At 34.8% G+C, this 57,671-nt stretch carries 44 protein-coding genes and 2 tRNA genes (2 of these 46 running past the window's edge); 17 read left to right on the top strand and 29 right to left on the bottom strand.

Annotated features, from left to right (window positions below; all coding sequences use genetic code 11):
• Window positions 1-269: the 3' portion of a rhomboid family intramembrane serine protease gene (locus tag ACFX5F_RS06780; RefSeq protein WP_379851154.1), read on the top strand. The gene continues 595 nt to the left of window position 1, outside the view; only the last 269 of its 864 coding nucleotides appear in the window; its start codon lies off the left edge, out of view; it ends in the stop codon at window positions 267-269.
• Window positions 270-312: 43 nt separating this feature from the next.
• Window positions 313-1,365 (top strand): endonuclease/exonuclease/phosphatase family protein, encoded by a 1,053-nt coding sequence (locus ACFX5F_RS06775; protein WP_379851152.1) that lies wholly within the window; start codon window positions 313-315, stop codon window positions 1,363-1,365.
• A gap of 10 nt (window positions 1,366-1,375) precedes the next feature.
• Here ACFX5F_RS06775 and ACFX5F_RS06770 read toward each other — a convergent pair whose 3' ends face one another.
• The 7 genes from ACFX5F_RS06770 to ACFX5F_RS06740 all read right to left on the bottom strand — a co-directional run bounded on the left by ACFX5F_RS06770 (window position 1,376) and on the right by ACFX5F_RS06740 (window position 7,161).
• Window positions 1,376-2,002 carry a WbqC family protein gene (locus tag ACFX5F_RS06770; RefSeq protein WP_379851150.1) on the bottom strand — a complete coding sequence of 209 codons (627 nt, stop codon included), beginning with the start codon at window positions 2,000-2,002 and terminating at the stop codon, window positions 1,376-1,378.
• Between the two features lie 20 nt (window positions 2,003-2,022).
• Window positions 2,023-2,403 carry a four helix bundle protein gene (locus ACFX5F_RS06765; RefSeq protein WP_379851148.1) on the bottom strand — a complete coding sequence of 127 codons (381 nt, stop codon included), beginning with the start codon at window positions 2,401-2,403 and terminating at the stop codon, window positions 2,023-2,025.
• Between the two features lie 123 nt (window positions 2,404-2,526).
• Window positions 2,527-4,095, bottom strand: coding sequence for a signal peptidase I (gene lepB / locus ACFX5F_RS06760; RefSeq protein WP_379851146.1), 1,569 nt, complete (start codon window positions 4,093-4,095; stop codon window positions 2,527-2,529).
• A gap of 69 nt (window positions 4,096-4,164) precedes the next feature.
• A complete protein-coding gene (dapB, locus tag ACFX5F_RS06755; RefSeq protein ID WP_379851144.1) occupies window positions 4,165-4,869 on the bottom strand; it encodes a 4-hydroxy-tetrahydrodipicolinate reductase in 705 nt (234 codons plus the stop codon).
• Between the two features lie 60 nt (window positions 4,870-4,929).
• A complete protein-coding gene (locus ACFX5F_RS06750) occupies window positions 4,930-5,490 on the bottom strand; it encodes a DUF5683 domain-containing protein (RefSeq protein WP_379851142.1) in 561 nt (186 codons plus the stop codon).
• A complete protein-coding gene (locus tag ACFX5F_RS06745; protein WP_379851140.1) occupies window positions 5,490-6,389 on the bottom strand; it encodes a ParB/RepB/Spo0J family partition protein in 900 nt (299 codons plus the stop codon). Before ACFX5F_RS06745 ends, ACFX5F_RS06750 begins: the two co-directional genes overlap by 1 nt.
• Window positions 6,390-6,393: 4 nt before the next feature.
• The gene (locus ACFX5F_RS06740; RefSeq protein ID WP_379851138.1) at window positions 6,394-7,161 is read right to left on the bottom strand and encodes a ParA family protein; all 768 of its coding nucleotides are present in this window, start codon (window positions 7,159-7,161) and stop codon (window positions 6,394-6,396) included.
• Between the two features lie 422 nt (window positions 7,162-7,583).
• Here ACFX5F_RS06740 and ACFX5F_RS06735 point away from each other — a divergent pair.
• Both ACFX5F_RS06735 and trxB read left to right on the top strand, forming a co-directional pair.
• A tRNA-Pro gene (locus ACFX5F_RS06735) sits at window positions 7,584-7,658 on the top strand.
• Window positions 7,659-7,790: 132 nt separating this feature from the next.
• Window positions 7,791-8,738 (top strand): thioredoxin-disulfide reductase, encoded by a 948-nt coding sequence (gene trxB / locus ACFX5F_RS06730; protein ID WP_379851136.1) that lies wholly within the window; start codon window positions 7,791-7,793, stop codon window positions 8,736-8,738.
• 175 nt (window positions 8,739-8,913) lie between these two features.
• On the opposite strand, the gene ACFX5F_RS06725 is transcribed toward trxB, so the two are convergent.
• The 5 genes from ACFX5F_RS06725 to ACFX5F_RS06705 all read right to left on the bottom strand — a co-directional run bounded on the left by ACFX5F_RS06725 (window position 8,914) and on the right by ACFX5F_RS06705 (window position 13,166).
• The gene (locus tag ACFX5F_RS06725) at window positions 8,914-9,747 is read right to left on the bottom strand and encodes a GIN domain-containing protein (protein ID WP_379851134.1); all 834 of its coding nucleotides are present in this window, start codon (window positions 9,745-9,747) and stop codon (window positions 8,914-8,916) included.
• 87 nt (window positions 9,748-9,834) lie between these two features.
• Window positions 9,835-10,575, bottom strand: a complete 741-nt coding sequence (locus ACFX5F_RS06720) for a head GIN domain-containing protein (protein WP_073210144.1) — start codon at window positions 10,573-10,575, stop codon at window positions 9,835-9,837.
• 2 nt (window positions 10,576-10,577) lie between these two features.
• Window positions 10,578-12,302: a PspC domain-containing protein gene (locus tag ACFX5F_RS06715; RefSeq protein WP_379851132.1), complete on the bottom strand. Its 1,725-nt coding sequence runs from the start codon at window positions 12,300-12,302 to the stop codon at window positions 10,578-10,580.
• A gap of 5 nt (window positions 12,303-12,307) precedes the next feature.
• Entirely contained in the window at window positions 12,308-12,637 is a 330-nt protein-coding gene (locus tag ACFX5F_RS06710) for a PadR family transcriptional regulator (protein ID WP_073210148.1), read from the bottom strand.
• A gap of 73 nt (window positions 12,638-12,710) precedes the next feature.
• Window positions 12,711-13,166: a DUF4870 domain-containing protein gene (locus ACFX5F_RS06705; protein ID WP_379851130.1), complete on the bottom strand. Its 456-nt coding sequence runs from the start codon at window positions 13,164-13,166 to the stop codon at window positions 12,711-12,713.
• Between the two features lie 232 nt (window positions 13,167-13,398).
• Here ACFX5F_RS06705 and ACFX5F_RS06700 point away from each other — a divergent pair, with 232 nt between their 5' ends.
• Window positions 13,399-13,851 (top strand): DUF4442 domain-containing protein, encoded by a 453-nt coding sequence (locus ACFX5F_RS06700; protein ID WP_379851128.1) that lies wholly within the window; start codon window positions 13,399-13,401, stop codon window positions 13,849-13,851.
• A gap of 71 nt (window positions 13,852-13,922) precedes the next feature.
• Here ACFX5F_RS06700 and ACFX5F_RS06695 read toward each other — a convergent pair whose 3' ends face one another.
• From ACFX5F_RS06695 to ACFX5F_RS06685, 3 genes are all read right to left on the bottom strand, one after another.
• Entirely contained in the window at window positions 13,923-14,204 is a 282-nt protein-coding gene (locus ACFX5F_RS06695; RefSeq protein WP_379851126.1) for a hypothetical protein, read from the bottom strand.
• Window positions 14,205-14,348: 144 nt separating this feature from the next.
• Window positions 14,349-25,538 carry a DUF8693 domain-containing protein gene (locus tag ACFX5F_RS06690; protein ID WP_379851124.1) on the bottom strand — a complete coding sequence of 3,730 codons (11,190 nt, stop codon included), beginning with the start codon at window positions 25,536-25,538 and terminating at the stop codon, window positions 14,349-14,351.
• Between the two features lie 388 nt (window positions 25,539-25,926).
• Complete coding sequence (locus ACFX5F_RS06685) at window positions 25,927-30,840, bottom strand: DUF8693 domain-containing protein (protein WP_379851122.1); 4,914 nt, start codon at window positions 30,838-30,840, stop codon at window positions 25,927-25,929.
• Between the two features lie 567 nt (window positions 30,841-31,407).
• Here ACFX5F_RS06685 and ACFX5F_RS06680 point away from each other — a divergent pair.
• The 3 genes from ACFX5F_RS06680 to ACFX5F_RS06670 all read left to right on the top strand — a co-directional run bounded on the left by ACFX5F_RS06680 (window position 31,408) and on the right by ACFX5F_RS06670 (window position 34,479).
• The gene (locus tag ACFX5F_RS06680; protein ID WP_379851120.1) at window positions 31,408-32,499 is read left to right on the top strand and encodes an alkene reductase; all 1,092 of its coding nucleotides are present in this window, start codon (window positions 31,408-31,410) and stop codon (window positions 32,497-32,499) included.
• A 59-nt stretch (window positions 32,500-32,558) separates the two neighbouring features.
• Entirely contained in the window at window positions 32,559-33,620 is a 1,062-nt protein-coding gene (locus ACFX5F_RS06675; protein ID WP_379851118.1) for a class I fructose-bisphosphate aldolase, read from the top strand.
• A 184-nt stretch (window positions 33,621-33,804) separates the two neighbouring features.
• Window positions 33,805-34,479, top strand: coding sequence for a TonB-dependent receptor plug domain-containing protein (locus ACFX5F_RS06670; protein ID WP_379851116.1), 675 nt, complete (start codon window positions 33,805-33,807; stop codon window positions 34,477-34,479).
• A gap of 126 nt (window positions 34,480-34,605) precedes the next feature.
• On the opposite strand, the gene ACFX5F_RS06665 is transcribed toward ACFX5F_RS06670, so the two are convergent.
• The 5 genes from ACFX5F_RS06665 to ACFX5F_RS06645 all read right to left on the bottom strand — a co-directional run bounded on the left by ACFX5F_RS06665 (window position 34,606) and on the right by ACFX5F_RS06645 (window position 40,554).
• Window positions 34,606-35,166, bottom strand: a complete 561-nt coding sequence (locus tag ACFX5F_RS06665; protein WP_379851296.1) for a DUF6642 family protein — start codon at window positions 35,164-35,166, stop codon at window positions 34,606-34,608.
• Between the two features lie 409 nt (window positions 35,167-35,575).
• Window positions 35,576-36,013, bottom strand: a complete 438-nt coding sequence (locus ACFX5F_RS06660) for a hypothetical protein (protein WP_379851114.1) — start codon at window positions 36,011-36,013, stop codon at window positions 35,576-35,578.
• Window positions 36,003-36,950, bottom strand: a complete 948-nt coding sequence (locus ACFX5F_RS06655) for a hypothetical protein (RefSeq protein WP_379851113.1) — start codon at window positions 36,948-36,950, stop codon at window positions 36,003-36,005. The genes ACFX5F_RS06660 and ACFX5F_RS06655 overlap by 11 nt, the downstream gene beginning before the upstream one ends.
• Window positions 36,951-36,959: 9 nt before the next feature.
• Window positions 36,960-40,148 carry a type ISP restriction/modification enzyme gene (locus ACFX5F_RS06650; protein WP_379851111.1) on the bottom strand — a complete coding sequence of 1,063 codons (3,189 nt, stop codon included), beginning with the start codon at window positions 40,146-40,148 and terminating at the stop codon, window positions 36,960-36,962.
• 329 nt (window positions 40,149-40,477) lie between these two features.
• Window positions 40,478-40,554, bottom strand: a tRNA-Met gene (locus ACFX5F_RS06645).
• Between the two features lie 154 nt (window positions 40,555-40,708).
• Here ACFX5F_RS06645 and ACFX5F_RS06640 point away from each other — a divergent pair.
• Window positions 40,709-41,101 (top strand): START-like domain-containing protein, encoded by a 393-nt coding sequence (locus tag ACFX5F_RS06640; protein WP_073210168.1) that lies wholly within the window; start codon window positions 40,709-40,711, stop codon window positions 41,099-41,101.
• Between the two features lie 54 nt (window positions 41,102-41,155).
• Window positions 41,156-41,995: an aminotransferase class IV gene (locus ACFX5F_RS06635; RefSeq protein WP_379851109.1), complete on the top strand. Its 840-nt coding sequence runs from the start codon at window positions 41,156-41,158 to the stop codon at window positions 41,993-41,995.
• On the opposite strand, the gene ACFX5F_RS06630 is transcribed toward ACFX5F_RS06635, so the two are convergent.
• The 5 genes from ACFX5F_RS06630 to ACFX5F_RS06610 form a co-directional block, all read right to left on the bottom strand.
• Window positions 41,992-42,552 carry a YqgE/AlgH family protein gene (locus ACFX5F_RS06630; protein ID WP_379851107.1) on the bottom strand — a complete coding sequence of 187 codons (561 nt, stop codon included), beginning with the start codon at window positions 42,550-42,552 and terminating at the stop codon, window positions 41,992-41,994. The two genes, ACFX5F_RS06635 and ACFX5F_RS06630, sit on opposite strands and share 4 nt — an antisense overlap.
• A 119-nt stretch (window positions 42,553-42,671) precedes the next feature.
• Window positions 42,672-42,944, bottom strand: coding sequence for an HU family DNA-binding protein (locus tag ACFX5F_RS06625; protein ID WP_073210174.1), 273 nt, complete (start codon window positions 42,942-42,944; stop codon window positions 42,672-42,674).
• A gap of 179 nt (window positions 42,945-43,123) precedes the next feature.
• Window positions 43,124-44,071, bottom strand: a complete 948-nt coding sequence (gene fmt, locus ACFX5F_RS06620) for a methionyl-tRNA formyltransferase (RefSeq protein ID WP_379851105.1) — start codon at window positions 44,069-44,071, stop codon at window positions 43,124-43,126.
• Window positions 44,071-45,966 (bottom strand): RecQ family ATP-dependent DNA helicase, encoded by a 1,896-nt coding sequence (locus ACFX5F_RS06615; RefSeq protein WP_379851103.1) that lies wholly within the window; start codon window positions 45,964-45,966, stop codon window positions 44,071-44,073. Before ACFX5F_RS06615 ends, fmt begins: the two co-directional genes overlap by 1 nt.
• A gap of 83 nt (window positions 45,967-46,049) precedes the next feature.
• Window positions 46,050-46,589 (bottom strand): AAA family ATPase, encoded by a 540-nt coding sequence (locus ACFX5F_RS06610; RefSeq protein ID WP_379851101.1) that lies wholly within the window; start codon window positions 46,587-46,589, stop codon window positions 46,050-46,052.
• A gap of 147 nt (window positions 46,590-46,736) precedes the next feature.
• On the opposite strand from ACFX5F_RS06610, the gene ACFX5F_RS06605 reads away from it, so the two are divergent.
• From ACFX5F_RS06605 to ACFX5F_RS06590, 4 genes are all read left to right on the top strand, one after another.
• Window positions 46,737-47,021 (top strand): DUF493 family protein, encoded by a 285-nt coding sequence (locus ACFX5F_RS06605; RefSeq protein WP_379851099.1) that lies wholly within the window; start codon window positions 46,737-46,739, stop codon window positions 47,019-47,021.
• Window positions 47,022-47,110: 89 nt separating this feature from the next.
• A complete protein-coding gene (locus ACFX5F_RS06600) occupies window positions 47,111-47,827 on the top strand; it encodes a DUF4290 domain-containing protein (RefSeq protein ID WP_379851097.1) in 717 nt (238 codons plus the stop codon).
• A gap of 102 nt (window positions 47,828-47,929) precedes the next feature.
• Window positions 47,930-49,240 carry a UDP-N-acetylglucosamine 1-carboxyvinyltransferase gene (gene murA, locus ACFX5F_RS06595; protein WP_379851095.1) on the top strand — a complete coding sequence of 437 codons (1,311 nt, stop codon included), beginning with the start codon at window positions 47,930-47,932 and terminating at the stop codon, window positions 49,238-49,240.
• Between the two features lie 105 nt (window positions 49,241-49,345).
• Entirely contained in the window at window positions 49,346-50,221 is an 876-nt protein-coding gene (locus ACFX5F_RS06590; protein ID WP_379851093.1) for a cation diffusion facilitator family transporter, read from the top strand.
• Window positions 50,222-50,321: 100 nt separating this feature from the next.
• Here the strand turns inward: ACFX5F_RS06590 and ACFX5F_RS06585 are convergent, their stop codons facing one another.
• The 3 genes from ACFX5F_RS06585 to ACFX5F_RS06575 form a co-directional block, all read right to left on the bottom strand.
• On the bottom strand, window positions 50,322-52,817 hold the full coding sequence (locus tag ACFX5F_RS06585; protein WP_379851091.1) for a DUF5686 and carboxypeptidase regulatory-like domain-containing protein: 2,496 nt from the start codon (window positions 52,815-52,817) through the stop codon (window positions 50,322-50,324).
• Window positions 52,818-52,876: 59 nt separating this feature from the next.
• On the bottom strand, window positions 52,877-53,290 hold the full coding sequence (locus tag ACFX5F_RS06580) for a type II 3-dehydroquinate dehydratase (RefSeq protein ID WP_379851089.1): 414 nt from the start codon (window positions 53,288-53,290) through the stop codon (window positions 52,877-52,879).
• Window positions 53,291-53,370: 80 nt separating this feature from the next.
• Window positions 53,371-53,934: a porin family protein gene (locus ACFX5F_RS06575; RefSeq protein ID WP_379851087.1), complete on the bottom strand. Its 564-nt coding sequence runs from the start codon at window positions 53,932-53,934 to the stop codon at window positions 53,371-53,373.
• A gap of 362 nt (window positions 53,935-54,296) precedes the next feature.
• Between ACFX5F_RS06575 and ACFX5F_RS06570 the strand changes: the two genes are divergently transcribed.
• The 3 genes from ACFX5F_RS06570 (at window position 54,297) to xerA (ending at window position 56,610) form a co-directional block, all read left to right on the top strand.
• Entirely contained in the window at window positions 54,297-54,887 is a 591-nt protein-coding gene (locus ACFX5F_RS06570) for a porin family protein (protein WP_379851085.1), read from the top strand.
• A gap of 156 nt (window positions 54,888-55,043) precedes the next feature.
• Window positions 55,044-55,634: a hypothetical protein gene (locus ACFX5F_RS06565; RefSeq protein WP_379851083.1), complete on the top strand. Its 591-nt coding sequence runs from the start codon at window positions 55,044-55,046 to the stop codon at window positions 55,632-55,634.
• Window positions 55,635-55,710: 76 nt separating this feature from the next.
• Window positions 55,711-56,610, top strand: coding sequence for a site-specific tyrosine recombinase/integron integrase (gene xerA / locus ACFX5F_RS06560; RefSeq protein WP_379851081.1), 900 nt, complete (start codon window positions 55,711-55,713; stop codon window positions 56,608-56,610).
• Between the two features lie 96 nt (window positions 56,611-56,706).
• Here xerA and rny read toward each other — a convergent pair whose 3' ends face one another.
• Window positions 56,707-57,671, bottom strand: partial view of a ribonuclease Y gene (rny, locus tag ACFX5F_RS06555; RefSeq protein ID WP_379851079.1) — the 3' portion only. Its footprint extends 598 nt past the window's final position; only the last 965 of its 1,563 coding nucleotides appear in the window; the start codon falls outside the window, past its right edge; its stop codon occupies window positions 56,707-56,709.

The raw sequence follows: 57,671 nt of genomic DNA, 5'->3' as shown, positions 1-57,671 counted from the left end.
TTAAATTGCTTGAAAATGGAATTGATTTAAGTAAAATAATATCACGTGTTTTAGATTTTTTTGCAAATATTTTTACCAAATCTCCTTCCACACCATTCAAAAAGGTACATAAAAATTACAGCAGGCCTGTTGAAAAAAGTGTTTCCAGAATCATAAAAAAAGACAAAGCACAACAACAAATTGACGAAATTTTAGATAAAATTAGTCAGTCTGGTTATGATAGTTTGACAAAAGAAGAGAAAGAATTTTTATTCAAAGCAGGGAAGTAAGTTGGTAGTTTTCAGTTGCAGTATGAAGAAAAAAATAAAATAAATGAAAAACCTCTCGTGGTTCAATAAAGTAATGTTTTTTTTGAATATAGTTCTAATTGTATTAACATTTATAGCTTATGTTTTACCATTTTTAGCACCTAAAACTTTTCCGTTTTTAGCTGTTTTAACCCTATTTATGCCATTCTTTTTTATAATGAATGGGCTTTTCTTTGTTTATTGGTTCTTACAATTTAAAAAGAGAATGATTTTGTCTGGTTTGGTACTTCTGATCGGAATCACTTTTATAAATAAATTTTATAAATTTTCTTCGAATGATTTGCCTGTAGCGGAAAATGATTTTACAGTAATGAGTTATAATGTTCACCTTTTCAATGTATTCAAATGGATTGATAGGGACGATGTTCCTACTGAGATTTTAGCTTTTGTAAATGAGAAAAACCCGGATATTTTATGCATACAGGAATATTCCTCTTCGGCTAATATAGATTTTAAAGTCTATCCACATCGATATATTTTTACGGATGGTAATAATGTAAAAACAGGACAGGCTATTTTTTCTAAATTTCCCATTATTGACCAAGGAAGTATAGTTTTTGCGAACACCACTAATGATATCATTTTTGCTGATATTAAAAAAGGAAAAGATATAATTAGGGTATATAATATGCATTTGCAGTCCTTAAAAATATCTCCTGATGTTAATGAAATCAATGAAAATATTGAGGTAATTAATCAGGATAAATCCCAAATGATGTTCAAAAGAATTAGTGTTGCTTTCAAAGAGCAACAGGAACAAGCAGAGAAGTTCATGGAACATAAGAATAAGTGTCAGTATCCTATAATAATCTGTGGAGACATGAATAACAGTGCTTTTTCCTATGTTTACAGGAGCATAAAAGGGAAACTGCAAGATAGCTTTGAAGAAGCTGGTAAAGGATTTGGAGTTACCTATAAATTTAAATATTATCCTGCAAGAATTGATTATATTTTTGCAGATGACAGAATGAAAATTAAAAAATTCGAAAGTTTTCCTGACTTTATAAATTCAGATCATTTTCCTGTTATGGCCAGAATGTCATTTGAAGGAGAATGATTTCGGAACCCTATTTTATAATCAGTTCTTGTTTCTTTAAATAACCTAAAGCATATTTTCCTTCATTAAATAACAAATCAAGAACGCTAAGATTATTGATAAAACCGTATTTATCGTCAAAGACCTGAGTATAACTTTCAAATGAAGAAGAATCTTTTTTTCCGTTTACTAAAGCTCTAAAATCTTCATATTCATTCGGATCGACTTCATGAAAGTATTCGGTTGTCGTGGTATATTCCAATTTCATTCGTAAACATTTAGATACAATTTCTAAAGTTTCCAAATTTAAATCCAATAAGAAATTGTATTTTTTTTCGAAAATTGGACGAAGGTCATCTTCAAAAAATTCAAAGAAGGGCGAACTTCGGTAAGCCGCTTCCAGTGATTTGAAATGCTGTTTTTGCCAATCAAAATCAGTTTCTATTTGAATGTCTTTTGTTTTTTGGTGACTTTCTTTAGAATGCTTCACTGGAATATTCAAAAGCTGAATCCCGTTGGGACTATAGATATATGTTCTGTTGCGATTGGTTTGTTTCTGAAAATTATCCTCTATCTCAAACAATGTGTTTTCTGATTGCGCAAGAGCAGCAAAATGACTTATCGAAGGGAAATAGGTAGGATGGAGTAGAATGTCCATTTGGTTATTCGTTAATTTGGTTATTTGTTTTTTTCCGTTGATTTGTCTATTTGATAATTTCGAAGACCATTTAATTTGTTTGTTACACTTTCAATATCTTGCCTTAATTTTAAATAATCATCTTCAATAATAATATTTAACTCAAAAGATAATATCAACTGATTTAAGACTTCAATGGCTGAACTAAAAGCCATTGTTGTGAAGTGCGCCTTGTCTTTATATGAATTTCTTGCAGAACCTTCGGCAATATTTGAACATATGGAAACTGATGCTCTTCTTAATTGTGAAATTAATCCAAATTTCTCTGAATCAGGAAAAGTTGAAGTCAATATATAAATTGATTTAGCAAACTCTTTTGCTTCATTCCAAACCTCTAGTTTCTCAAATGAATAAGTGTACATTTTATTTGGTGATTTGTTAAGTAAATTACTAAGTTATTTGAAACATAAATTCCATATTTATCTAATGACTAAGATATTGTTTCAGTCTATGCGATCAAATAACCAAATTAACGAATAACCGAATTAATCTTTCTTCTCTTTTCTTTTTTTCCAAAAATATTCTCCAACAAAGAAAGCAACTAAACCAAGTAGAAATAATTTAAAATACGATTGTGGTTGTCCTTCCCCGCTAACAGTTGTAAAAACTCTATCCCAACGGATTTTGTTTAGACCTTTTCCATTAGTGTCCCAACTCATCCAGATAAATATAGGTTTCCCTACAATATGATCCTCGGGTACATAGCCCCAATAACGGCTATCCTCTGAGTTGTGACGGTTGTCTCCCATCATCCAGTAATAATTTTGTTTGAAGGTGTAACTCTTAACAAGTGCTCCGTTCAGTCTTATTTCATTGCCTATAACTTTTAGATCATTTTTTTCAACGTTATCATTCTTTTCATATTCAGTGATAATCCTTTTATAAAACGGCAAAGTCTCTGTTGTTAAAGCAACAGTTTTTCCTTTTTGTGGAATATAAATTGGACCAAAATTATCACGATTCCATTTGTTGATATGAGGGAATATTCCAGTTTCAACTCCTTTAGCGATTTGTCTTGTAACAGATACTATTCCGGGAACATTTTTTAATCGTTCGGCTCCAGCTGCAGTAAGTGCTTTTAAGAATAAAGTATCTCTTAGTTCGCTTTTAAAACCAGCTTCGTCTGTTATGTTTAAATCTTTTATTAAATATTCAAAATCGATAGGTGTTTTTCCATCTAAAGCTACCGCATACGAATATTGAGGTTTAGCTCGTTCCGGCATAACCAATATTTTGCCATCGATATAAACAATTCCATCTTTTATAGATAAGCTATCGCCAGGAACTCCAACACATCTTTTTACATAATTGGATTTTTTATCTACAGGTTTCAATACATGTCTTTTTGAAGTATCAAAAAACTTATAAACAGTATCTACAGGCCAGTTGAAAACGACTATATCTGTTCTGTCAATAGTTTGAAAACCAGGTAATCTCAAGTAAGGTAATTGAGGCCAGTTTAAATACGATTTTCTTTTAGTCAAAGGAATTGAATCATGTACCATTGGCAAAGCCACGGTTGTCATAGGAACTCTGGCTCCATAATTCATTTTGCTCACAAATAAAAAGTCACCAATTAACAAAGATTTCTCCAGTGAAGAGGTGGGGATCGTGTAAGGTTGTATAAAATAGGTGTGCACTAAAGTAGCTACGATGACAGCAAAAAGCAATGAGCTAATTGTGTCGGCTGTTTTGTTCTCAGGTTGCAAACTTCGGTCAGCTATGTAATCTAGTTTTTGGGTATAATTGATGTAATAGATATAGAACCCAAAAGTTATTATTCCTAAAAAAGTATCTAAACTAGATTTTTTTCCAAAACTTCTTAAGGTTTCAATCCAAATAACAGGAAACATAATCAGGTTTACAATTGGAATGAACAGCAATACGGTCCACCAGGTCGGACGACCAATAATCTTCATTAAAACAATTGCATTATATACTGGAATGGCTGCTTCCCAACGTTTTCTGCCGGCACTTTCATATAATTTCCATGTCCCCAAAAAGTGAACTATTTGTACAAGCAGGAAAAATACAAACCATTGATATAGTGTCATAATATGTTTATTTGGTTAATCGTTTATTTGTTTATTCGAAATTTAGAAAGTTTTATGATTTTTAAAAATCTAACTATCTAAATCTAATACGTCTTTCATTGTAAAAACACCGTGTTTGCCTACAATCCATTCGGCTGCAATTACAGCACCTAGTGCAAAACCTTCACGATTGTGCGCTGTATGTTTGATTTCTATTGCATCCACTGCCGAATTATAAGTTACAGTATGCGTTCCGGGAACTGTACCAATTCTTTTGGTTTCGATATGAATCTGATTTGCTTCCGGCTTTTCAAGAGTCCAATTAGTGTAGGAACTATTCTCGATAACTCCTTTTGCTAAGGAAATGGCTGTTCCACTTGGTGCGTCCAGTTTTTGAGTATGATGGATTTCTTCCATATCAATACTATAGCTATCGAATTTTGACATTATTTTAGCTAAATATTCATTGAGTTCAAAGAAAATATTTACGCCTAAACTAAAATTCGAGCTGGAGATAAACCCTCCGTTTTTTTCTTTGCACAACGCCAACATTTCATCGTAATGTTCTAACCAGCCAGTTGTCCCTGAAATTACCGGAACATTTGCATGGAAACAATTTGAAATGTTGCTCACAGCAGCAGTTGGAACGCTAAAATCGATGGCAACATCTGCTTCTGAAAGTCCATCATAAGTGTTGAATTCATCTTTTTTCAAAACAATTTCATGACCTCTTTCCAATGCAATCCTTTCAATTACCTGACCCATTTTTCCGTATCCTAAAAGTGCAATTTTCATTTGTGTGTTATTTGTGATTAAAAAAATCAGAAAGTAAATAAATCTTGGTTTTTTTACTTTCTAAAAATTGTAATTAAGTGTTAGACCAACATTAGTCTTAAATGTTACATCGTTGGGATAAATAATAGGTCGTACTGACAGGTTCTCATCTACATTAAATTGTAGTAGAGCAGCATCAACATTTGCGTCAATGATATTTAATGCATAGAAGGCTAAAGTTACTAAAGCCGATAAATCACGATTTCGTTGATAAAATTTCTGACCGGCAATCAATCTCGTATTGTCCAGATACGTATAATTATCATCCGTATATCCTTCTAACCTTCGTTTATAGGCATCTCTATATTGATGGTATTTTTTATTATTGTCAATATAAAAATAAAGACTGGTTCCAATGGCTCCATAAACAAGTGGTATTTTCCAATATTTTTTGTTGTATGCTTGCCCCAATCCAGGCAAAACAGCCGAATAAAATGCAGCTTTGGCCGGTGTCAAAGGATCTATGTTATTCGATTTCAAAGTGTCTTTTGCGACCAACACCGCTTCTGTTTCCGTTTGTGCAAAAACAGTAGTATTTCCTACTATAAAAAGGAATAAAGCGATGAAAATGATTTTATACACTACTCGTTTATTAGTTTAATGATTCGATTGAAGTCTTCTTCGGAATGGAATGGAATAGTGATTTTTCCTTTACCGTTTCCAGCTACTTTTACATCGACTTTGGTACCAAAGTAATTCGCAAAAGTGCTTTTGTGTGAATCAGCAATTTCAAACGATGCTGCTTTAGCTTTACCGGCAGGTTTAGGTTTTAAACTTTCTTGATAATTTTTAACTAATGACTCCGTATCACGAACTGAGAGATTCTGACTTACGATTTTTTGATAAATATCCGTTTGAATATCTTGGTCTTCAATATTAATTATCGCACGACCATGGCCCATGCTGATAAAACCATCCCGAATTCCGGTTTGGATGATCGGATCTAATTTTAAAAGTCTCAAATAATTAGCAATTGTAGATCGTTTTTTACCCACACGTTCACTCATTTGTTCTTGAGTCAATTGAATTTCGTCAATCAATCGTTGGTATGAAAGTGCAATTTCTATCGGATCTAAATCATGACGTTGAATATTTTCAACTAATGCCATAACCAATGATTCGTTATCATTTGCAATACGAATATAAGCAGGAACTGTTTTCAATCCCACAAGAGTAGACGCACGAAGACGACGTTCTCCGGAAATTAACTGGTATTTATTAAAGTCTAATTTTCGAACTGTAATAGGCTGAATAACGCCTAATTCCTTGATAGAAGTTGCTAATTCTCTCAATGATTCTTCATTGAAATTACTTCTCGGTTGAAACGGATTTATTTCTATAGCATCTATTTCAAGCTCAATAATATTTCCTACAACTTTATCGGCATTTTTATCATTAACGGATTTTATATCGTTCTCCGGATCTTTCAATAACGCAGATAATCCTCTTCCTAAGGCTTGTTTTTTTATTGCTTTTGCCATAAAACTATTTACTGTTTTTCTTTATAACTTCTTGAGCCAAATGCAGGTAATTTGTAGCTCCCTTACTTGTTGCATCGTAGTTTATAATGCTTTCGCCAAAACTAGGTGCTTCGCTCAATTTTACATTTCTTTGAATAATTGTATCAAAAACCATATCGTTAAAGTGTTTTTGAACCTCTTCTACCACTTGATTTGATAATCGCAATCTAGAGTCGAACATCGTTAATAATAAACCTTCGATATCTAAATCGGCATTATGGATTTTTTGGATACTTTTTATTGTATTCAATAACTTCCCTAAACCTTCCAAAGCAAAATATTCACATTGAATTGGGATGATTACAGAGTCGGCGGCAGTCAACGCGTTTAACGTTAACAATCCAAGTGATGGTGCGCAATCTATTATAATAAAATCATAGTCATCTTTAACGCTTTCCAATGCTTTTTTTAGCATATATTCCCTGTTTTCTTTGTCGACTAATTCGATTTCAATGGCAACAAGATCAATATGAGATGGGATAATGTCTACATTTGGAGCAGAACATTTTATGATGGCCTCTTTCGGGGTATGACTGTGTTCTAAAATTTGATAAGTTCCTATCTCAACGTTTTCTACATCAATACCTAAGCCAGAGCTTGCATTTGCTTGAGGATCTGCATCTATTAGTAAAACTCTTTTTTCTAAAACACCTAATGAAGCAGCAAGATTTACAGACGTTGTAGTCTTTCCAACTCCACCTTTTTGATTAGCAATCGCAATGATTTTGCCCATTTATTTTTCTAAATTTTGAACCGTAAAAATACAATTATTTATGGTTTCTAAAAATCTATTTTGTTAACATTTGTTAAAGCTTGATTCCTTGCTATTTGGCCTATTCGCATTTTTTTAATTGAGGTCGTTTTTTGGAGCTATTCCAGCTGTTCGTTTCAATCCCGATACTTCGGGGCTTGAGCTTCACCCTTTTTTCTATTGCCATAAAAGGAGCTTCCTTTGGTCGCTCTTTTCTGTCAGGGAAAAATTAGCTTTTAGCTCTGCGAAGCTTTCCTCTGCCACATTTGGGCAAGGTGACTTGTGGCTGGATAATGCTATGGAAAAACAAATTTATTTTAGATTTTCACATCAAATAAATTTAGTCCTTATTTCTGAAATAGTTTTGGATAAGCCAAAAATAGTACTATATTTGCACCCGCTTTCGGGGTGTAGCGTAGCTCGGTTATCGCGCCTGCTTTGGGAGCAGGAGGCCGCAGGTTCGAATCCTGCCACCCCGACTAAAAATCCTTTCTGTCTCAACAGAAGGGATTTTTTTTATTGTAGAATAACAAAAACTGATTATTCAGGTTCTATAATACAGTAATTATGGCTTATTTTTGTGCTGTTAAAAAATTATAATATACCTTACTATGTCTGATACAATCGAAAAAATTAAATGTCTTATTATAGGTTCTGGGCCAGCAGGTTATACTGCTGCTATTTATGCAGCCAGAGCTAATATGAATCCAGTATTATATCAAGGAATCCAACCAGGAGGCCAATTAACTACAACTAACGAAGTAGAAAATTTCCCAGGATATGTCGATGGTGTAACCGGACCGGAGATGATGGTTCAACTGCAAGCACAAGCGCAACGCTTTGGTACTGACGTACGTGACGGTTGGGCTACTAAAGTTGATTTCTCAGGAGATATTCATAAAGTATGGATCAATGGCACTAAAGAATTGCATTGTGAAACGGTAATTATTTCTACTGGTGCTTCTGCTAAATATTTAGGTTTGCCATCAGAACAACATTATTTAAAAATGGGCGGTGGCGTTTCTGCCTGTGCGGTTTGTGATGGATTTTTCTATAGAAACCAAGAAGTTGTAATAGTTGGAGCAGGGGATTCCGCTTGTGAGGAAGCACATTATTTGTCAAAACTTTGTAAAAAAGTAACGATGTTAGTGCGTAGCGAAAAATTCAGGGCTTCAAAAATTATGGAAGAGCGCGTTCGCAAAACAGAGAACATAACCATATTAATGAATCATGATACCGTTGAAGTTTTAGGAGATGAACAAGTAGTTACAGGTGTAAAAGCATTAAATAAAACAACGGGTGAAACTTTCGATATAGAAGCAACTGGTTTCTTTGTAGCCATTGGACACAAACCAAATACAGATATTTTTACAGAGTTCATCACTTTAGATGAAACAGGTTATATAATTAATACACCAGGAACTTCAAAAACGAACGTAGGTGGTGTTTTTGTTGCCGGTGATGCCGCAGATCACGTATATCGTCAAGCGATAACTGCTGCCGGAACAGGCTGTATGGCTGCGCTGGATGCAGAAAGATATTTAGCCTCTAAAGAATAAATGGACGTTAAGTTTATTTGTAAATAATAGTTCATTCGAAGATTTTTCAATCTTGTTTTAAATTCAAACCCCCATCAGCACAATGCTGATGGGGGTTTCGTTTATACTTATTTTAGAGTAATTATTTGACTCCAGTTTGTCTCCCCTCCTTCGGAGGGGTTGGGGGGAGGATCTTTTATTTTATTTTTTTGAATAGTTTTGCTTCTTCGCTAAATTGTCGCATTTCTATTTTTGGAGATCCCAAAAGATGTATTTCTGATTTATCGGCTGCATCAATAATGACGTTTGCCTCTACAAACAGGCTGCAGTTTGTATAACTTTCCGTAATTATTTCGGCATCTTTTACAATTAGTTTATTTCCGGTTAAAGTCGAATTATTATCTAATCGAATTATTGCTTTTGTTGCGTTACCTTCTAGGGTTAAATTAGATTTTTGATACAAATCAACTTTTAAATCAAAAGTGGTGAGCAAAGATTTCAATGTTGCATTTTTACTTAATTGTATAGTCGTGTTCTCTGATCTTAGATTGAGTTCTGTTTTCGATTTATCATCTGCTTCTAAAATGAATTTTTTAGTATTGACGTTCAAAAAAAGCTTGGCATAATCGAAGGTTTTAAAAGTGATTTCTTCCAACTGAATTTCTTCTATTGCATTTATAGTTGCCTCATTTTTTGAAGTCACAAGAGTCAAATCACTGTTATAGGTTACCCTTACAATTAGTTTTTTATAATTTACGGCTTCTTTTGTAGTGTAAATGCGAAGTGTGTTGTCTCTTAAATCAAAAGAAATAATATCATGAAGATTATCGTCAGCTTCAATTTTTATACTATTTTTTTCTCCGCGCTCTAAGTTTACTTCAACGTTATCTTCTACTTCTAACGCTTGGAAATTTCCAACATCCTTATTTTCAATAGTTACAATTCTCGAACCTTTTAATTTATCTTTTTTCTGTGCCAAAGTTAGAGTCGTAGACAAAACGAGTAGGAATATAGCGATGTGGTTTTTCATTTTCATTTTTGATTAGTGTTTTACAAATATAAAAAAATCATCCACTTTTGATGAATGATTTAGTTTGTTTTTGTCGAAAAGAAACGCTTATGTTTTACTGATGCTGCTTCCTGAACTTTCTTCTGTACTGATTTTTTTTGGAACAATATCATAATTGATATCAGATCCACTTGACGCTTTTGCATTCAAACTTATTAAGGGATGAACGGTAATAGAACTTCCGCTGGATGAGTTGGCAGTTATATCATTTGCCAGTAAACCTTTTGCATCAATTTCGCTTCCGCTGGAAGATGTTGTTTCCAGTTTTAATGCTTTTCCACTAACTGTAATTGTACTACCGCTACTTGTTTCGCATATTACGGAGTCGGCTTCTAAATTTACACTTATAGAACCTGCGCTCGAAGCTTCCAAGCTAATGTTTTCACCTTTAAGTGTACTAGTACTTTTAATCGTTGCACTACTGGAGGCTTCTAGTTTATCGATAAGAGGCATTTTAACGGTTACTTTTTTTGATTTAATATTGATAAAAGAATTATAGTCACAGGCGATTATAAGTACACCATTTTCAACTTTAGTGGTGATTTCTTTTTGCAAATTGTCATCAGCTACAACAGTGATTTCCGTTTTGTCAGATTGTTCAATGACAAGATCTATGGCATTGCTGACTTCTACACTTTTGAAATCTCCCATTACAATTCTCTTTTCAGTTGTAACATGACCATTTCCTCTTATTGATTTCATATTTGCTGAAAAGTTACAGGAGGCAAATAGTAAGGCTGTTAGGGTTACAATAATAAATTTAGTGATCATTGTGATGATTTTTATCATGGCTATTTGGTTTTAATGATAATACCGTCTTTGTTTATTTTTAATTCTTTAAAATCTTTTTTCGAATTGCTGATCGTATCTCCTTTTACAGTAACACCATCTTCATTAATTATAACTGATGTTTGTGTGCTATCATTTTCTGTATCGACATCATCAAATTCATTTTCATCGGCAGGACAATTCAAACATTTTACTTTTGAGCCTAGTACTTTGTATACATAGTTGTCAGAACTGTAATGTAGATTAAAGAATGAATCATCAGACCTGTCATAATCTTGAACAGAAGAATCTGGTTTCAATAGCGTACCTTCCGGTAAATATAAGAAAATTTCCACTTCCTGATCACGAAATTTATTGCTTACTTCAGTCAATAAATAATTATCTAGAATTAAATGATTGCCTTCAATTTTAATTGCATATTTTATTTTTTCGGCTCTTAGTTTAGCAGCTTGGAATGATTTTCCTCTTGCCATTTTCTCAATCTGAATGAATGGTAATTTCTCATCAGTATGTAAAATTTGCAATCTTACATTATTTGAATAAATTAATTCAATGTTTGCCGAGTCTTGTACAAACTTGAAGGTTTCCCTGTCATTAATGTCCTTAGTGTAATAATCATTGTATCTGAATTTTATAGATAAGGTATCATTTGGCATCAAATTAATAGTTTCTTTTTTTACTGTTTTTCCTTCAAATGCCACTTCAGATGCTTGTTTGATTCCAATTGAAATTAGAATGGCTATGGCAATTATCCAAAGTGCCAATAACGTGTATTTTGCAATGTTTCCTATAGACTTGATAGTTGGAGACAGTAATTTAAAACCTAAAAGAGTCAAGAAAAAGAACGGAATTCCAACAGCAAAGAACATCAATAGTCCAAAAGACCAGATTGGATAATCAGTAAAATTCCCCGCTTCAATAAAACCTCTCCATGGCACATCAATAAAGTCTGAAGAACCTAAAGTAAAAACAGCTATAAGTAATGAAAATAAAGTTGCAATTCCTGCAATAATCAAAATTACTCCAAGGAATTTTGCGAAAATTTTGAAAACGTTCATTATAAAATCACCTAAAGAACTTCCTATTTTATTGGCACCCGTTTTAATTTGATTGCCATATTTGTCGTAATCTGCATTTTTTATTTTATCAGAAACATTTTCAAACTCTTCTCTTACTTTTTTTTCGATGTTTGAAATGGTAACCGGCTCGCCTCTCATTTCCAGTTTTTCAGCAGTTGTTATTGCTTCTGGCATTACAATCCACAGAATAATATACGCTAAAACACCAGATCCAAATACAAAAACCATTAACAAAAGAAAAATACGAAGCCAAACTTTGTCTATTCCAAAATAATGTCCCAATCCTGCAAGAACACCACCAATCATTCCGTTTTCAGTATCTCGGTAAAGCTTTTTGATTCTTTTGGAGTCAGCATTATAGGTTTGTGAAGTGTGGTTGTCTTCTTCGATTATATAATCTTCAGGTTGGCCCATCACAGCAATAACTTCATCTACATCTTTCAAACTAATTACATGTTTGTCGCTTTTTTGTTTTTCGGTTAATAATTCCGAAACACGCATTTCAATATCCTTGATGATTTCTTCTTGTCCTGATGATTTAGAAAGAGAACGTTTTATAGCGTCAAAATAACGCGTCATTTTTAGGTATGCATCTTCATCAATATGAAAGAACATTCCGCCTAAGTTAATATTTACAGTCTTGTTCATGGCTATTATTTTTGGTTTGTGATTAGGTTTACAGCATCAGACAATTCAGTCCAAGTGCCATTAAGTTCGTTTAAAAATGTTTGTCCTATTTCGGTTAGACCATAGTATTTTCTAGGTGGCCCCGAGGTTGATTCTTCCCAACGGTAGTTTAATAATCCGTCATTTTTTAATCGGGTAAGCAGCGGATAAATCGTTCCCTCCACGACTAATAATTTTGCGTTTTTCAAAGTGTCTAATATTTCCGATGTGTATGCATCTTTTTCTTTCAATACGGATAGGATGCAAAACTCGAGAACACCTTTACGCATCTGGGCTTTTGTGTTTTCAATGTTCATAATTCGTTTTTTTTGATTTTTTGTTGATTAAACTATTCATTTTTTGATTGATGATTGATTGCTTCTGTCTGGTTTATTTTATAAAAGGGATGGTTAACGGATATTGGTATTTTTCTCCATTTGATGTTTTGATAGCAGCATAAATAATTAAGAAAAATTCAGCGACTTTCAAGAGACAAAAAATAAGAACGGCAACTAGGCCAACTGTAATTATTCCGATGTTATTTTCGAAATTGAAATCCGTAAAAACAAAATCGTGATGATTCATCAGTGAATTAAAAGATATGTTACTAAAAACAGTGAAAATAAAAATTGGCGCTGCAATCATAATTAAGGTCAAAGAATATAATAACAAACTCAATTGAAAATTAAGTACTTGTTTACCATGGAAATCTACAAACTCAGATTCGTCCTTTTTTGAAGTCCAAATCAATATTGGAAAAATATAGTTTCCAAAAGGAATGAAATATTGAGTCAGTGCGCTTAAATGTGTAAATGTTGCGATGTTCTTTACCGTGGTTGTTTCCATTTTTTTTTTTTGTTTTTTGATTGCTTTGCCAGTTCGCCTTTAAGGCTCGTGTGATGATTGAAAATCCAAGTGTCTTAAATATTTAGGTCACCTAGTAATTTCTTATACAAATATATGTCTAAAAGAAAGTATCTTGTATCGCATAGTACCAAATATTAACAAAATATTAACAAGAATATTTTATATGTACGCATAGTATTTTTTTTGTACATTAGCAAAAAAACCACTGCAAATGAAACTTACAGCTTCTAAACTCAATAAATTTTTATTATTCAAATTACCGGCGGCATTTATATGCGGAGTGAGAGTAAAGCAAATAGACGAAAATAAATGTGTAGTGTCAGTAAAGCACCGGTGGATTAACCAAAATCCGTTTAATTCAATGTATTTTGCAGTGCAAGCAATGGCTGCCGAGTTGTCAACGGGCGCTTTAGTAATGTTTCAAATTCAAAAAAGCGGTAGAAAAATCTCTATGTTGGTGGCTAATAATAAAGGAAATTTCACTAAAAAAGCAACGGGAAGAATCGCTTTTACTTGTAATGATGGACATTTAATCGAAGAAGCAATACGAAATACAATTGCCACGGGAGAGGGGCAAACCTTCTGGATGAAATCTATTGGAACCGATGAAAAAGGAATCCAAGTATCCGAAATGGATTTTGAATGGAGTGTAAGAGTTAAGTAAAAATTGGGCTTAACCTCATATCGATAATAAAAAACGCCTCTAAATTTAGAGGCGTTTCATTTATAAGTAAGTTATGCTTTTTTAGCATAGCATTTTTTTCCTTCGGCTTTAGCCATAGTGGCATCACATTTTTTGCCTTCTGTTTGCGCCATTTTTGCATTGCATTTTTTTCCTTCAGCTTTGCATTTGGCTTGACATTTTTCCATTTCTGCAACAGTCATTGCTTTCACATTAGAATCTTTAGCACAGCATGATTCGTTTTTAGCTTTTTCTTTTACGTCGGGCTTAACTTCTTGTGCAGTCGCGGTGATTGTAAACAAAGCCATAGCTAAAAGGATACCTATTTTTTTCATTTTTATTAAAGTTAAAATTATGTTTTTCTTTTATTTGAGTTTCAAACCGTTCACCAAATATAATAAGAATAATTAAGATCGATTTTAAAATTACCGTTAATATTTATTTAAGCCATTATCCTTTAATTATTTGGCAGAGATTGTTTACCTAATGATTATTTTTTTACTGAAAACTCCTTTTGTAGTCTTAACTTTCACAAAATAGACTCCTGAAGGTACATTTTTAATTGGAATCTGAATGCTATTTTGTTTTTGTTCTTCTACATCCCAATTGGCAATAGCTTGGCCCAATAAATTGAAAAGGAATACTTTGTTTACTGTTCCATTTATAAAGTTGTTCTTGATATTTAGGGTTTTAGTGTTGTTTGTGAAATAAATGAAAATGTTTTCAGGTAAAATAAAATCGTCTACTTTAAGTGTTTTATCAGCAAATCGCAAGGAGAATCGGTTGTTGTATTCTCCAATAGTAAGTGAGATTTCAAACGCACTTTCCCTAAGTTCATGATATATACCAGTTACATTGTCGTATAAATAGATTTTAGTTGAGTTAGGCATGTTTTCTAATGCATCAATTTTTATGGTGCTTACACCTTCCTTGGCAACTGTAATACCTAGAGGAAGTATTTGGGTATCATCAAAATTCGGAACACCCTGAATTACAAACTGACTATTACTAATTTCCCAAAACATGTCATTGTCATTCGTGTCAAACATAAGTCCATCATAACCAATATCGAACTGATTGGTTGTATTAGGATCCACTCCAACTAATAGTTGTCGATGTGCACCAACTGGAGAGTCAAAACCAAGTCTGATTTTTGATCTTATGTCTATTTCAGCTGTACTTGATTTAGTGGTTGCATTTGGTTTCATAAAGAGTGAACCTCCAGACAATTCTCTAACGAATGCTCTTTGGCTATTTTTGAAAATTATGTTGCATCCAGTAGGACATATTGGGGATGTTATGCCTCCTGATAAACCATCATCGACAAAGGCATCGACAAAAAATCCTTGCCCAACGGGTATATAGCGCTCCGGTATTTTTGATCCTGTGCCACCTGCGGTTAGAGGACTGTCTGCAACAGCTGCTGTACCCCCTATTAAAGTGTACGTTGCATAACCACCTTGGTATTCCGCCAAATAATGATTGTTTGAGAGATCAAAATGATCCCAGAAATAGAGTGCGCCGTTAAATATATTTTCCGTATTTCTTCCAACTTTACCGTTTATTGTTTCTTTAATATTATCTTTTATAAATTCATCGGCATCAAGAGCAGATGGATAAGGATTTCCTATTAAATAGGTTTGATCTTTAGTTAAACTTAATGAGATAGTTCCAGAATTAGGTTTTCCTACAAAGACATAATTTTGTGTTGCACTAAGTGGTGCTATTCCACCAGTTCCTTTCATGGTGAATCCTTCGCCTACTTTTATCGACCCTGTACTTCCTATATATTTCCATTGGTAGTAATTTAGCAAAGGGTCTGATAATGCTGGCGAATTAAAGGCCCATAACCATCGGTTACTAGTTATTATTGGACTTGATGGTCCATCGGCACTATATGCTCCGTCAATGAATGAAATAGTACTTGGACTAAAATTGGATACATCAGTGTACGTATTAGTCATGGATGTTCCGTCTCTCATTACGCTACCAATTGAATAATCTATGCTATTTGTACTTACCGGAGAACACCAGTAATTATAATTGAAACTATTTTTTTGACCTTGCTGGTCTCTCAATAATTTTCCTGAACCACCTGCAGGATTTGCTGCAATTCCAGCCTGAATTAACTGCGCTTCGCCAGTTAAGCGCAAATCACCTTGTGTTAAAGTTAAATTATTCAAAACAGTAAGTTCAAATCCATCCACGACACTTATTCCTTTGGCTACAGCCGAATTATTGGTAGTTAAATTATAAAAAGTTTCCTTAGTTTTAATTCCGGCATTTATAGTCTGAATTTGATTCGCTGTTGCTCCATTAAAGGTAGCCGTTCCAGTTCCAGGAATAAAAGCACCACTGTTTCTCCAATTACCGCTAATTTGTAATTCAGAATTATTGGTGGAAACCATTGTAACTGAACCAGCTGTTGTTATTATCATATCCTTAGCACTTGCTATCCCACCGTAGGGAATTGCAAATGCGGAAGTTTTATCAATAACAGGTAATCTATTCCCGTTGGCAACAGTTGGAAGAATGTTTGCGTCTACGGTAAATGAAGGTAATCCTTGTTCCCAGTTTTTACAATCAAACCAATCTGTGCTTACCAGTCCTGTCCACCACCCAGTTCTTCCTAATAGAACAGTAACTTTAGCGGAGCCCGTAATTCCTCCTGGAAAAGGAGTGCAATTTTTGTCATTTGAGGCTGTAATCGTGTAGGTGACATCGGCTTTAATATTAGGAACGCTAAATAGAAATGGATTTGTGTTGATGTTATTTACAGTTGTCGAAGTTACACCATTTGTATAGGTAACTGTCCATGGCATCACACCAGTTAATGCTACGCTAAAGGTAGCAGTTCCATCATAGCAAATAGTTTGGTCTGGACCTATATTTGCCGTTGGTCTTTTATTTACTGTTACGGTAACATAAGTTGTTCCTTCGGTTCCATAACTGGTGCAGCCATTAAGGAAGGAGGTTACCTCATAAGTTGTTGTTACAGGCGGAGTAACGGTAACACGAGTAGTATTAGTGACACTTATTATTGCATTATTGTTTAAATTCTTCCATTGTGAAGTTAACAGCGGATCCGGTGCTTGAGGAATTTTAACGTTGTCGATAGCCCATGTGCTACCTACATTAGGAACTTTAGTACCCGCAGCATTTACAGTTCCATAAAAGAAAAATCCTATTTTAATGTTCGAATAGCCTAAATAAGCGTTCAAATTAAGAGATATGGAGTTAGCAGGATTTGAATTCTTAAACGGATTTTTAATACTTGTATTCCCATTAAAAGTGGCCAAGGTCACGGTATATGTTAATCCACCATCTAAAGAAATTTTTACCTCAGCATAATCATTCACAGCATCTAATTTATAAGCATGATCGAATGTTAAATTTGCTGAAGTTAATCCTATAAGATCAAATACTGGTGTCTGCATTACAGAAGTTCTATTTCCCCGTGTAATAGCAAATTTCCCATCGCCAGAATCATATTCGTCTCCCGCATTTCCATTTGTTTCACTAAATTCATTGTTGACACCGTTATCACCGCTGGCAGGAAAAATTTTATCATCGACTAGCCAACCTGGTGGGTTAGCTTGATTGAATAGACCGCCTGACTCTAGATTTTGACTGCTTGAGAAACCACTATCAGAGGATAATTGTGTGGATTCCCCTTCACATATTGTAGAAGGAATTGCGCTTACTGGTGATGGTTTAATATTTGGAATAATAAATAATGTAGAAATCCCAGAGTTTACAATTGTACAAGAGCTATTTTGAATTACTGCCCTAAAGATAGTGGCCGCAGTTATTCCGGTATAGTTATAGGTTAAACTTCCTGCATTTCCTCTTGGAATCCAAGTGCCTCCTGCATTAGTAGAGGTTTCCCATCGCACGACAGTACCTACATTCCCATTTAACCTAATGACTCCACCCGAAGAATGGCAGTCAGTTAGTTTAGTGGTTCCATTATCCACATTACTAGGGTTAGTGGTTGAGGTGATAGTGGTTGTACCACCTACAGAAGGCGCATTCACAGTTACGTCAACGGTAAAAACTGCTCCTGAGCAATTGTTCGCAGTGGGGGTAACAGTATATCGTATAACACCAGCTGTTGTACCACTATTGCTTAAAGTTTCGGCAATTGTATTTGTAGTACCATTATTAAACCCTGAAATGGTTCCGCCAGTTGGCATAGAAATAATAGCTGAGGTCCATGTAAATGTTGTGCCGCTAACAGTTGAGTTTAGTGGTACATTTGTTTTCACACTACTACAAACAGTTTGTGCAATGGCAGAACCATTTGGTTTCGGGTTGACGGTAACATCAACTGTAAAAGGTGATCCTGGACAGGAGTTCGCCGTAGGAGTAACCGTATAACGAATACTTCCTGATGTTGTCCCGGTATTGGTTAAAGTCTGTGCAATTGAAGCTCCCGAACCGCTGCCAAACCCGCTAATTGATCCACCAGTTGGGGTAGTTTGACTTGCAGCGGTCCAAGCAAATGTTGTACCACCAGTACTTGGGTTTAATACCACGTTACTAACTGAACCACTACAAATTAGTTGAGAAACGGCAGAGCCCACAGGATTAGGATTGACAGTTATTTGTCCTGTCAATGAACTATTAATACAACTACCGGCCGTTGATATGGTATAATTAAATGTTCCAGCTGCCGCGGAAGAACCACTAATTGTGTAAACGCCAGCAGCAGAATCGTATGACCCTATAAAATTAGCCGGTCCTGGATTCCAAGCAATGCTAGGATTGGTTCCTCCATTACTTATGGTATATTTGATTGATGTAATTGCAGAATTTATACATTTTGTTTGATTATCTGATCCTGTTCCTAAGTTCAAATTAATCGTTGAATCTGGATTGACTGTGATGCTTCCACTTAAAGAAGCATTACTACAAAGTCCTTGTGTTGTTACCGTATAACTAAAAGTTCCAACTGCAGAAGGAGTACCACTGATTGTAAAAACTCTAGTTCCAGAATTGTATGAACCGTTAACACCAGCGGGTAGTGCACCAGATGTAATGGAAGCATTATTTCCACCACCTCCAATCGCGTAACTAATATTAAGTACAGTATTAACGCAATTTGTTGAATTGTCTGACCCTGAAACCGATGATAATACAATAGTTGAATTAGGATTAACGGTAACATCAACGGTGAAGGCTGCTCCCGAACAAGAATTTGCAGTAGGAGTAACGGTATATCGAATAACTCCTGCCGTTGTCCCAGTATTGTTTAAAGTTTGAACAATTGTATTTTGGGTACCATTGCTAAATCCAGTAATTGTCCCTGCAGTAGGAGAAGTTTGAATGGCAGCTGTCCAACTATACGTTGTGCCAATAACAGTTGAGTTTAATGTTACGCTAGTTGTTAAACCACTGCAAATCGTTTGAGCAGTGGCAGAACCCACCGGCGCTGGATTAACTGTGACGTCAACTGTAAAAGTTATTCCTATACAAGAGTTTACAGAAGGAGTAATAGTGTAGCGGATAGTTCCTGCAGATGTGCCTGTATTGGTTAAAGATTGGGCAATTATATTTCCCGAACTATCGCTAAATCCAGTAATTGTTCCACCCGTTGGATTAGTTTGAATTGCTGCAATCCAACTAAATGTTGTGCCGCTAACGGTTGAGTTTAACGCCACATTTGTTGAAGATCCGCTACAGATAGTTTGAGTAGTGGCAGATCCTATTGGTTTTGGATTAATTGTTAATATTGCTGCTGCTGACAGTATAGAGGTGCAAGTATAACCTGAAGGGCCAGAAATTACCACATCATAATTGCCAGCGCTAGTTAATGTTCCCGTTGAAATCATAAAGGTAGATGCTGTAGCACCTACTATGTTTACGCTATTTTTTCTCCATTGATAAGTCAAAGGGTCGCCGCCAGCGTTTGCTGCCACTGAGAAACTAACATTTGGAGTGTCTTCGCAAATAGTTTTTGAAATAGGCTGAGATGTTATTGCAATGGATTGATCAACATTCAACGTTACCTGGTTAGAAGTAATAGCTGCGCAAGGTGCGATCCCGCTAACGATTGCATAATACGGACCGTCATCAGTCAAAGCAGCTTGTGCAAAATTTAAAACATTAGCGGTAGCACCAGTTATATTAGCCGAATTTACAACGGCTACTCCACTTCCTATTGTTCCTTTGTACCATTGATATGTTAATCCGTCTCCGCTTGCTACTATACCAAAGATTGCAGGGTTGGAAACACAAACACCTACATTAGATGGCTGAGTATTTATATCTACTAAACGGTTTATAACCAATATTGAATTGTTTGATGTTAACGGAGTACAAGGGCTCGCTCCCGTAATTACCACATTATAATTATTAACGGCATCAGTAGTTTGTAAATTAGAGAGGGTTAAAGTTGATAAGGTCGCACCAGCTATATTGGTTCCGTTTACCAAATTAGTGCTGCCTTTTCTCCATTGGTATACTAAGCCTGCACCCGCTGCATTTACGCTTAAAGTGGCTGTACCTCCTGAACATAAAGTTTGTGTGGCTGCAGGTTGTGAAGTAATTACCACTGCATCATTCACCACCAAGGCTGAATTATTTGAAGTCACGGCAGAACATGGAGCCGTTCCTGTTATCACGACATTATAATCAGTGGCGGCATTACCTGACAATACTGGGTTAATGGTTAAATTAGCACTAGTTGCTCCACTGATGTTGCCGACATTTGAAAGAAATGTAGTTCCTTTTCTCCATTGGTAGGTTAAGCCAGTTCCGGTTGCCGTTACACTAAAGCTTGCTGAATTGCCAGAACATAGGGTTTGGGCTAATGTTGGTTGAGTCGATATGTTTATTTGTTGATTTACGGTAACCATTACATTTCCGGTAGCTGCGATATTGGCAGTACAAGGCGCACCTGTTGAACTTTCGGCACGTAAATAATAAGTTGTAGTTGCTGCAGGACTTATAGTTAAACTTGCATTTGCAGCAGCACTTGTCCCAACAGTAGTAGTGAAAGCTGCATCAGAATACCATTTCCAGATGGCTCCAGTTCCAAGAGTTCCTCCAGTTTGAGTCAATGTTATACTTGAGCCATTACAAATAGGCGATGCCGATGTACTTACGCTTGTAGGTGCGACCGATGGTTGGTTTACGGCGATAGTTACGCTTCCAGCAGCTGCGACATTGCCAATGCAAGGCGCACCTGTTGAACTTTCGGCACGTAAATAATAAGTTGTAGTTGCTGCAGGACTTATAGTTAAACTTGCATTTGCAGCAGCACTTGTCCCAACAGTTGTAGTGAAAGCTGCATCAGAATACCATTTCCAGCTGGCTCCAGTTCCAAGAGTTCCTCCAGTTTGAGTCAATGTTATACTTGAGCCATTACAAATAGGCGATGCCGATGTACTTACGCTTGTAGGTGCGACCGATGGTTGGTTTACGGAGATAGTTACGCTTCCAGCAGCTGCGACATTGGCAATGCAAGGCGCACCTGTTGAACTTTCGGCACGTAAATAATAAGTTGTAGTTGCTGCAGGACTTATAGTTAAACTTGCATTTGCAGCAGCACTTGTCCCAATAGTTGTAGTGAAAGCTGCATCAGAATACCATTTCCAGCTGGCTCCATTTCCAAGAGTTCCTCCAGTTTGAGTCAATGTTATGCTCGAACCATTACAGATAGGCGATGCCGATGTGTTTAAGCTTGTAGGTGCAACCGATGGTTGATTTACGGTTACCGATACATTTCCAGCAGCAGCAACATTGGCTGTACATGGCGTACCAGTTGAACTTTCGGCACGTAAATAATAAGTTGTAGTTGCTGCAGGACTTATAGTTAAACTTGCATTTGCAGCAGCACTTGTCCCAACATTAGTAATGAAAGTTGCATCAGAATACCATTTCCAGTTGGCACCTGTTCCAAGAGTTCCGCCAGTTTGAGTCAATGTTATACTTGATCCATTACAGATAGTTGAAGCCGATGTGCTTACGCTTGTAGGTGCAACTGATGGTTGATTTATTGTGATTATGAGTGTATCGTTTGTTGCAGGGCAGGTTCCAGCAGGGTCATTTGTAATTGCGGTTAAGGTAACGCTTCCACTTGTGATAGCTGGGGTATAAATTGCGGTTAACGAGTTGACGTTATTGAAAGAACCTGATGGAGCACTCCAAGTAATGCTTGCCGCTGCGCCTTGTAATGTAGCACTTAAGTTAATAGGTAAAACATCGCAACGCAAAATATCTAAGCCAGCATCTACGGCTGCAAAAGACCCTACTGTTATGTTATTTGTTTTTGCAGTATTATTTCCACAGGGATTAACTGCAATTACAGAAATAACTCCTGAAATTGCTGTTCCGTTTGCAGAAACTAATATGTCGTTCGTGCCAGCACCTGAAGTGATTGTAAACCCTGTAGGTAATGTCCATTGGTACGATAGGGCATTAGTAACAGCTGCAACTGTATATCTAAGTCCAGAAAATGAGGGGCATACAGAATTTGAGTTGCTGTAAAATTTTATATCGTCAGGGTTACCATTCCCCCAATTAGCAGGATTGCCGACCCAAACCTTTATCGTTCCAGTGGCAGTAACGTTTGCACAAGGAGCTGATCCTGATGTGTTAACTGTATAAGTGTAAGTGCCTGCAGTAACTGCAACTGTTGGCGTGCCAGAAATTGTAAAAATACCACCACTGTAGGATCCAGTAATACCTGCTGGTGTAGATGGACTCCAAGTAATAGTACCACCTGTTCCTCCTCCTCCTATAGCGTATGTTGTATTTGTTATTGGACTAGTCCTGCATACATTTTGTGCTGTTGTAGAAGATGCGGAAGTTAATGTTATTGTAGGGTTTTGACTAACAGCCATTGTAATACTACTACTCGTCGCAGGATTTCCTGTTGCGCAAGGCGAAGCATTTGAAGTTAATATTACTGTTACAAGCTGACCATTTGTAAGACTTGATGTTGTAAATGTATTGCTATTGGTTCCTGCATTAACCCCATTTACTTGCCACTGATATGCGGGTGTTGCCCCTCCATTTGTTGGAGTTGCCGTAAAAATTACAGATGTTCCTGTACAGATTGTTGTCGCTGATGCGGCAATACTAACACTTACAGGCAAGTTTGGATTAACTGTCATTGTTATTCCTGCGCTTGTAGCTGGATTACCAGTTGCACAAGTTGCACTTGAGGTTAAAACAACAGTAACAATTTGACCATTTGTGAGTGTTGTTGTGGTGAATGTGTTGCTATTCGTTCCTGCATTAATTCCATTTACCTTCCATTGATAGGTTGGAGTTGCTCCTCCATTTGTTGGAGTTGCCGTAAAAGTCACACTGGTTCCTAAACAGATTGTTGTAGCAGATCCAGAGGCATCTAAGCTTACTGGTAAATTCGGATTCACCATGGTTACAATGGCGTTGCTTGTAGCTGGGCTTCCTGTTGAACAGACCGCATTTGAAGTCATAACTACCATTACTGATTGTCCAGTTGTAAGACCTGATGTTGTGTAAGTTGTACTATTTGAACCAACGGCAGTTGCTCCTAAATACCATTGATATACAGGAGTAGTTCCACCATTAGTTGGAGTGGCTGTAAATGTTACGCTTGTTCCTGCACAAATAATATTGTCGGCGTCGCTTGAAACAATAGTCACGCTTGCGGGTAAATTTGGATTCACCGCGGTTACAATGGCGTTGCTTGTAGTTGGACTTCCAGTAGCACATACTACATTTGAAGTCATAACTACCGATACGGACTGTCCAGTTGTAAGTCCTGATGTGGTGTAAGTTGTACTATTTGAACCAACAGGAGTTGCTCCAACATACCATTGGTAAACTGGAGTAGCTCCGCCATTTGTTGGAGTGGCTGTAAATATTACGCTTGTTCCCGCACAAATAATATTGTCGGCATCGCTTGAAACAATACTCACGCTTGCGGGTAAATTTGGATTCACTGTTGTAGCAATTGCGTTGCTTGTAGCTGGGCTTCCAGTAGCACAAACTGCATTTGATGTCATAACTACCGTTACGGTTTGCCCAGTTGTAAGTCCAGATGTGGTGTAAGTTGTGCTATTTGATCCAACGGGAGTTGCTCCAACATACCATTGGTAGATAGGAATGGTTCCACCATTTGTCGGAGTAGCTGTAAATGTTACGATTGTTCCTGCACATATAATACTATCGGCATCGCTTGAGACAATAGTCACGCTTGCGGGTAAATTTGGATTCACCGTAGTTACAATTGCGTTGCTGGTAGCTGGACTTCCAGTTTCACAAAGTGCATTTGAAGTCATAACAACTGTTACGGATTGTCCAGTTGTAAGACTTGAAGAGGTGTAAGTCGTACTATTTGAACCAACAGGAGTTGCGCCTACATACCATTGGTAAACTGGCGTAGTTCCACCATTGGTTGGCGTAGCTGTAAATGTTGCGCTTGTTCCTGCACATATAATATTATCGGCATCACTTGAGACAATAGTCACGCTTGCGGGTAAATTTGGATTCACCGTGGTTACAATTGCGTTGCTAGTAGCTGGACTTCCAGTTGCACATAATGCATTTGAAGTCATAACTACCGATACAGATTGTCCATTTGTAAGACCTGATGTGATATAGGTTGTACTATTTGAACCAACGGGAGTTGCGCCTACATACCATTGATAAACTGGAGTAGTTCCACCATTGATTGGCGTAGCTGTAAATGTTACGCTTGTTCCTGCACATATAATATTATCGGCATCGCTTGAGACAATAGTGACGCTTGCGGGTAAATTTGGATTCACGGTTACTTGAATGCTGTTGCTTGTTACCATTGCTGGTGATGCACAAATGGCAGACGAGGTCACATCTAATGTGATGACATCATTATTTGAAAGTGTAGAAGAAGTAAATGAATTGGTATTTGTTCCAATTGCACTGCCATTCCGTTTCCATTGATAGCTTGGAGTAAGACCGCCATTGGTTAGTGTATTAATGCTAAACGTCACTGATGTACCTGTACAGAAAGTTGTTTGAGACGCTTGAATTGTAACAGAAACTGTAAGTACTGGATTCACAGTCATCGTTAAAATATTACTTGTAACTGTAGCAGGAATCGGGCATATTGCATTTGAAGTCATCTCCACTTTTACCTGATTACCATTAACTAATGTACTTGTTGTGAAAGTTGGACTACTTGAGCCAACAAGGATCCCAGCAACATACCATTGGTATGTGGGATTACTGCCGCCGTTTACAGGAGTTGCAGTAAAAGTTACAGAGGTTCCGGAGCATATAGAACCTACTGGATTAGCAAGAATTGATACCGATGGCGCCACATTAGGGTTTACTGTAAATGTGCCGGAGCTAATTATATCAGCTCCAGTTAAGGGAGTCACCACAATAGTCCCAGTTGTTGTACCCGCAGGTAATGTTGCCGTTATTTGTGTATCGTTGTTAATAACAAATGCTGCTGTTACACCATTAAATTTTACAGCTGTTGCTGCCGTAAAACCGGTACCGGTAATGATTACAGGTGCATTAGAATTGCGACAAGCAGTGGTGGGACTAAAACTTGAGATAGTTTGAGCAAAACTGTTATTAACACTCAAAAAAACAAATAGAACTACCAAAAATATTTGATAAGTTTTCAAAAATTTTAATGCTGAAAATAAATTTATATGGAAATCAAAGTATTTTTTTTTCATGGCACCTACGATTTAGAATCAAACAATTAATACTTTTATAAAATTTAAATAGTTGGTACTTAGTTAATTTTATAAGTAAAATAATATTTATTATACGGGCAATATTTCCATTAAAAAAAGGGGAAGGGGCTCTTAAAGTTTAAATTTTTAATAGCTGTTTTTCTTAAAATGAAATATGGATTATGGCTTAATTATCTTAAAATTAGGTGTTTAAAATTTGTTTTTGTGTTTTAAGAACATATTCTCGATTAAAGTATTTCTTCTGTCGATGAAATGCTTTTTTTTATAAAAATTATTTTATTTCTCACACATTTTCTTTTGATTTAAATAAGGGCAAAAAAAAACTGCCTCGAAAGACAGTTTTTATATAAAGGAGGTTTTAAAAAAATTAAGGGACAATTATTTTTTTACTAATATCTCCATTTGAAGTTTGAATTCTGGCAATATAAACACCAGAACTTAAATTTTTAATAGGCAGTTGGATATTTTGTTGTGATTGGTCTTCAATCATCCAAGTTGCGACGGACTGGCCATTAATATTATACAAAATAACTTTTTGAAGATCTGTTCCAGTTGATTTATTGTTAATCTCAATTGCATTTTTTCCCTGAAGATTGGTCACTTTTATGTCATCTGATTTTTTATTTTTTTTGTCTTTTTCATCCTTACTGTCCTCTTTTTCTTTTTTAGTTTTTTGTTTAAAGCACAATGAAAAACGGTCGTTGTTTTCACCAGATGGAATCAAAACTTCATATTGTTTTTTTCGGATGTCATTGTAGCTGTCATTTTCCGAATCATAAATGAATATTTTTTCATTTTTATCGAAATTTTCAAGCCCGTCTATCATGAATTTTACTTTCCCTTCCGCATCCGCTTTTACTCCAATAGGGTAAGAGTCGTTTCTGTCAAAGTATCCAACTCCTTGAATTACTAATTGATCCTCATCATTCAAAAAATACATGTCATTAGGAAAATAATCAAAGTTAAAACCATCATAACCATTATCTATATCTGAAGTTGCTTTTTCATTCATGAATCCTAACAATACTTGACGATGGTAATTGTTATTGGAATTGTAACCCAAACGAATTCTTTTATAAGTATCCTTTTCGATGATATCATTATTGTTCGTGCTTGTATTTTTGTCTTTTTTATCAGTAGGAGTCACTTTAAACATAGTATTAGAAACACCTGTCTCATCTTCTTTATGGAAACCTCTCTGCGTATTTCTGTAGGTAATAGGACCTCCAGCACCTATATTTCCATATACAAAAAAGCTTTGTCCAACGGGAATAAATTGATTTGGAATTCCTTTGATACTGGAGCCTTGACCACTTATAAAATCTACTCCTGCTGACGTTGCGGGTACTCCCCCTGTTAAATTTCTTTCGGCATAACCACCCTGGTAATCCCTTAAAATATGGGTATTATTAGTAGTGTACTGTTCCCAAAAATACAAAGTTCCATCCATAGAAGCCAAATTATCATTTATGAAAGAATTGGCATCCAGAGCGGAAGGGTATGGGTTTCCGGTTAATAGCAATTGATCAGCACTAACACTGTTGGTTGCAATGGTCCCGTTGTTTGGCTTTCCTACAAAGGTATAATTCTGGGTTCCAGATAGCTTCCCACTTCCTTTTAGTGTAAATCCTTGTCCAACTCTGAGGGCGTCTGTTTCATTTATCTGAGACCAGTTTGCATAATCATTAGCAGAATTATCAAATTTATAGAGCCAATAGCGAGCTAAACTAATAGGGTTGGTAGGTGATCCGTCATAGCCACTGATCCAATTTATATTTTGTGGTGTTGCTGCCGTTCCATCTTTCATTATCCCGGCAACAGTATAATTCGTGTTATTAGCATTTGTGTTAATAGGACTCACAGGAGAACTCCAGTAATTATAATTGTATTTGTTTGATTGTCCTTGTTGGTCTCGTTCTATAGATCCTGCACTTGAAACATCTAAATCACTGTCAATGGTTTGCACTAATTGTGATTTGCCCACGAGATCTAATTTGCCATCTAGTTTTAGATAACTGGAAACTTCAATTTTTGAATCATTTGCTGCACTTAATATATTGCTGTTTACTAATAATCCTAAAACTATCTTATTGCCATTTGAGGTTATGTTATGTGTCGTTTTAACGATATTCCAATCTATTTTTGTTGTGCCATCGATAGCGATACTGTTAGGAACATCCCAAACAGGATAATTAGTCCAAGTAGCATCTGTTTCCCAACTGCCATTAGTCACGGAGGTATAAGGAATGGGTGCGGTATCGGGTTCTTGAACATAAATACCTTTCAATTTACCATTCTTTGTGTTGCCTGATTTATCTATTAAATAGCCGTTTAAGATATCACTTGTACGATTCATTTGAAAATAACCGGACAAATTAGTCCAATTTATTCCAGCGATGTTTTTGGGTACAATTGCTCCTTTAATATTGCCGCTACCGTCATTTATGATTTCTTGATTCATCATTTGGCGAATTTGATTAATGGTTAGAGAAGCATTCCAGATTCGAACCTCATCGATATAACCATTAAAATAATTATAGGGAGTTGTATTGTTTTGGGCCATTGCACCTAAAACGCAATCAACACTATTCGATGTTGGGTTAGTTCCGGAAGCTGTTTTTTCTAATAATCCGTCAATGTATAATTTATAATTAGTTCCGTCAAAAGTAACCCCAATATGGTACCATCTGTTGCTGTCAATTGAATTAGTGGTAATTATGGAATTAGTGTTCCAATTGAATGAAATTTTATTGTTTACTAGTCTTAAATCATACCCATCAGTTGAACCAGTACTTAAGCGTTTGGAAATAATGGTTTGGTTATTACTATTAGTCGCATTTGATTTTACCCAAGCTTCTATGCTAAAATTACCACTGTTTAAATTATAGTTGTTTTTAAAGTTGATATGATCATCAAGTCCATCAAAGTTGACAACATTACATAGTGTAAAAGTGACGATAACATCGTCTGTGGTTGAGCAACTGGTAGTCCATCTTAAAGTATATACACCAAGATTAGTGCTGTAAAATGTTGAGCTTGGACTTGTGTTATTCGAAAAAATTTCTCCACCTCCCGCAGGTCCGCTAATAATAGTCCATATTCCTGTTTTTCCTGTTGATGCCGCTAATATAACAGATTCTCCTCCACAAGAAGTTATTTGATCAGGTCCCGCCATACTTGATAAGCAGGAACTTGTATCAATAGCTACTTTTATAGAACCATCAACGGGTAAATGACAAGAGGATGAATCATATCCTTGAAAGAAATACTTCGTAAAGGAAGACCCAGATGTAGCGCCCGTACCAGTAATTGTTCCCGTATCTAAAGATACTTCAGGGCTACAACCCGCACTTAATATTATGTTACAATCTGTTGTGACATTAAGCGTAAAACTTAAATCAGCATAAATGTATTCAGGATGACCTGCTGTTATAGGTAAGGTGCCCAAATTCCAAATAATTTTATTGGTTGCCGAATCAAAATAGGGATTGTTGGTGGTGGTAAAGCCATTGTAAGTATGATAAACGATTGTCGCTCCTGTGTTGAAAATTGCGGTTGCCGGAATGGGGATTGAAATTATTGTGTTGTTTGTGGCTTCCGTTCCTTCATTTGTAATGTTAAGCGAATAGTTGATTGTTTGACCGGGCGCAGCATTTAAAATGGGCGGGTTTGGAACATTATTAATAGACGTTACACTGATCAGTCCTTTTGTTTCTGGGATATAGGCATCTACTGACATGGCAAAACCATATATGGTGTATACTTCAGAAGTGGAGCCAAATCTAAAAGTCGTAGAAGTTTGGTTGTTATCGATCACAGTATTTCCCACATTTGGGATGGTAAACATACTAAGATCAACACCTGTATTGTTTTGTAAAATTGGATTACTTGTGCCTGCAGCGGGAACCGGATAAATAGAAGAATTGAAGAAGTTATCTGCTGCATTCTTTGGATGAGATAATATTAAATAGCTTCCCGGATAACTCGAAGGATTTGCACCTCGTTTTTGCACCGCTAAATAATCTCCTGTTAAGCCTACATCTCCTTCAGCTGCCATTACACCCAGTTTCATATTTACTTGCCCTGAACTAACTGTTGTAAATCCTGAAATAGGAATCGTGCCAAATTCGCCGCCGCCTGCAAATTGACCATTTACAAAAGCATAACCATCAAAGAGAGTTACAGCGCGGCTTTTCATGGCTGGATTATCATAAATAACAATCATGCCCCAACCTCCTGAGTAGCCTGGATGTTGCGCATCGGCAGATCCATTATTCCCTTCAATCAACGCGATATCGGCAACCGTATAGGCACCAGGTCCGTGTGCTTTAACGTAATCAGTAACATCTTGATAACCAATGAATATGCCGCTATTAGATGCCCCTGGAAATCGTATTTCTGAATTTGCTCCATTAAGCTTTGCTGTGATTGAAGTGTAAGCAGAAGAACCTGGGCCTTTTAGAGAAATTACCTTTTTATCATAATTTTTTGACGGAGACAGCACAATGCCAGCAGAACTAGTAGCTTGATATTGAGTTAAAGTGAGGCTTGTGGATACGTTTCTTACTAAACTGGTAATAGTAAATGTTGGCCCCCAACTTGCATTTGATGTATATGGCGTACTAAATGTAGCTATTCCAACACTATTGTATGAAACAGGAACGTTGACTGCAGCAGCACCATCGATACTAAGAGTGACAATAGATGCACCCGTTGTTGCATTTGTAAAAGTAAAAGCATAGGTATGAGAATATCCCGAAAAGGTATATATTGGATAATAAGGGGAGCTTCCTCCTCTGCTGACGGTCATCGTATAATTGGTATTTGGACACGTTTGAGCAGTTGATATTCTTCTGTTGGCCATAAAAGTATTATTGGCATCATCCGACTTACCAGTCCAATAAAGTCCTGCGTATAAAATGTTCGAACAGTTTTGGTTAGCGCCATTTTCGCCTCCATTAGAGAGTTCAAGAGTAGCCATTGATGAATTTAAAGTACTAGCGTCACCGTCAATATCAATATAACGCATTTCATTATTTTGATTGTCAGTACCTGTGAGGTAATTAGCAAGACTTAAATTCGTATTTCCTAACAATGTAAAATCTCCCTTGACGTTATATATTGTTTGGGCTGGAGTAGCTAAGGCAGTCCTTTGTACAAAAGGAACCTGCGGAGAGGTCAGTGTTTGGGCTTTCATTTGGATAGACCCAACCAAAATTAGTATTGAAAATAGTAAACAGTAAGATTCGCTTTTGATTGTTTTAAAGTAAAGTTTTCTCATAATTTAATTATGGTATATGTTCTATTATTAAATGATTTTTGATTTGAAAAGTCGGATTGTTGCGAGTTTAAAATTATGTTTTTTGTTTTATTTAACAGATTAAATACCTAAATAATCGATTAAATACACGATTAGTATTTTATTGTAAGTAAATAATTATAAATAATATTTAAAAAAAATGCTCGCCAAAGCCCACAATATGTTGAATAAAAAGCTGTATTGAAATTATTTTAAATTTATTTTCAGTCAGTTTTTCGAGAATAATGATTTGAATAAATTATCTAACTAAAAAAGGCTTACGAACATTAATAATTAAAAATAGGCGCTTTTATTCCATCCAAATAGTTTGCTAAATAGGAATTAAAGTATTGGGCATTTTTATCATTTAAATCCTTGAAAAGAGAAAAGTGTTTTATGCGTTTTGAATTAAGGGTGAAATATAAAATGATTTACTTTCTTCAAAAGTCACAACGGATGGAATTGGTTTTCACCGATTAAAAAAAGATAAATTACACTTTTGAAAATAATTTTAGATATCTTTATACTAATCATTTAAGAAAAAAAAACATGAAAGCATCCAACTTATTCTCACCACAAATAGTAGGTTCTATTGAAATTAAAAACCGAATTGTTATGGCACCAATGACAAGATGTAGAGCAATAGATAATATTCCTAATGAACTGATGGCTGAATATTATACACAACGTTCCAGTGCAGGATTGATAATAACGGAAGGTACATCGCCATCTCCTAATGGTCTGGGATATGCCCGAATTCCTGGGGTATTTAGTGAGAAACAAGTCGAAGGATGGAAAAAGACAACAACAGCAGTTCATAAAAACGGTGGTAAAATTATAGTTCAGTTAATGCATTCCGGGAGAATAAGCCATCCGCTCAATATGCATAAAGATGCCCAGATTCTAGCGCCATCTGCAGTAAAAGCCGCCGGACAAATGTGGACAGATTTAAAAGGATTACAGGACTTTGTCGTTCCAAAAGAAATGACTCCCCAAGAGATTTTACATGCCAGAACAGAGTATGTTGCCGCTGCCGAAAATGGTTTGTTTGCTGGCTTTGATGGGGTCGAATTGCATTCCGCTAATGGTTATCTGTTAGAAGAATTTCTTTCTCCTATAAGCAATCTTCGTAAAGACAATTATGGAGGAAGCGTTGAAAACCGTTGCCGCTTTGTGATTGAAGTAGTAACTGCCGTTGCAAATGCAATTGGAAAAGAAAAAACAGGAATTCGTTTATCACCTTATGGAGTGGCCAGTGACATGCCCCATTATCCTGAAATTGATGCCACTTATGATTACTTGTCTAAAGAACTCAATAAACTGGATATTGCCTACATTCATCTGGTGGATCACTCCGCTATGGGAGCTCCTGCCGTTCCTTTGGAAATTAAAAAAGTGATACGAAACAATTTTAAAAATACTATTATCCTTTGTGGTGGGTTCGATAAAGAAACTGCTGAAGCAGCTATTGAAAGCGGTCTTACAGATTTAGTAGCCTTTGGCCGACCATTTATTAATAATCCCGATCTTGTAAAAAGATTTGAGAATAATTGGCCTTTATCTCAAGATCTCAACATGGATTTATTTTATACTGCTGATGAAAAAGGATATACTGATTACCCATTTTATAAAATCGAGTAAGAAATGTATTTATCTTTAAGGAAATAATAGTTTAAGTAACCCATTTAAATAGAAGTTAAATGAAAGATCTGAATCAATTTTTAGCTTTATTAGGTGAAGAAAAAGACTTTTTGTTGCATCATGTCTGTAAAACAATTTCTAAAGATCAAATTCATTTACCAGGTAAATCCCATATAGACACCCATTTTTTACAAAGCAATAGAAACGCACAAGCGATTCGAAGTTTGACACAATTATACCAACATGGACGCCTTGGCGATACCGGATATATTTCAATTTTGCCTGTTGATCAAGGAATTGAGCATACAGCAGGAAGCTCTTTCGCTACTAATCCTATTTATTTTGATCCTGAGAATATTGTAAAATTAGCCATGGAAGCAGGTTGCAATGCAGTAGCATCCACAATGGGCGGATTGGCAATGTTGTCGAGAAAATATGCACATAAAATTCCATTTGTGGTAAAAATAAATCACAACGAGCTACTAACTTATCCCAATAAATACGACCAAATCATGTTTGGTAGTGTGAGTGACGCTTGGAATATGGGAGCTGTTGCAGTAGGCGCGACTGTTTATTTTGGCTCTGCCGAATCAGACCGGCAAATAATAGAAGTTGCGAAGGCTTTTGAAGAGGCGCATAATTTAGGAATGGCTACGATTCTATGGTGCTATTCCAGAAATGATGCTTTTATAAAAGACGGTGTCGATTACAATACAGCCGCTGACATTACCGGTCAAGCGAATTATTTAGGCGTTTCGATTCAGGCGGATATTATTAAACAGAAGTTACCAAACAATAACGGTGGTTTTACAACAATAAAATTTGCTAAAACAAATCCGGATATGTACACCAAATTGGCCAGCGATCATCCAATAGATTTATGTCGCTATCAGGTCATGAATTGTTATTCGGGGCGTATTAGCATGATTAATTCAGGAGGAGAATCAAAAGGAGAAACTGATTTGGCCGAAGCCATAAAAACGGCGGTGATTAATAAAAGGGCAGGAGGAGCTGGTATGATTATGGGACGAAAAGCTTTTCAAAGGCCTTTTAATGAAGGCATAGAACTGATTCATGCCGTGCAGGAAATTTACTTAGCTTCCGAAATTACTATTGCTTAATTTTAGATAATTTATAGTTTTATAAGAAATTGCAAAGATGTCAAAAAAAATTGTAGTTTAGCATTGGAGCAGGTGCATTATGTTGATTTACAGTTATTAATCAGTTTGTGTAAAAAGTGAGAACTAATTAATCATTATGGCCACATTGAGTTTATTATTTTCCACTATTAAAAAATTATAAAACATGAAAATTTTTAAATTACTGTTATTTGTTTTATTATTAAATATTGGCTTTGCCAACGCACAAAAAAAACTAACTGGAAAAGTGGTTAATAATAAGAACCAGCCAATAGCTAAGGCAAAAATATATTTAGATTCAATTGATTCAAATGTTGAAACCAATAAGAATGGCTATTTTGAAGTTCAACTTCCGGTAAAAGTAGCGAGTATTAACATTTATTCATACGAATATGGCTTACTGTCTTCTAAATTCAATGATGAAAGTATTATGAATTTTGTGTTTTTGGATTCGGAAAAAGCAACAAATAAGCGAATTAAAAAAGGGGAAAAAATAAAAATTGGCTATTCTGAGGAGAATAAAAAATATCAAGTGCTTAATTCAAGGAGCATAGGAGCTGCTGACGATAAAAATTCAGGGATTTACAATAACATTTTTGATCTTATTCGAGGACGTTTATCTGGAGTTACAGTTTCTAGAGACAATAAAATAACCATTAGAGGCGTAAGTTCGATTCGTAATATTTCAGACCCATTATTTGTTGTTGACGGAATGATTGTGTCGAGTATCGATTATATTTCACCTAATATTGTAAAAAGCATCAGTATTTTAAAAGGTGCAGAAGCTTCTGTTTATGGTTCGCAAGGATCGTCGGGTGTTATTGTGATAAAAACAAAATAGTTTTGAGAAGCAATGCTGGTGCAAGAGAATCACGTACTTTTTTTACCAATATCTCCAAGCCCTAATTTTAAGCATGAAAATTATAACTCTTCCGAATTGCCAAATTAATTTAGAGTGATTTCATTTTTAATAATACAATCTAAAATCGAGTAGTTTGCAGAGGTCATAGTGTTTTTGAAATAATTCTTGTACAATTTCAACGATATTATCCTGTTCTTCAAATAGACTAAAGAATATTTTGTCTAGGTTGCTGCTGGTTAATTTATGGAATACGGCGCCGTAACCAGAAATAGCGCGAGCTCCAGTAATATCTAAAAAATATTGAGCTTCTTCCTCGGTTAGGTCTAATATTTTTGCATTGGCAAAATGCAAAATTTTACCTGTCATTTTTCCTTCAAAGAGCTCTGCTATTTCTTCTAAAGTATAGTAATAATCATTTAGGCAAATAGTATTTCCTTCGCCCTGCATCACTAAATAGATTATTTCATAATTGGTAAAATTATGATCTGCATAAAGCAATGCATTTAAACTTTCTTCTAATCCTTCAATAGTATCGCACGTTTTATAAATGCTTGTAATACCATGTTCAAAGGCCAGTTGCTCTAAGTTTTTGACCACTTCAGTAGTGGTCGTAGTTTCTATATCCGGAACGGCTTCAAGGCAGAATATAAAGGTGTCAGCATCCATGAAATTTAGTTTATGTAGATGGTATTTCAAATCAAATAATGTTGAAATAAAAACTCCAATGTTTTCTTCTAAGAGTGCAAAACAAACTCTAACTAGTTTATTGCTTGCTGCGAATTTTCGAAACATTTGCTTAATTGGACTTTGTAAATTTATTTTACAAAATTACTGAAGTATAAAATTCATTCTTAGTATTTAACAATAAATAGTTATTAACCCTTCGATAAAAAACTCAAGGCAGGCCAGGATAATTCGCAGAGTTGGGTTTATAGTTGTGGGGTAGGATTGTAAATCTGCGCGTCCGGATAAATTTTAAATCAAAGAATATTATTGATACAAAAAAGTGTATCATATAAGCCTGTTATAGTATAATATTGATACACTTTTGCTATTGATACATTTATTAAGAAGTTTAGATTTTAGTAGATTCTTTATAGTGGTTAAATATTTTAAGAGATTGATAAAAAACAACAAATAATGTAATTGCGGTTAAAACAAATAGAATTATAAGTAAATTTCTTTTCAAATTAATTTCGCAATCAAAAATAAATCGTTCAGAAGTCCAACCAATGAATGATATAAAAAATGTTGAAACAACAAGAATACTTATATGGTTATTAATTTTTTTCAGTCTTAAAATATATTTTCTAGCAAAAGTTTCTTTTTGTTTCGTAATGGCTGTTGTATCACCATTTTTAATAGAATCTGATATAGACCTAAGTTCATCTCGTTTGGCTATTACAAATGAGTAAATAACAGTAAATAAAGTCACTGCTAATCCAAACAATATTAATTGAAAATTCCAAATATCGTTTAAAAGCGTGTTAATACTTTGAATATCATTCTCCATTGCTCATGTAATTTTCTAAAACTGGAATTAGTTTATTAAATATAAAATCGATATTATGTAAATTATCCATTTCACTTTCTGTGATTGAAGTTTTCATATTAAAGACTTTTTCGGCTGTTTCATTGTATTCGTCATTTGCCTCATTAATCATTTCTTTTGTTATTTTATATTCGTTTTTGCCAACAATTAATTTAGCTTCTTTCTTTTGATAGTCTTCTTCGTTAGGTTTATTTATAATTTCTTCAATTTTGTCGATAGGCATATCTTTAAATTTGTGAAATTTATTTTTTGAAAATTTACCGTCAACTAAATATTCTTTATATTCAATATCAACATCATTTTCGCTGTAATCAATAGCACTATATTTTATTTGTAGTTCTGGAATGGTTTTATATTCTCTTAGCTCTTCCAAAATAGTTGGTAATTTTATATTTGCAATAGGTGTTTTTATTATCTTATTTAAAAAATATTTAGTTACTTTCAAAATCTCATCGTTGGATTTGGTCGGGTCTTCATAGACCAAAATTAAAAAATGATGAGTATAATTTTTTGAATCAAGTCCTTTTATAACTGGATAAATCATTATGAAATTGGTATCACTTCCAACTTTATGATTTTTTTTAAAATTAATTTTTTCGTCAGCTTCCAAATAGCCATCATACAGGTTAGTACTATCAGCGGATACTTGGATAAGTATAGCATTGTTGTCTAAATTATTGTTATGAGTTTTAATATCTCTGATTACAGTTTTTTTGGTTTTATTCCTGTTTTCAAATGCTAATAAATATTCATTATCCGCATAATCACTAATCTTTTTTTTAATATATAAAGACATGTGTTCAGTAGTAATGCCACCGAATATATCATTTGGTTTTTCAAAAATTTCAGTAGTATATACGGGAATTTTAATATCGTATGTTTTTATTTTCGTTGCCATTTTTGAGTATTAAATTTTTATTTTATCTATTTCCTTCATTATCCTATCCGTTTCACTCAAAGCCACAATAATTTTTTGATAATGTAAAATATCATCATAATTTAGTTCACGCCCCTTACGGTCTTTTAGCCATTTCTGAGCGGGTTGGTAGCCACCAATATAAAAATTCCAAGCCACTTCTGGAACGTTAGCGAAATACTGGTCTTCATTAATGTAAACGTTACCTGTCACTGCGAGGGACGAAGCAGTCTCATCTGTTGCGATTGCTTCGTTCCTCGCAATGACAAAGGTTGGTTTAGTCACTATGCTGTCACCGTCTTCTGGATATTGGGTAATATATTTCTCGACTATAGGACTTTCTAGTAAATGTATTTGTCTCAGTTCGTCACCCAAAGCAACCAATTTCCAAAATTGGTCTGCATCAGTTGGAAGTGGAATACGAGGAAAATCAATCTTTAAAAACTCCTTATATTTCTCACGATATGATGGAGAATGTAATACCGCATAAATATAATCTAGCAAATCAATTGGTGCAAAGCTTTGTCTAAACTCTGGACGTACTTCATCACTGTTGGCAAAACAAACATTACTTTCTGTTTCCTTTTCGTTGGTGAACGTCATACCCAAACCGTCAGCGATTTGTTTTACAATGTTGGGGTTTAGGTTTGGGATTCTTTTTTGATTATGACCTAACGTTTGTTGGTTGTTGGTTTCTGGATAAAGGTAAAGAGGTGCTATGAAGCTGATTCCAGCACCAGCACTTTTATTACCAGCGGAACATTGGTCAGTGATGTTATTCGAAATGAAAATTGAAAAATTATACACACTGCTCATAGGTCTAATGTAATTAAGGCCTAAATTCTCTCCTTTTAAAAAGTGTTGCATAACTTTTTCTCTCGACCTTTCAATAAGTTTTACATCATAATATATATTTTTAACATCAAAAGGACGATATGAAATTTTTCTAATTAAGTTCTTGTTTACTTCTATCTTGAAAAATTCTTCTACATTTTTGATTAAGTCAGTTGTAGTGTTATTAATTAGAATTGCATCTTTAGCGGTTACAACGCCCGCATTGTTTAATAAGAATAGCTCGTTTACTAAGAGTCCTTTATCGTATTGTGTTTGTTGTTTAAAATTTTTGCTAACAAAAAAGTAATTGGGAGCAACATTTGGTAGTTCTTGATAAGGGATAGATTTTATTGAATTTTCAGAAAGAAAGTCATATTTATAATCTCGTTTGCCAAACAAATCGTAATGTAAAATTTTACCTAAATCCTCTTTCGCCTTTTTTCCAGTTTTTACAAATAAATTAATCGAAACCCCTTGCATTATATCAAACACGTTTTGGTCTATCGAACCATCCAAAGCAGTTTCTTTTTTCTTACTGTTCCCATGCAAATCGATTGTGTATATTTTGTCGTAAGTTTTAAGTAAATTCCAACGCATACCTCTAAAAGTTGGGTTATCTAAAAAGCCATGTGGGTTGATAAATGCCAAAATTCCTTCACCATTCTTATCAATAAAATGTTGCCCAAAACGCATAAACTTTACATAATCATCATTTATCCATTTTGGATTTCGCTCTTTTAACTTTTCTTTTCCACCTGGTTCTTTCTTGTAATCTTCCATCAATTTCATAATCCATTCACCTTTGTTAGAACTTTCGCCACTATAAGGTGGATTACCCATAACTACCATTACAGGTGCATCACGTTTTATAGCATTAGCTTGGTCTGCCTCGTCAGAGAGCCATGAACTAAAAAGGGTGTTGGTGTCTGGATGAGCTTCTTCGAGCGAGTTCGTCAAGAAAATACGGAACCTTTGGTCGTCTGTGGGTTTGTATCCTGTTTCGGTCAATAGCATGTCCATTTTGAGGTGGGCCATTGCGTAACTCGCCATGAGTAACTCAAAACCATTCAATCGTGGAATGAGGTCTTTGGTTACATACTTGCTCCAAATACCTTGTTGGCCTTCAAATTTTTTATGAATGTGTTTCACCACCTCAGCTAGAAAAGTTCCAGTTCCTGTGGCTGGGTCCAATATCTGGACTTTATGAACTTCATGTTCTACCTCAACTTCTTTAATTTTTGAGTTTGCTCCTTTACCCGTTTGGGTAATTGCTTTTTTCTTGATTTTTATTTTACTGGTGTCGGCCAAACCTTGTGGTAAATCGAACTCCGTTTTTAGAATGTCATCAACCGCTCGAACTATAAAATTTACTACGGGTTGTGGAGTGTACCAAACCCCACGTGCTTTCCGCAAAGCGGGATTGTATTCACCCAAAAATGTTTCATAAAAGTGAACCACAGGGTCTTCCTGTTTGGTGCTTTTACCAAAATTTTTCATAATGAGAGCCACATCCGAAGCTAAGAAAATATTAACCAACTCATCAACTATCCAAGTTAGCCTTGTATCTAAATCAAACCCCGCAATATCTTGAAATAACTTTCGCAAAAAAGGGTTACTTTTAGGGATTAACTCAGCGGCTTCCATCCTAGAGAATGTCGGCAAAGTTGGGTCGTGGTAGCGGGCCGCAAACATGCCATAAGCGATGGTTTGAGAATAGATGTCGGCAAATGATTTGTTATCAATATCGTGAATCAACATTTGTTGGAATGACAACATTTGCGATTTGATGGTGGAGCGTTTTCCTTCTTGGTCGTCATAATTTAGTGACTTCTCAATGACGTCTGCCATTAGTTTTGCCTTTCCCGCCATCATTTGAGCCAACTTAGTTGGTGACTTGATAGTTTGCGAAATGGTTTCGGCAAAATTCTTTATTAGTTGAGTAAACTGGTCAAAGTTTTCTGGTTGAGGTACAATCGCACCATTTTCCAATTTTGCAATTGCAATTTTTGTGGTTAATTCTCCATCTTTATAAAAATGAAAATCCATATAATCGGTAAATACCAAATTTGACAGACCCGATTTATAGCGGTCAAACTGTTCTTTTAGGGTTTTGCTCCCTAAGTCTACTCCAATGTCTTTGGCTTCAATATAGCCCACAGGAACGTCTTTACGGGTCAATACATAATCGGGAGCACCGCAAGCCACCCTTGCGGGTTCATTGGTGACCAAGATGTTTGGTAAAATTGCCATGATGAGGTTTTGTAAGTCACCACGATAGGAATGTTCTCTTGCGTTACCAGTAACGTATAAGGTGTTTATTTTGGATAGATATTGTTGGATAGTCATTATTTTGGTGGTCAGATTTAGTTTACTAATGTAGGATATTTTATTAGTATTTAAAAACAGAAAGGGTTCTTAATCTATACAACAAGAGCTAAATCGCAATAAAACTATAAAAGGAGTATTCATCCGTTCCTTATAATAGAGAACAGGCATTGAAAGCGCATGATATGAACACTGTGATTTGGTTTGCTATTGAAGAAATGGTGTTGAAAACAATAATATTTGGAGCATAATCATCACTCTTTTTGTCCCTTCTAAGGTTAATGTCTATGGAATTTAGTAAATTTTAAACATAAAAAAACCCTAACATATTGATGTTAGGGTTTTTGCTTTGGTAGCGAGACCGAGATTTGAACTCGGGACCTCAGGGTTATGAATCCTGCGCTCTAACCGACTGAGCTATCTCGCCATGATTAGGGTGGAAAACCATCCCTGAATGCGGGTGCAAATATAAAAATAATATTACAGGTTGCAAGTGTTTTTTAAAGAAAAAAAAATATTTTTAAAAATGCTTTTTTTTCGGATTTATATTCTATATATTTCACAAAAATTAAATGTAGCTCATGGATCAAAAAGTACGTTACGAAATCGAGTTCCCAATAAATTCATCTCCTCAACTGTTGTATCAATATATATCAACTCCATCCGGATTATCGGAATGGTTTGCTGATAATGTAAATTCTCGTGGTGAGTTTTTTACTTTTATTTGGAATGACTCCGAGGAGAAAGCCAGACTTGCTTCTAAAAAGTCAGGCGAAAAAGTAAAATTTAAATGGATAGATGAAAATAATAAAGATACCGAATACTTTTTTGAGTTGCATATCTTGGTTGATGAGTTGACCAAAGATGTTTCGTTGATGGTAATTGACTTTGCTGAAAAAGATGAAGTTGATGAAGCTACACAACTTTGGGAAAATCAAATTTCAGATTTGAAACATCTAATAGGTTCTGTATAGATTAATCCTATTTTATAACTTATATTTGCCCTAAACAAAATTTAGGGCTTTTTTATGATTAATTTTAATGGAACTATAGTGTCGCAGGACGCTAATATATTGACACAAAACCGCGCTTTTTTATATGGTGATGCTGTTTTTGAAACGGTTAAAATAATAAACAATAGAATTCTGTTTTTAGAAGATCATTATTTTAGATTAATGTCTTCTATGCGGGTGATTCGAATGGAAATACCCATGAATTTTACTATGGAATATTTCGAAGAGCAAATTCTGTTATTGGTAAAAAACAATGCTTTGTCTGCCTCGTCCCGAGCCCGCATCACAGTTTATAGGAATGATGGAGGTTATTATTTGCCAAAAAATAATTCGGTGTCCTTTTTGATTCATACAACAGCACTAGAAAACACTTCCTATTCGATTGAACAAAAAGAATATGAAGTGGATCTTTACAAGGATTTTTATATCACCAAACAGCTGCTCTCTTCTATAAAAACAACAAATAAAATAATAAATATAACAGGAAGTATTTACGCAAATGAAAATGGCTTAGATAATTGCATTTTATTGAATGACAGTAAAAATGTGGTTGAAGTTTTGCAGGGAAATATTTTTATGCTGTTGGGAAATAGATTGATTACCCCACCAGTTTCAGAGGGTTGTTTGAATGGTGTGATGAGAAAACAAATCTTGGTATTGGCAAAAAAAAATGATCACTTAGAAGTAGTTGAAGAGGCCATTTCTCCATTCGACCTTCAGAAAGCGGATGAATTATTTATAACAAATGTTATTAAAGGGATACAGCCTATAACTAAATACCGCAAGAAAACATTTACTACCAATGTAGCAAATCAATTGGTGCAAATGCTGAATGAAATGATAAGAGTAAACTAATTTAAATAAGGGTTTTCAGGGGCATTTGACCATATGAGGTATTCTCCTCCTAATTCTTTTATTTGCTCCTGCCAGAAATGCGTTGTAGATTTTCCGATGATTTTATTTTCGTAATTATTTTCGGTTATAATCCATGAATTTTCTAGCATTTCATTTTCTAATTGATTTTCATCCCAACCGGTGTAACCCAGGAAAAAACGAATGTTGTCTTTATTAATTTTTCCATCGTTAATTAGTTGTTTGGTAGACTCAAAATCACCTCCCCAATAGATTCCATTTGATATCTCAATACTGTTTGGAATCAAATTAGGAATATTGTGTATGAAATAAAGATTATCCTGTTCTACCGGACCGCCATTGTAAATTTTGAATCGGGCAAAGATTTCCGGAATCAAATCATTAATAGTATATTTCAATGGTTTATTTATAATAAAACCAACAGATCCCTCTTTATTATGATCTGCTAATAAGATTACGGATCTATTAAATGATAGATCGCCAACTATAGAAGGCTCTGCTATAAGTAGATGACCTTTTCTTAATTTTTCTGAGATCATGACATTGTCTTTTTAAGTAATTAAATTTAAGAAAAAATTCATTAAAATACCAAATAAACTCGTTAAACTGCATAAAAAAACCCTCCATAGGAAGGTTTTATTATATTGGAAAACTTAAACTAGTTTACTGCTCCTTCTAATTCTGCACCAGCTTTAAATTTCACAACATTTTTAGCTGCGATTTGAATAGTTTTTCCTGTTTGAGGATTTCTACCGTCTCTAGCAGCTCTAGCTGAAACTGACCAAGATCCGAAACCTACTAAAGATACTCTTCCACCTTTTTTCAAGGTACCGCCTACATTTCCTAAAAATGACTCTAAAGCTAATTTTGCAGCAGCTTTTGTAATTCCTGCTTCAGCAGCCATAGCATCGATTAATTCTGATTTGTTCATAATGAATAGTTATTAATTGTTGGTTATAAAAAATTGTTAATACACAAATTTAGTAGGAAATACGTTCCTTGCAAGTGTTTTAGCTATTTTTAGCTCGTTTTGTTGATAACTTATTTTTTTTGTTCATAAAGCAGTATTTTTCGTGCTAAAATTACCGATAAACTCCCGTTTTACTGACGTTAGTAGGCTTTTGCATTTTCAGAAAAAGAGATTCCGTTCAGTAATTCGGCTGCAGTCATCCTTTTTTTTCCTGGAAATTGTAAATTTAGTACTTGAATGAATCCATTTGTGACAGCAATTTTCATTTCTTTTTTAGTGCAGATCAATTGTCCAACTGAAAAGCAGTGGTCTTCTGCAAGAACTTTTGCTTCATAAATTTTTACATTCCACTCTTCATTTTTATCTCCAAAGAAGCACCAAGCTGCCGGATATGGACTCAATCCTCTGATTAAATTATTTATTTCTGAAGCTGGCTTAGTCCAATCTATTTTGCAGTTTTCTTTATTTAGTTTGTATGCCGTTTTTATAGCTGAATTTTCAGTTTGAATGATAGTGGTTACATTTCCTTTTTCGATAAGCTTCAAAGTTTCAATAACGGTCTTGCTGCCCAAGTCCACTAATCTATCGTGCAATTGTCCGGCATTTTCAGTGTCTCCAATTTCGATTTCGGAACTTAGAATCATGGCTCCGGTATCGATTTTATCATCGATAAAAAAAGTTGTTACGCCAGTTTTTGATTCTCCATTAATTATTGCCCAGTTTATGGGTGCGGCACCACGATAATTAGGCAGGAGGGAAGCATGAAGATTAAATGTTCCTAGTGAAGGCATTTCCCAAACTACTTTTGGTAGCATTCTAAATGCAACGACAATTTGTAAATTGGCATTCAAAGCTTTTAATTCAGCTAAAAAAGTTTCGTCTTTTAGATTTGTAGGTTGTAATAAAGTAAGGTTATTGGCTAATGCAAATTCTTTTACTGCAGAATATTTTATTTTTTGTCCACGTCCTGCTGGTTTGTCCGCTGCGGTAATGACACCCACAACTTCATAGTTGTTTTTGATTATCGTATCCAGAATTCCAACAGCAAATTCCGGTGTTCCCATGAAAATAATTCGTAATTTTTCCATTATGATCTTATAGTATATTTATTGTTTGGTTTTACAAGTATTGCACTGTTATCCAGTAAATGTTGCAATACAAAGATAACTTCGTCGGGACTATTTTTAGTCCTATTTTGAATTTCTCTTGAATTTAAATCTTCGGTCTCTAGTAAAGTGATGATTGCTTTTGAAAGTAAAATGATATTAGGTTTTCGTTGTTTCTTTGTGATGCAGTGGGAACAAATACCACAATCAGTATTGACTTTTTCGCCAAAATAATTCAAAATCAATTTGCTTTTGCAAACTTTTTTCGCATTGATATAATCAACCACAGCTTTGAGTTGGTCTTTTTTTAATTGGTTTTGATTTTCTAAATATTTAGAAACTCTGCTTATGGTTCTTTCATCTTCCCGAACTTCGTTGAAAATTAAAGTTGCATCATTGTTTTTCGAATGGTATTCAATAATATCTTTTTCTTTTAATTTTTTTAGAACAGCTTGTATTTCATTAGCGGCATGGTTGGATTTTTTCGCAATCAGTTCTAAATTAAAAGCAGTTTGCATTTCGTATATTCCTGGATACGTTCGTAAGATTGCTAAAATAATTTCCTCGTCATTAGAATTCAAACTCATATAGCGAATTACTTCTTTTGAAGGAATTAAAAATCGCATTGTGATTTTTTCAGAAAATTCCTGAGATAGAGTAAGTATTCCTTGTCTGTCCAGAAATTGCATGGCATTGTATGTTTTCAAGATAGGAAAACCATATTTTATACAAAAATGATTCAAATTAAAAGTAAATTGTTCGTTGATCCCTTCTCCGTAAGCGATTTGGAAATAATTGCAAAGCTTCACATACATTTGATTCAGAAATTTTTTGTCAGGGAGTATGTTTATAAATTGACTTTCGGTTTGAAGTATATCCGAAGGACTCGTTAATAAAACAGCATATGCTTTTTCGCCATTTCTTCCCGCACGTCCAGCTTCTTGGTAATAATTTTCCAAATTCTCCGGTAACTGAATGTGAATTACCGTTTTTACATTGGCTTTGTCAATTCCCATTCCAAATGCATTTGTGGCAATAATGACCTGAACTTCTTCATTCATCCATAATTGCATGTTCTTGTCTTTTTCTTTGGACGAAAGTCCTCCATGATAATACGTTGCTTTGAACCCTAAAGACTGGAGTTGTGAGCAAACGTCCAAGCACGATTTTCTGTTTCGTACATAAATGATTGAAGGTTGCGGATTTTTCTTCAGTATTTGTTCAATTCTGAAAAGTTTATCTTCCACTTCAAATACCATATAGGCGATATTTGCCCGTGCAAATGATTTTTCAAAAATTTGCGGGTCATGCAATCCTAATTCGTTGATGATATCGACCTGTACTTTCGGTGTCGCTGATGCGGTCAAAGCTAAGAAAGGTGTTTTTGGAAAATGTTTTTTTAACGAAGAAATTTTTAAATAGGCTGGCCGGAAATCATGCCCCCATTGCGAAACGCAATGTGCTTCGTCTATGGTAATTAAGTTTATGGGAAGATTTTTTATTCTTTCCAATATCCAATCGGATTGAAGTCGTTCTGGTGATAAATAAAGGAATTTATAATTTCCGAATTGACAGTTGTCTAACAGGTCAATCATTTCCTCGGATCGGATGCCACCCGTTAGAGCAATCGCTTTTATATCACGCTTTTGTAAATTAGCGACTTGGTCTTTCATCAAAGCGACCAAAGGTGAAATCACCAAACAAATGCCTTCGTTCATCATCGCCGGAATCTGAAAACATACTGATTTTCCGCCACCGGTTGGCATCAATGCAAAAGTATCTTGACCGCTTAAAACAGAATTAATAATTTCGTTTTGCAGTGACCTAAATTTATCATGTTTCCAATATTTTCGAAGAATAGCTACTGCTTCTTGCATAGATTACAGTCCCGAGACTTCGGGATCAGATTTTAAGTTATACTAGATGAAAAAATCGTAAATCCCAATTTGTAATTCTCAAATTATTTAGAAATTTCATCTAAGATAAAAAGAATTCTGTTATCTAAGGTGTCTTTAGGTACTTCTATGAGATCGTAGCCGTAATTTTGGTAGGTTTCGGCAAGATGCATATAGATGATTTTGGCTTGTTCGAAGTTTTCATAACGTTCACCATCGCTAATGTATATGTCTTCCCAAGGTGGTAGAATGAAGATTTTTGTGTACGTATGTTCGCGACAGGCAGTATCAAAAAAGTCAGGATAACTATCCCCAATATAATGCATATAGGCCAAAACATCAGGAATTCCCCTATCTATAAATACAATATCGTGAGGTTCTTGGGAAGCATCTTGAAATTGCTTTTTTCTTCCTTCAAGAAGTAATTCGCTGAATAATAGCGGTTTTTCTAGGAATAATTGTTCGATTCCTTGTTTTTTGGCTTCCAAGGTTACTTCCCGAGAAATTTCTGGGTAACAACAATATCCGTTAGCTATCAATCCGTCTATGATAGTACTTTTCCCTGTTCCAGGACCGCCAATGATAACTATGATTTCTTTCTGCACTTTTAAAAAATAAGGCGCAAATTTACTTAAACTTATCGGGATTTAAAAAAATGATTGCCGTTAAAATAAGAATAGACAAAAAATCATATTTCAATATTCATAATTTACTTTTGAAACCGTATATTTGCCTTTATTTTTTAAAAGAAAATGGACAAAGAGACCGAAGAATTTTACGACAGATTAAAAGTGGAGTTGGATATGAGTAATACATGGCCAGCATTGTACTTATTTAAATTTATTGTGCCTACTGAATGTGATAACGTTGAACGCGTTGAATTGGCCTTTGATTGTATGGGTGCAGTTATAAAAACAACTAAGTCCAAGACTGGAAAATTCACCAGTATATCTGTTGATGTCACTGTGAAAGATGCGCAAGAAATAGTAGATAAATACCTAGAGGTTTCTACAATAAAAGGTATTGTCTCCCTTTAAATAAGAAATGAATTCTGGATGGTGCACTCGGATGATTATAAATCTTCTGGAATAGTAGCATACAAAATCAAAAATACATACATTCGAATATGAATTCAAAATATATAAAAGAAAACTCGAACGATGTTGTTCACCATTTGGAATATAATGCGGAGCGGTCCCATTTGATTATTCCGGAATACGGACGTCATTTGCAAAAGCTAATTGATCAGGCAACTATAATTGAAGATGATGTGGAGCGCAACAAAGCGGCAAAATACATCATTCAGGTTATGGGTAGCTTGAATCCTCATTTGCGTGATGTTCCAGATTTCCAACACAAGTTATGGGATCAGATTTTTATTATGTCTGATTTTAAATTGGTTGCTGATTCCCCGTATCCAATTCCTTCACGTGAAGTTTTGCAACTGAAACCAGATGTATTACAATATCCTCAAAATTTTCCAAAATACAGATATTACGGTAACAATATAAAGTACATGATTGATGTAGCCAATAAATGGGAGGAAGGCGAAATGAAAAATGCATTAGTAAAAGTTATTGCAAATCACATGAAAAAATCCTATTTGAGTTGGAATAAAGACACAGTAAAGGATGATGTTATTTTTGAACATCTGTACGAACTATCCGATGGGAAATTGAATTTACTTCAAAGTACAGAGGAACTATTGAATACCACCGATTTATTACGAACCAATAAACGAGTGTCTAATAAAATTTTACCAGTAGGGCAGCCAAAAATTCTAAGTAACAAGAATTTAAAAACAGGAAAACCAAAACCATTTCAAAAAAATAATCCAAAATAATAGAGTGCTAAGGCGCTAATTTCCTGAGGTGCTAAGACTAAAAAAACTAGCTAAAACCTTAGAGGTTATTGCTTCAGTTCCTCAGAAACTTAAAAAAAGAATATGGGAATTTTCAAAATAGAAGGTGGTATTCCATTAAAAGGAGAAATTACGCCACAGGGAGCCAAAAATGAAGCATTACAAATTTTATGTGCTGTTCTTTTAACTCCGGAAAAAGTTATAATTAATAATATTCCTGATATTATTGATATCAATAAACTAATCACTCTTTTAGGAAATCTAGGCGTGAAAATTCAGAAAACTGGAGCAGGATCTTATACTTTTCAAGCAGATGAAGTGAACGTACAGTATTTAGAAACAGAAGCTTTTAAGAAAGAAGGCGGATCACTACGTGGATCTATAATGATTGTTGGACCGTTATTAGCTCGTTTTGGCCGTGGATACATTCCGAAACCAGGAGGAGATAAAATAGGTCGTAGAAGATTAGATACGCATTTTGAAGGTTTTATTAATTTAGGAGCAAAATTCCGTTACAATAGAGAAGATCATTTTTATGGTGTTGAAGCTACAGATGGATTAACCGGAGCAGATATGCTGCTTGATGAAGCCTCAGTAACAGGAACGGCAAATATCGTGATGGCTGCTGTTTTAGCAAAAGGAAGAACCACAATATATAATGCAGCATGCGAGCCTTATTTGCAACAACTTTGTAAGATGTTGAACTCTATGGGCGCAAATATTACAGGTGTTGGCTCTAATTTATTGACTATTGAAGGAGTGGAAAGTCTTGGAGGTTGTGAACATAGAATTCTTCCTGATATGATCGAAATCGGGTCGTGGATTGGATTAGCAGCCATGACGAGAAGCGAAATTACCATCAAAAATGTAAGCTGGGAAAATCTTGGTGTTATTCCAAATACTTTTAGAAAATTAGGAATCACTTTAGAAAAAAGAGGCGATGACATTTATATTCCGGCTCACCTTGATGGATATGAGGTCAAAACAGATATTGATGGTTCTATTCTTACCATCGCAGATGCTCCTTGGCCCGGATTTACTCCCGATTTATTGAGTATTGTTTTAGTGGTAGCCACGCAAGCAAGAGGAGATGTTTTGATTCATCAAAAAATGTTTGAAAGCAGATTATTTTTTGTTGACAAGTTGATTGACATGGGAGCAAAAATTATGTTGTGTGATCCGCATAGAGCAGTTGTTATGGGACACGATTTTAAATCACAGTTGAAAGCTACGACAATGTCTTCACCAGATATTCGTGCTGGAATTTCATTATTGATTGCAGCCCTCTCCGCGAAAGGAACGAGTACTATTCAGAATATTGAACAAATAGATAGAGGATACGAACGTATTGACGAACGATTGAGAGCCATTGGAGCTCATATTATTCGCGCATAAAAATAGAATCAGTGCAAAAGATCGTTTAAGTAAACCTGTAGATTTTGAATAGAGATATTCAAGTGGGTTTATTTAAACGATTTTATTTTTTAATTAAATGTAATTATGACAAACGAACAAACAGCAATAAAAGCTACTTATTTTAGTATCATTGGGAATATAAGTTTGGCCATTATTAAAGGTTTAGCAGGTTTTTTTGGAAATTCTTATGCTTTGATAGCGGATGCTATTGAATCTACGACTGATATTTTCGGCTCATTTTTAGTGTTGTTCGGAATAAAATATTCTAATAGACCGGCAGACAAAAATCATCCCTATGGACATGGTCGAGCGGAACCGTTAATTACTTTTTTGGTCGTAGGATTTTTGATTACTTCCGCCACAATTATTGCTTATGAAAGTATCAGTAATATTAGAACACCACATGATTTGCCTAAATCCTGGACCCTTTATGTTCTTGGCGCAATAATTATTTGGAAAGAATATTCATTTCGAATAGTAATGAAAAGAAGTATAGAGACCAATAGTTCCTCTTTAAAAGCTGATGCGTGGCATCACAGAAGCGATGCTATAACTTCTGTAGCTGCATTCATCGGAATTTCAACTGCGCTGATTTTAGGAAAAGGATATGAATCAGCTGATGATTGGGCGGCACTTTTTGCGTCAGGATTTATTTTATTTAACAGCTATTTGATATTTAGACCTGCATTGGGAGAAATTATGGACGAGCATGTTTATGATGACTTGATAGAAAGTATAAGAGAAGTATCTCATCAAGTCGATGGAATTATAGATACTGAAAAATGCTTCATCAGAAAGGCGGGTATGAAATACCATGTAGACTTGCATGCAATCGTAAACGCAAATATTACTGTAAAAGAAGGACATGATTTAGCTCATAAATTAAAAGACACCTTGGAGGAAAAATTGCCGGAATTGGGTCATATTTTGATTCATGTGGAGCCTAACGAATACCATTAACTTCATATAAAAAGGCCTTTGTGCAGGGCTTAATAATATAAAAAAACGGAGCGGATTTAAAAATCTGCTCCGTTTTTTATTTATAAAATATCCTGAAAATTTATTCCAGAACATTTAAGACTTTTAAACCAAAAACAACACCATAACCTTTATAGCCGTTTTGGTAGGAGCGAACATAATCAACTCTAAAAAGTTTGAATTTGCCAAAACCAAGATTATCAAGACCAATAGAGGCTTCTGAGTACGGTTTTGAATTGGGTATGGCAAGGGTATTTAGCCCTAAAACCATAGTAGATTTTAATTTGTTTAACAGAGGGATTTTATTCATAATATATCCTTTATCATTGTGCTCCATATGCGCTTCAAAATAACTGTCATTTGTACTGTTGGAGTAATAAGGCAACAAATTAAAAACATTCAAATAACGTGCTGTTTCACCAATATGCGTTTGATTGCCATTGAAATGTTTGTAATCCATAAAAGCAATATTATCCGCATTCAGAAACTTTCCAGCTTTTAGATTAAAGCCTATAACTCCTTTATTTCCCAGTGTTAAATCATACGCTAATCTTGTGTTGAAATGGTCAAATTCGTATTTCTTTTCATTAGCCGAAAATGCTTTTTCATACCCTAAATAAAGAGTTGGATATTTATTATTTCTAATATTGAATTTTCCGTCTGGACGGGAGGAGTATTTGTTTCCAAAATTGATTTTTGCAAGCAAATTTAATTTTGTTAAATGGTGTTTTTCAAAAGCCGGAGTGGTGAAATCAGTCGGTGCCAAAGGGTTATTCGAGGTGTATAAATCGTTCTTGTTGAAATATGAAAAATTGGTATTGTTAAACAATGGTTTGCGTTGCTGGTATTCTATCTTTCCACCTAGGTTTACTCCATTTGCAATATCCTGGCTGTAGCCAATTGCCGCCGATTCCAGGTTATACAGCTTCATGAAATTATTCTTGAATGCCAATGTACTTATCGTGTTTATAACTTTACTGATGAGTTCATTCGGATTAAACTGCTTTACGGAACTTCCTCCTGTTACATATAAAGTAGCATAATTCTGATTATTGAACCGGTGTGTAAATTGTCCAGTGACACGCAAACGATCTTCAGCGAAACCGTAATTAGGTTTTATACTTAGAGAAGTATATATACCTTTATTTTCCTGATTTTTCCAGTTCGTATATTTAAATCCCGAATCAAAATTATAACCTTGCACGGTATTGAAACTTAGTGAAACAAGGTTTAATAATCCCTCGTAACTAAAACTGTGTTTTTTAGTACTATTCTTATAAGTGTAACCGGTCAATAACTTCAATATTTTGAACTTGTTTTCTTTTGCATCAATTGAATCCATATATTTTTGGGATTTTCTGATGGTTTGAAGGCTGTCTTTCTTTATATAATCACTACTTTCTTCTATTGTCAAAGGAATTGGCCGGATGGTATTCCAAAAGGCATCCTCTTTTTTATTGGCATTTGTCTCGAAACTCAAAATCTCATTCCCAAAGGTTTTCTTTTCGAAAGAAAGAGGGAATTCATAATTGGTATACACATAATTGAATTTTCCGGAAAACTTTACTCCAAATGCTCCGGCATTAAAGGCCAGACTTTGAGAGTTTTTTGACCATATTTTGTTTTTGGAATTGTAACTGAAGTTTTGGTTTAAAGTCATTACATCCGTAAATTCATTTTTCATTCGGTATCCTTTTATGTCAAGGTCTATGGCGTAAATTGCAAAACTGTCATCGACAATATAAATATATCCTTCAAAAACGGGCTCCTTATCACGGTTTGGAGTGACTTTTATTTTGTTGATTTGCAGATTGTTTTCATTAAAAAAAGTGCCTTCAAGTTTGAATTTATAATAATTGAAAGCATTATCGGCAATGGGTGAAATCATGTTGATTCCAAACTCTAAAGTATTATTATAAAAATCATATGTAGATGATTTTGCTGTATTATAACTATACCCTTTGTTATTTCCTGAAATTCTGGAAGCAACAATCCTCTCTTTTAAATTGTTGGGCTTTTCAAAAGTTATTTTTGAAACGGTTTCCGATAAATATAAAATACCACTTCCGGTTGAATCAAGATTCGTAGCCATGTCATCGCCTATATCAACCTTCATTCCCATTATTTTCTTGGGTAAATCCTTAATCTTGAATAATCCTCTGGAATAAAAATCGGCTGTGTATCGCGCTGTTTTTTCTGAATTTTCTTTTTTGGATGCAATTGCACTTTTTATAATTGCTATGGCAGGATTATTTTTTTTGTTGATTATAACCTCGTTGAGGGAATAGCTTTCCTCTAGCATTTTTACATCCAAAGTAAAAGGGGACTTTTCTGTTGGAATTGCTATTTTTTTTGTTTTAAATCCCAATAATTGAAAAACTATTTTGTTCTTTCCAACTGATTTTATATTCAGCTGATAGTTTCCTTGTTCATTAGAAGTAGTGCCATTATAGGTATTTTCTTCAAAGACACTTACTAAAGGTAATGGCTTTCCTTTTTCGTCAGTGATGGTCCCTTTGATTTGGGCATTGGAATAAAAAGATAACACTAGTAATAGAAACAAGTAAGCATTCTTCATAATTGAGTTTTTTATAAGACGCTTAATTGTAGGTAATGTTACATGATTTTGATATTAAACTAAAGAAAAGATTGTATTGCTAATTCATAACTTTTTAAACCAAATCCAAGAATTACTCCTTTTGCATTACCTGTAATGTAGGATTGATGCCTGAAGCTTTCACGAGAAAAAGTATTCGAAATATGCACTTCAACCACGGGTGTAGTTATGGCTTTTACAGCGTCACCAATTCCTATAGAAGTATGCGTATAAGCCCCGGCATTTAATATAATTCCATCATAAGAAAAACCATATTCCTGAATTTTATCGATTAATTCCCCTTCTATATTGCTTTGATAATAGCTGAATTCTATTGCAGGAAATTTAATTTGCAAAGTTGTGAAATATTCTTCAAAAGTTAGATTTCCATATACTTCGGGCTCACGTTTTCCTAAAAGATTTAGATTAGGCCCATTAATAATACTAATTTTCATTGTGGTTCTTTTTGTAAAAATAAAAAAACCGTTCCAATTTATGGAACGGTTTTAAAAAATAAATTTTTATTTTAATTTTCTTAGAACTTAAAACCTGCTGAAACTTGAACAACAGAGTTTTTAACTTGTGCATCTTTCGAGGCATCAGTTAATCCTAAGCCATAACGACCTTGAATAAATAGACTCTTTGTAATATTTAGTCCTAGACCTCCAACAACTGCAAAATCAAAAGTATTTGCATCCTTAACATCAAAATTGTTTCTTTCGCTCAATAAAAATGATGCTTGTGGTCCTAGCTCAAGGCTGACGAATTTGTTCAAATTAATTTTTGCTAAGACAGGAATAGATAAATAGCCTAATTCGTTTCTAAATTCTTCAGTTGCATTTTTGTAAGTTGCTCCTTGGGTAGAATAAAGTAACTCAGGTTGGATCGCGAAACTATCTACAAGTTTTATTTCGGCAATTAAACCCGCATGGTAACTTGTAATGGCATCTGTTTGATAATTACGGCCGTTTACTGTGATGTCAGATCCATTCTGATTGGCATAATTTACTCCAGCTTTAACTCCAAATTTAACTAATTGTGCTTGCATATTCATCGATATAGCAACAAGTAAAACGGTAACGAAGATTGTCTTTTTCATAAAATGGTATTTAATTTGTATTAATTATTTAAACTTAAAACTCTCAATTTTGACAATTATTGCCTACAATTAGTAAACAAAATAATAGTCAGGGATATTTTAAAAACAAAAATAAGCTTATATGGCAAAATTTAAAAGCAGTATTTTTCTTAATTTATTGCTAGTTATCTACCTCAAAAAGTAGGGTTACTTGTTGTGCAGTTGCATTTTTCATGCCAAAAAATGAAAAATAAATCTTACTTATTTCTTTTTTTGCATGCGTACAACTGTAATATATTGATAATCAACGAGTTTAATTGATTAATTATAATTCAAAGGTTGGTTTTTTTAACTTTGTTGTTATAAATTTTAAATAATTAATCATGAAAAAAATTACTTTATTATTAGTATCAGTTCTCACAGTGGGTTTTGTGAATGCTCAAGACAAGGAAGATATGTCGTTTGGAGTGAAGGGTGGTTTGAATATTTCCTCCGTTACTAACACTGACCAAGATGGTGTAAATTCAAAATCTTTAATAGGTTTTCATGTAGGTTTTTTTAGCGAATTTATGATAAGCGATAATTTTGCAATTCAGCCAGAGTTACTTTATTCCGCACAAGGGGTAAAATTGGAGTCTGGTGGTGACAATGGCGATTTGAAATTGGACTATATCAATATTCCAGTCATGGCTAAATATTACGTGGCTAATACCTTTAGTCTTGAATTTGGGCCTCAAATTGGTTTTCTGGTGTCTGCCAAAGCAAAATCTGGCGGCGTTTCTGAGGATATTAAAGATCAGTTAAAATCGACTGATGTAAGTTTGGGTTTTGGCGCCGGCTATTATTTTGCGGAAAAATTTATGCTTGGAGCGCGCTATAATTTAGGCTTAACACGAATACAAAAAGATTTATTTCCTGGGGAAGCAGAGTCAAAAAATTCTGTTTTTCAAATTTCGTTAGGGTACAAATTCTAACGTTCTAATAAACATATCCATAAACCTTCCGTTACAGCGGGAGGTTTTTTATGAATGGAACTTTTTTAAAATGGATTTTTTTTTTTTGTAGTATAAATAGTAATTTTTATAATTAACAATTAATTAGATTTGTCTTAAATATTTTAAATAAAAAAAATGAAAAAAGTAATTTTAGCAGTTACGGCATTCTTAGTATTTACAATTGGTTATTCGCAAAAAGAAGGAGGAGCCAGAGTTGGTTTAGATTTTGGATTTGTTCCAGCACAAGGTGGAGCTGGTGTGTTATTTTCTATTGAACCAAAATATAATATTAAAGACAATATGAATGTGGGTTTGCGGATTGGTGCTGCAGGAATAGTTAGAGATATCAATGATTCTGGCACTAGCACAAGTGCAAAAGTTTCGGCTAATAGTTCTTACGTTGCTACTTATGATTATTACTTTAACAAATCAGGAAAAACTTTTGTTCCTTATATTGGCGGAGGTACAGGATTTTATACAGTAGGAAATGTTCAGTTTGATGATATTAATAGTTCAAATAACGTAACATTAGATGCCACAAGTAATTTTGGCGGGTTAGTCAGAGGTGGTTTTGAGTGGGGTAAATTTAGAATGGGAATGGAATACAACTTAGTTCCGAAATCGACTTTACATGACATGAATGGGAATAATCGAGGAACGGTTTCAAACACATATTTGGGGATACACCTAGGGTTTTATATTGGTGGTGGCAAATGGGGCAAATAACTTCTTTTGTAAATTATTTTAAAACCTCTAATTTAGGAGGTTTTTTTATGTCTAAAAAAATCTTTACTTTGTAAACATGGATTGGAATTCATACATCAAAAGCTATCAATCTTATTTGAAAATCGAACGAGGTTTGTCAAAGAATACGATCGAAAATTACTCTTTCGATATTGATAGACTACGACTTTTTCTTATTGAAAATGAAATTGCTGTTTCTCCCATACAAATAGGAGAGGAGACTTTGCAGCAATTCATTTATAGTGTTTCAAAACAAGTTAATCCCCGTTCGCAAGCCAGAATCATTTCTGGTTTAAAGAGTTTTTTTAGCTATTTGATATTTGAAGATTACCGTGCAACTAATCCTCTTGAATTGATTGAAACACCTAAAACAGGTAGAAAACTACCGGATACCTTAACAACTGCTGAAATTGACGCACTAATTGCAGCAATTGACTTAACATCGAACGAGGGAGAACGCAATAGAGCTATACTGGAAACGCTTTATGGTTGTGGACTTCGAGTTTCGGAATTGACAGCTCTTAAAATTTCTGATTTATTTTTTGATGAAGGATTTATAAAAATTACAGGAAAAGGAAATAAGCAGCGTTTCGTACCTATTGGGGATTTGACTCAGAAGTACATTCAAATTTATAAAAACAATAATAGAACTCTGTTAAGTATTCAAAAGGGATTTGAAGATACTTTATTTTTGAATAGAAGGGGTAAACAATTGACTCGAGCTATGATTTTTACCATTATTAAAAGTTTAGCAATAAAAATTGATTTGCATAAAAATATAAGCCCACATACATTGCGGCATTCTTTTGCGACGCATCTTCTGGAAAATGGTGCTGACTTGCGTTCTATTCAATTAATGCTGGGACATGAGTCAATAACCACTACTGAGATTTACGTGCATCTTGACAGAAAGTTTTTGAGAGAAGTAATTAATACTTTTCATCCTAGAAAGAGTTAGTAAATACTGTTTAGATTAAAGATTCCATAAAAAAAAGACTTATCGATTTTGAATCAATAAGTCTTTTTGCATTATCTATTGAGAATTAGAGAAGGACTATTTTGCAATATTGACAGCTCTTGTCTCTCTAATTACAGTTACTTTAACTTGACCTGGATAAGTCATTTCTGTTTGTATTTTTTGTGATATCTCAAAAGATAAAGTAGCAGCATTATCATCTGAAACTTTTTCGCTTTCTACGATAACACGAAGTTCTCTACCAGCTTGAATAGCGTAAGCATTTTTTACACCGCTGAATCCGTAAGCTACTTCTTCCAGATCTTTTAAACGTTGGATGTAAGAATCTAATACTTGTCTTCTTGCACCCGGTCTAGCTCCGGAAATAGCATCACAAACCTGAATAATAGGAGATAATAATGATTTCATTTCTATCTCATCGTGGTGAGCACCAATTGCATTACAAACTTCTTCTTTCTCACCATATTTTTCAGCCCATTGCATTCCTAACAAAGCGTGAGGTAAATCACTTTCAGCATCTGGAACTTTACCAATATCGTGCAATAAACCGGCTCTTTTGGCCAATTTTACATTCAGACCTAATTCAGCTGCCATGATTCCACAAAGTTTAGAAACTTCACGGGAGTGTTGCAATAAATTTTGTCCGTACGAAGAACGGTATTTCATACGCCCAACTACTTTAATTAATTCCGGATGCAATCCATGAATTCCCAGATCAATAACGGTGCGTTTACCAACTTCTATAATTTCATCGTCAATTTGTTTAGCGGTTTTAGCAACAACTTCTTCAATTCGGGCAGGGTGAATTCTTCCGTCAGTTACCAATTTGTGTAAAGCCAAACGAGCTATTTCTCTACGTACTGGATCAAAACAAGACAGTATGATAGCTTCTGGTGTGTCATCTACAATGATTTCAACTCCAGTTGCTGCTTCTAGCGCTCTAATATTTCTACCTTCACGACCAATAATTCTACCTTTAACATCATCAGATTCAATGTTGAATACCGATACGCAGTTTTCTACTGCTTCTTCAGTTCCAACTC

It is taken from the genome of Flavobacterium zhoui (assembly GCF_042787235.1).
Taxonomy (GTDB): domain Bacteria; phylum Bacteroidota; class Bacteroidia; order Flavobacteriales; family Flavobacteriaceae; genus Flavobacterium; species Flavobacterium zhoui.
Note: the sequence above shows the minus strand (reverse complement) of the source record. Positions and strands in the feature narration are given on the sequence as shown.

What these genes read in the sequence shown, in the direction of transcription:
- dapB (WP_379851144.1), bottom strand. Translation starts at nt 4,869, where the DNA reads ATGAAAATTGCACTTTTAGGATACGGAAAAATGGGTCAGGTAATTGAA.
- lepB (WP_379851146.1), bottom strand. Translation starts at nt 4,095, where the DNA reads ATGACACTATATCAATGGTTTGTATTTTTCCTGCTTGTACAAATAGTT.
- ACFX5F_RS06685 (WP_379851122.1), bottom strand. Translation starts at nt 30,840, where the DNA reads ATGAGAAAACTTTACTTTAAAACAATCAAAAGCGAATCTTACTGTTTA.
- ACFX5F_RS06630 (WP_379851107.1), bottom strand. Translation starts at nt 42,552, where the DNA reads ATGATCTCAGAAAAATTAAGAAAAGGTCATCTACTTATAGCAGAGCCT.
- ACFX5F_RS06640 (WP_073210168.1), top strand. Translation starts at nt 40,709, where the DNA reads ATGGATCAAAAAGTACGTTACGAAATCGAGTTCCCAATAAATTCATCT.
- xerA (WP_379851081.1), top strand. Translation starts at nt 55,711, where the DNA reads ATGGATTGGAATTCATACATCAAAAGCTATCAATCTTATTTGAAAATC.
- ACFX5F_RS06770 (WP_379851150.1), bottom strand. Translation starts at nt 2,002, where the DNA reads ATGGACATTCTACTCCATCCTACCTATTTCCCTTCGATAAGTCATTTT.
- ACFX5F_RS06585 (WP_379851091.1), bottom strand. Translation starts at nt 52,817, where the DNA reads ATGAAGAATGCTTACTTGTTTCTATTACTAGTGTTATCTTTTTATTCC.
- ACFX5F_RS06715 (WP_379851132.1), bottom strand. Translation starts at nt 12,302, where the DNA reads ATGAACAAGACTGTAAATATTAACTTAGGCGGAATGTTCTTTCATATT.
- ACFX5F_RS06665 (WP_379851296.1), bottom strand. Translation starts at nt 35,166, where the DNA reads ATGGATGCTGACACCTTTATATTCTGCCTTGAAGCCGTTCCGGATATA.
- ACFX5F_RS06690 (WP_379851124.1), bottom strand. Translation starts at nt 25,538, where the DNA reads ATGAAAAAAAAATACTTTGATTTCCATATAAATTTATTTTCAGCATTA.
- ACFX5F_RS06575 (WP_379851087.1), bottom strand. Translation starts at nt 53,934, where the DNA reads ATGAAAAAGACAATCTTCGTTACCGTTTTACTTGTTGCTATATCGATG.
- ACFX5F_RS06650 (WP_379851111.1), bottom strand. Translation starts at nt 40,148, where the DNA reads ATGACTATCCAACAATATCTATCCAAAATAAACACCTTATACGTTACT.
- ACFX5F_RS06675 (WP_379851118.1), top strand. Translation starts at nt 32,559, where the DNA reads ATGAAAGATCTGAATCAATTTTTAGCTTTATTAGGTGAAGAAAAAGAC.
- ACFX5F_RS06725 (WP_379851134.1), bottom strand. Translation starts at nt 9,747, where the DNA reads ATGAAAAACCACATCGCTATATTCCTACTCGTTTTGTCTACGACTCTA.
- ACFX5F_RS06600 (WP_379851097.1), top strand. Translation starts at nt 47,111, where the DNA reads ATGAATTCAAAATATATAAAAGAAAACTCGAACGATGTTGTTCACCAT.
- ACFX5F_RS06720 (WP_073210144.1), bottom strand. Translation starts at nt 10,575, where the DNA reads ATGATAAAAATCATCACAATGATCACTAAATTTATTATTGTAACCCTA.
- ACFX5F_RS06625 (WP_073210174.1), bottom strand. Translation starts at nt 42,944, where the DNA reads ATGAACAAATCAGAATTAATCGATGCTATGGCTGCTGAAGCAGGAATT.
- murA (WP_379851095.1), top strand. Translation starts at nt 47,930, where the DNA reads ATGGGAATTTTCAAAATAGAAGGTGGTATTCCATTAAAAGGAGAAATT.
- ACFX5F_RS06635 (WP_379851109.1), top strand. Translation starts at nt 41,156, where the DNA reads ATGATTAATTTTAATGGAACTATAGTGTCGCAGGACGCTAATATATTG.
- ACFX5F_RS06580 (WP_379851089.1), bottom strand. Translation starts at nt 53,290, where the DNA reads ATGAAAATTAGTATTATTAATGGGCCTAATCTAAATCTTTTAGGAAAA.
- ACFX5F_RS06705 (WP_379851130.1), bottom strand. Translation starts at nt 13,166, where the DNA reads ATGGAAACAACCACGGTAAAGAACATCGCAACATTTACACATTTAAGC.
- ACFX5F_RS06570 (WP_379851085.1), top strand. Translation starts at nt 54,297, where the DNA reads ATGAAAAAAATTACTTTATTATTAGTATCAGTTCTCACAGTGGGTTTT.
- fmt (WP_379851105.1), bottom strand. Translation starts at nt 44,071, where the DNA reads ATGGAAAAATTACGAATTATTTTCATGGGAACACCGGAATTTGCTGTT.
- ACFX5F_RS06710 (WP_073210148.1), bottom strand. Translation starts at nt 12,637, where the DNA reads ATGAACATTGAAAACACAAAAGCCCAGATGCGTAAAGGTGTTCTCGAG.
- ACFX5F_RS06700 (WP_379851128.1), top strand. Translation starts at nt 13,399, where the DNA reads ATGAAACTTACAGCTTCTAAACTCAATAAATTTTTATTATTCAAATTA.
- ACFX5F_RS06695 (WP_379851126.1), bottom strand. Translation starts at nt 14,204, where the DNA reads ATGAAAAAAATAGGTATCCTTTTAGCTATGGCTTTGTTTACAATCACC.
- ACFX5F_RS06670 (WP_379851116.1), top strand. Translation starts at nt 33,805, where the DNA reads ATGAAAATTTTTAAATTACTGTTATTTGTTTTATTATTAAATATTGGC.
- trxB (WP_379851136.1), top strand. Translation starts at nt 7,791, where the DNA reads ATGTCTGATACAATCGAAAAAATTAAATGTCTTATTATAGGTTCTGGG.
- ACFX5F_RS06605 (WP_379851099.1), top strand. Translation starts at nt 46,737, where the DNA reads ATGGACAAAGAGACCGAAGAATTTTACGACAGATTAAAAGTGGAGTTG.
- ACFX5F_RS06655 (WP_379851113.1), bottom strand. Translation starts at nt 36,950, where the DNA reads ATGGCAACGAAAATAAAAACATACGATATTAAAATTCCCGTATATACT.
- ACFX5F_RS06745 (WP_379851140.1), bottom strand. Translation starts at nt 6,389, where the DNA reads ATGGCAAAAGCAATAAAAAAACAAGCCTTAGGAAGAGGATTATCTGCG.
- ACFX5F_RS06765 (WP_379851148.1), bottom strand. Translation starts at nt 2,403, where the DNA reads ATGTACACTTATTCATTTGAGAAACTAGAGGTTTGGAATGAAGCAAAA.
- ACFX5F_RS06615 (WP_379851103.1), bottom strand. Translation starts at nt 45,966, where the DNA reads ATGCAAGAAGCAGTAGCTATTCTTCGAAAATATTGGAAACATGATAAA.
- ACFX5F_RS06660 (WP_379851114.1), bottom strand. Translation starts at nt 36,013, where the DNA reads ATGGAGAATGATATTCAAAGTATTAACACGCTTTTAAACGATATTTGG.
- ACFX5F_RS06740 (WP_379851138.1), bottom strand. Translation starts at nt 7,161, where the DNA reads ATGGGCAAAATCATTGCGATTGCTAATCAAAAAGGTGGAGTTGGAAAG.
- ACFX5F_RS06565 (WP_379851083.1), top strand. Translation starts at nt 55,044, where the DNA reads ATGAAAAAAGTAATTTTAGCAGTTACGGCATTCTTAGTATTTACAATT.
- ACFX5F_RS06590 (WP_379851093.1), top strand. Translation starts at nt 49,346, where the DNA reads ATGACAAACGAACAAACAGCAATAAAAGCTACTTATTTTAGTATCATT.
- ACFX5F_RS06775 (WP_379851152.1), top strand. Translation starts at nt 313, where the DNA reads ATGAAAAACCTCTCGTGGTTCAATAAAGTAATGTTTTTTTTGAATATA.
- ACFX5F_RS06680 (WP_379851120.1), top strand. Translation starts at nt 31,408, where the DNA reads ATGAAAGCATCCAACTTATTCTCACCACAAATAGTAGGTTCTATTGAA.